Source organism: Massilia sp. CMS3.1 (assembly GCF_051262535.1).
Classification (GTDB): Bacteria; Pseudomonadota; Gammaproteobacteria; order Burkholderiales; family Burkholderiaceae_D; genus Telluria.
In genome coordinates this window covers 173,015-230,685 of the sequence record NZ_JBIMES010000004.1, presented here as the reverse complement: position 1 = coordinate 230,685, position 57,671 = coordinate 173,015, and the positions used below count along the sequence as shown (strand labels likewise).

The following is a 57,671-nucleotide window of genomic DNA, read 5'->3' as shown; positions in this document are numbered from 1 at the left end:
GGTGAAACGGCAGGCGCTCGCCGCGCGCGTGCAAGTGGGCGGCAACCGCAATCGGCAGCAGGACGCCGAGGCGCCCGTCGTACTTGCCGCCATTCTTCACCGTGTCGTAGTGCGAGCCCGTCATCAGGGTTTTCGCATGCGGGTCGTTCGACGCGTAGCGGCCGACCACATTGCCTACTCCATCGATATGCGCTCCCATGCCGGCCTCGATCATCCAGGCGGCGATCTGCGCGGCGGTGCGCCGGTGCGCCGGTGTGAGATACGCGCAGGTAAGGCCATCGTCGGCGTCGCTCCAGTCGCCGATGGTGTCGCACCAGTCCATCACGCGCGCGCCCAGCTCCGGCACCACGCCGAGCAGGGCGCTGAGGCGGATCTCGGCGATGCGGTGCACCTGGCGCAGTGCCTCGGCACATTCGTCGGTGCGCGTGTTTTTCAGGCGCCGCGCGAAGGTTTCGATGATGCCTGTACGCGTGAGCCCGCGCCCGGTCGGCCCCTTCACCGCCAGGATGAAGGGAAAGCCGAATTTTTCGTTGTAGTGGGCATTGAGCTCCTGCAGGCGCGCGTACTCGTCGACGCTGCACAGGTTCAGGCCGCATGCCCTTTGTTCGTCGGTCGACTCTTGCGTGAGTGCGCCGGCGATCGCCGCCTTGCCGGCCAGTTCCGGGTGGGCGCGCAGCAGCGCCAGGCGCTCGTCTTCGCCTGCTGCGCCCACGACCTCCTGCAGCGCAAGCTTGAGCGCGGCGAGGGTCGCGAACGGACGGCGCGGCGCCGCGCGTTCCGCGATCCAGGGCGAATGCTCGTAGATGCCGTGCAGCGCCGCAGCAAAGGCGGCATCGTCAAGGGTGTTCAGGCTGGCAAGCGTGGTCATGGTCGGCTTTCAGGTGGATACCAGCGCCCGCGCCGCCTGGCTCACCTGGTCGCGCAGCCATTTGTGTTCCGGCGACTGGTGCACGCGCTGGTGCCAGAGCTGATAAAAGCGCATCGGTGGAAATTTCAACGGCATCGTAAACGTCTTCAGCGGCAGCGTCTTTTCATAGAAGCGCATGAACTGGCGGCCGGTGGTGAGCACCAGGTCGGTCTGGGTCAGCATATACGGGATCAGCCCGAAGTAGGGCGACTCGACCGCGATGCGTCGGTGGTGCCCCGCGCGCGCGAGAAAGGAGTCGATCACGCCGTGGTAACCCGGCAGCGTCTGCGAGGGTGCCACGTGCGGCAAACTGAGGTAGTCTTCGATGGTCATCGCATCGACGGCGGTGCGCCGTGCGTAGGGGTTGTCGGCGCGCATGGTGCAGACGATCGGGTCTTCGAACAGTTTCGAGATGTGCAGGTGGGCAGGCGGCTCGTCCCAGTTGGCGATCACCAGGTCCATCTCACCGTCCGATAACATGCGCAGGTAGTCGGCGCCAGCGCCCATGCCGTGGATCGCGACCCGGCTGTTGGGCGAGCCGCGCCTGACAGCCGCCACCACGTTGGGCAGAAATTGGGTGTCGAGGTAATCGGGCGCGGCGATATGGAAGGTGCGCGCCGCTTCTTCCGGCACGAAGGCCGACTTCTTGACGAACAGGCTCTCGGTTTCGTCGAGGATGCGCTTGGCCGGTTTCAGCAGGCTTTCGCCGTGCTGGGTCGGCACCATGCCGCGCGCGCCGCGCACGAGCAGCGGGTCTCCCGTCAGTTCGCGCAGTTTGCGCAGCGAAGCCGAGATCGACGGCTGCGGTTGGTTCAGCTTGAGCGCGACCCGCGAGACATTCTTCTCGACCAGCAGCAGGTAGAGGATACGGATCAGGTGAATATCCAGGTGCTGGGGCAGGGCGGCCATGGGCGAAGGAGGATGTTGTATATGAAATCGGGTATGTCGAATATACGTCAAGTTTCATGTTGTACAAAATGAAATCGGGCTATCGTCAACGAAATACTGCGACAAGGATTGGTACATGGACGTGTTCGGACACCTGGCTTCTTATGGCCTCGAATGGCTCAATCTGCTCGTGCGCTGGCTGCACATCATCACGGGCATCGCCTGGATCGGCGCCTCCTTCTATTTCGTCTGGCTCGACAACACCATCCGGCCGCCGGCACCCGGTTCCGAGCTGGCGAACAAGGGCGTCGCCGGCGAACTCTGGGCCGTGCACGGCGGCGGCTTCTATAACCCGCAAAAGTATCTTGTGGCCCCGGCCGAACTGCCGAAGGAACTGCACTGGTTCAAGTGGGAGGCGTATTCGACCTGGATCTCCGGCTTCGCGCTGCTGTTCATCGTCTACTACCTGAATGCGCAGGCGATGATGGTCGATCGCAGCGTGCTTGAGCTCACCAGCTGGCAGGCGGTGGGTATCGGGCTGGGCAGCTTGATCATTGGCTGGCTGGTGTACGACTTATTGTGTAAATCCCCGCTCGGCAAGCACGACCTGGCCTTTGGCGCCGTCGTCTATGCCTTCCTGGTCGGTTCCAGCTATGTGCTGACGCACCTGCTCAGCGGCCGCGCGGCCTACCTGCACATCGGCGCGATGATCGGCACGATCATGGTGGCGAACGTCGCCCACGTGATCATTCCCGGCCAGCGCAAGATGGTCGATGCGATGATGGCCGGCCAGAAGCCCGATCCCGTCTACGGTGTCAAGGCCAAGCAGCGCTCGGTCCACAACAATTACTTCACGCTGCCGGTGCTGTTCCTCATGATCAGCAACCACTACGCGATGACCTACCGCCACCAACATGCCTGGGCGGTGCTGGCCGTGATCATGGCGGCGGGCGTGCTGATTCGCCACTTCTTCAACCTGCGCCACAAGGGCCGCATCGAGTGGAAGTATCCGGCCATGGGCGTGGCGCTGCTGGCCGTGCTGGCCGTGCTGATTGCACCAACAGCGCCACTCGCACCGCAGCCGGGCGTCGACCACATGGCCCAATTCACGCAGGTGCGCGCAATCATGGAGCAGCGCTGCGTGAGCTGCCACGCGGCGCAGCCGACCCAGCCCGGTTTCGCCGCGGCGCCCGCCGGCGTGATGCTCGATTCGCCGGAGCAGGTCGCCCAGCACGCGGCGCGCATCTACCAGCAGACGGTACAACTGAAGGCCATGCCGCTGGCGAATCTCACCAACATGACCGACGCCGAACGGGCGCAGGTCGGCGCCTGGTTCGAAGCCGGTGCCAAGACAGGAAAGAACCCATGACCACCTCCGTACAACAGCAGCTGCTCGACTGGATCGACGCCCACTTCGACGAACAAGTCGCTTTCCTGCAGTCGGTAGTGCGCATCCCGACCGATACCCCACCGGGCAACAACGCGCCCCATGCCGAGGCAGTGGCCGACATGGTCGCCGGTTTCGGCTGGCAGGCCGAGCGCCACGCGGTGCCGCCGCAAGCGGTGCGCGACTACGGCATGGAAAGTGTCACCAACCTGATCGTGCGCCGGCCGTATGGGGCCGAAGGCCCAACGATCGCCCTGAACGCCCACGGCGACGTAGTGCCGCCGGGCGAGGGCTGGCGCCATCCGCCCTACGGCGCCGAGATCGAGGATGGCTTCCTGTACGGACGCGCGGCGGCCGTCTCGAAGAGCGACTTCGCCACCTATATCTTCGCCGTGCGCGCGCTCGAAGCACTCGGCGCGCCCTTGAAGGGCGGGGTCGAACTGCACTTCACCTACGACGAGGAATTCGGCGGCCTGCTGGGCCCCGGCTGGCTGCTCGAACAGAACCTGACGCGGCCCGACCTGGTGATCGCGGCCGGCTTCAGCTATCAGGTCATCACCGCCCACAACGCCTGCCTGCAGCTGGAACTGACCGTGCACGGCAGAGCCGGCCACGGCGCCATGCCCGAGACCGCGGTCGATGCGCTGCAGGCGGCCACGCGCATCCTGAATGCGATCTACGGCCAGCTGCCGGAGCTGAAGAAGATCAAGTCCACGGTACCGGGCATTGACTCGCCAACCATGCTGATCGGACGCATCGATGGCGGCACGAATACGAATGTCGTGCCGGGCAAGGTCGTGCTGAAAATGGACCGGCGCATGATTCCCGAGGAAGACCCGGCGGCGGTGGAAGCGGGCGTGCGCGCGCTGATCGAAGAAGCGGTGGCTGGCTTGCCCGGCATCCGGGTCGAGATCCGGCGCCTGCTGCTGTCGCAGGCGCTGCGCCCGCTGCCTGGCGCCGATCCATTGGTGGCGAGCCTGCAGCGCAATGCGCACGCTGTGCTGGGCGTTGCCATCCCGGCCGTCGGCACGCCGCTGTACGCCGACGCGCGCCTGTACGGCGAACGCGGCATCCCGGCGGTGATGTATGGCGCGGGACCGCGTACCGTGCAGGAATCGAATGCGAAGAAGGCCGATGAGAAGCTGGCGCTGGAAGACTTGCGCAAGGCGACCAAGGTGGTGGCGCTGACGCTGTTGGACCTGCTGTCCGTGTAACTCTGCTCGAGATCTTTGGACAGACCCCTACGTCCTGGCGCTGGAAGATTTGTCTCTATTCGCTACGGCTGCCGGCGCCGCGGCGCGGCACGATCGCGAACTGCGGGCTCGCGCCGTAGTCGGGTTTCACGCTGCGCGCCGCGAATACCGCCCAGGCCTTGCGGCCGGCCTCGCCGCCGGCGTCGGCAGCGTAGGCAAGGGCCGGCTGCATGTTCGAGGGGAAGCCGGCGGGCTCGCCCGCGTAGCCGCCCATATCGCCTGGCTTTTGTTTCAGGGCCGCCGCCATTTGGCTGCTGGCGCAGGGCAGGCCCGCCACCTCCGGCCCGACCGTAGCGGCATAGGCCTCCCCGATCGACGCAAAGAACGGAGCAGAGGATGTCGTTCGCACCGTATAGGTGTAGTTCGCACCCGCCATCCAGCACGCGTCGTCGCCGACCATACGGCCGATCGAAAAACGTGCTTTCCACTTGAGCAGCGGTTCGGCCTCCTTGAAGCCTAGTTCCGCCAAGTGCCCGACGACAGAGGTAAAAAAGTCGTCCTGCCAGGGCGCGAGCGCGGTCTTGTCCTTGTAGCCTACCGAATACCCGTTGACGATCACGCCCAGCTTGTTGGCCGCCGGGTTGCTGCTATAGGTCGCGTTGTACCAAGCCAGGTTACTGTCCAGGATGGTGTCGAAATGGCGCTTGAGCGGATGCCCGTCGGGCGTGATATAGGCAGCCTCGCCAAGCGAGCGCAAGCCCCAGGCCTGGCCGCGCACCTGCTCCGGCGCCAGCAGTCCCTGGACGGCCTTGCGATAGCCGGGATTCGACGAAAACACGTTGTACATGGCCCAGAACTGCAGTTCCTCGAGGTAGTAATGGTCGCCGGTGACGAGGTAGGGAAGGTAGGCGAGGTTTGGCTGGTGTGAAATATCGGGCTTGTTCGGGGACTTGCACATGTCCTTGCGGCAGGGGGGGAAGGCTTCCTGCTTGCCGGTCTTCGGATTGCGCGTATCGCCGCTGCGCCCGAGCAGCGTCATGTACGGATAATCCATCAGGCTGACCGGCAGGCCGGTGCGCTTGTCGCGGTAGTGCGTCGGCCAGCTGCCGGCCAAGTCGGCGGTGCCGAGCGTGACCCGCTTGGCCCGCGCGTCCATGCTGAGCAGGTAGGCCGCACCCCAGCCGGGCAGCAGGCCGATGTCGGGGCGACCGCCGGGGCCCGGCATCGCGGGCGCGGCCAGGCCGACGCCCATCGGTTCGGTTTTCGGGCCGTTCCAGCTCGACGCCAGCGCGGCGAGCGCGCGGTAGTGCATGACGACCGAGCGGTCGTAGTTCGGCAGCGCGCGCGAGTCGATCAGGTAATCGGTGTCATGCCGCAGGTGCAGATCCGGCGCCTCGCCCGTCCAGGCCAGCGTGCGCCAGCGCGCGTGATGCAAGTGGGTCAGGTTCTGCTTGTCGACGACCCGCTTGCCGCCCGCCGTGATCGTCACGTCATACGTGATGTTGTGCGGGTCGGGCTCATACGCCCAGTTGTTTTCGACCACGACGTCGACGCGCGCCTGTTTCGCCGCGCCATACCAGCGCAGCGCGAAGCGCGCCGCCAGGTGCGGGTGCTCGGCGCCCTTCGCGTCCACCAGAGGCGCGGCGACCTGCAGTTCGGTGACGACGGGACCCTGCAGCCAGAGCTGCGCTTTCTGGCTTTTCAGCAGGGCGGCGCTCGATGCAGTGAAGCGCTCACCGTCGACGACGATGGCGACCACCGTGTCGGGGGCGGCGCCGGACTTGGGCGCGCCTGCGCTGTCCCCTTTCTTCGCACCCTTGACCAGGGCCAGGCCGAGATCCTTGCCGGCGCCAAGGCGCGGCAAGACTGCCGAGATGACGGCGTGGCGCACCGAGCCGTCCGGGTGGCTCGCCTTGACGTCCAGCTGCAGCGGCAACAGGCTGCCGTCGGCCAGCTTGCCGGACAATGCCGCGCCGCGCGGCAGGTCGCCCGGGGCGAACACCTGGCCGAAGGTGAACGGCACGTTCGATTGATCGTCGCGGGCGGTGCTCTCGATGACGAGGCCGGTGATGCCGCCCGCGGGGATGGCGGCGCCTTTTGCGGCCGGCCGTGCGCCTGAGGACGCCGGCTCCTTGCGCGCCTGCGCCTTGTCCGCGCCGGCGGCCTTCTCCGGCGGCCCGCTTTTCTCGCGCGGCTCGCTTTTTTCCTGCGCCTTTTCCTGTGGCGCCGTGCCATGGCGCTCGCTCACGACGCGGCCCGCGTCGAGCTGGCCGGTGGTCGGCAGGCCGACGAAGGCTGGCGCGTCGGCCTTGCCTTTGTCCTGGGCGTAGGCGGCGCCGCAACAGAAGGCGGCGAGGATGGCGAGGCGAAGGCGGAGCGGCAGGCAGGGAAGCGTCATGAATAGTCGATCGAAAGCGGAAAGCGAGACCGAACAGTAAAGCAAAAGGCGCCCCGCAGGGCGCCCGTTTGTTTCGCTGCGTGTCTACCTTACTGCTTGAGCGTGCGCTCGAACAGTTTATAGATGCGGCGGTACTGGTCGAACCAGCTCTCCGGCTGGGTATAGGCGTGGCGTTCGAGCGGATAGCTGGCCAGTTCCCAGTGATCCTTTTTTAGCTCGATCAGGCGCTGGGCCATGCGCACCGAGTCCTGGTAGAACACGTTGTCGTCGACCATGCCGTGCGCGATCAGGAGATTGCCTTGCAGCTTGTCGGCGTATTCGATCGGCGACGAGATTTTATAGGCCTGCGGATCGAGGTCGGGCGTGTTCAGGATATTCGCCGTGTACTCGTGGTTGTAGGTGGTCCAGTCGGTTACCGGACGCAGCGCCGCGCCCGACTTGAACATCTCCGGGGCGCGCATCAGGGCCATGAAGGTCATGAAGCCGCCATAGCTGCCGCCGTAGATGCCGACGTTGGCGGCGTCGCCCTGGTGGTTCGCCACCATGTACTTCACGCCGTCCTGGTAGTCGACCAGTTCCGGGTGGCCCATCTGGCGGTAGATCGCGGTGCGCCAGTTGCGGCCATAACCCTGCGAGGCGCGGTAATCCATGTCGAGCACGACGTAGCCCTTTTCGACCAGCAGGTTGTGGAACATCTGCTCGCGGAAGTAGACCGGGAAGCGTTGATGGGTGTTCTGCAGGTAGCCGGCGCCGTGCACGAACATCACGACCGGATATTTCTTACCCGGTTCCATCTTCGCCGGACGGTAGAGTTTCGACCAGACCGGGTCGCCGCCGTCGCTCGACGGCACGGCCACGTATTCGGGCTGGATCCATTCGCGCGCCTTGTACTCGGCCGTGCGGGTATCGGTCAACTTGACCGGTGTACCGCCGCTGACCGGCAGCGTGGCGAGTTGGGCCGGCATGTAGCTCGACGAATAGTGCACCAGCAGCTTGCGGCTGTCCGGCGACAGGGAGAAGCGCTCGACGCCTTCGAGGCTCGTCACTTCGCGCGTGCCGCCGTCCTTCGCGTTCACGGCGCACACTTCATAGGTGCCCGGATTCTTGCGGTTGCAGAGCATGTAGGCGGTGCCGCCGTCGAAGCTCCACTGCACGTCGCCGGCTTCCCATTTGCCGTTCGTCAGCGCGCGTGGGCGGCCATCGACGGCTTGCGTGTACAGGTGCGCGTAGCCGCTTTCTTCCGACATGTACCACAGCGTGCGGTTGTCCGGCAGCCAGCCGAAGTCGCTGTTGTCGAAGTTGACCCAGGCTTCGTCGCTCAAGCGGTGCTGCGGTTTCAGCTTCGCGCTGCCAAGGTCGATGGTGGCGATCCAGCGGTCCTTGTTGTCGATGGCGCGCAGCATGACGGCGGCCAGCTTGCCATCGAGGCTCCAGCGCACGGCGTCGGCGCGGTCGGCGATGCGCAGCGGACGGTTTCCTTTCAAGGGGTCGAGCTTGGCCTCGGCACGCAGTTTGGCCAGCGGGTCGGTCGCGATGCCGGGCAGGGTGTCGAAGGCGAGGTCCTGTACTTTATTCGTGGCCAGCTCGATCAGTTTCAGCGCATGCGGCGCCGGGTTGGAACGTCCGACGCGGGTGCGCTCGTCATCCATCTCTTCGTAGCCGGACTCGGTCACGTAGCGCGGCATCTTGCCGACGCGGCCCTTGTCGACACCCTTGACGGCGGTGACGACGACCAGCCAGCGGCCATCCGGGGACAGCGCGCTGCCTTCGATCGTGACCTTGTCGCCCAGGTAGACCGGGCTCGGTGCGCGGGTGGGATCGAAGCGACGTTCTTCCTCGGCGCGGGCGCGGCCGGCGTCGCGCTCGTCCTTCGCGCGCTTCAAGGTCGTCATCAGGCGCAGCTGCATCTCGCGCAGTGCGTCCGGATCTTGCGCTGCCGGGTCCTTGGCCGCGCGCGGCAGGGCCAGCGGCGCCTGCAGGCGGCTGGCGCGCTCCCAGCTGAACCAGTCGTGGCCGACGCGGAACTGCACCGCGCGCTCGTCGCTGGAGAACTGCGGATCCTCGGCTTTCACGCCACGGGTGATCTGGGTGAGCAGCCCGCTCTTCAGGTCGCGCTCGAACAGGTCCCCATTACGCACCATAATGGTGCGCGTGTGTGCACGGTCATAGACGACGGTCGGACTATCGAGCTTTGCCAGCTCACTGTCGGCGACTTTTTGCGGGCCGCTCTGGTGGGCGAGGAAGGTGTCGCGCAGCTGCGAGCCGGTGCGCTTCTGCTTGAAATACACGTCCTTGCCGTTCCAGCTCCACCACGCGGCTTCGGCTGGATTGCCGATCCAGTCCGGATGGGCCATGGCCTGGTCGAGGCTGATGGGCGTGGGTGCGGCGGCCGCGGGAAGCGCGCTCAGCGCGGCAAGGAAAGTCAGTGCAGGAAGTCGCATCGTGGATGGGTGGTGAGTGAAAGGGACGTGCTTTCTGGCCAGAAAAATGCGAATGCATTCTAGCGCAGCCACCATGCTGCTGGGGTATTGACAGCGAAATATCGGGCCGGTCGGCATGGCGCCTGATCGGCGCATGGCCCGTTTCTTGCGTCGCTTATCGCATGAAAAGAGCCGATCCCTCACGCAGCCTGCGCATTGTCGTCGTGACGGGCGGCGATGCGCAGGCCTGCGACGCCGCCCTGGCCGCACAGGCCTGCCGCAGCGCGGCCTTGCGCGTCGGCCTGCTGGAATCGGGCTACGACATCGTCGCGTCATTACCGCCCGATATCTTCCTGCCCGAGCGGATCGCCCAGTTGCAGCCGGACCTGATCATCGTCGACAGCGAATCCGACGCGCGCGACGTGCTCGAACACATCGTGATCGCCACGCGCGAGGCGCGCCGTCCGATCGTGCTGTTTACCGAGGACGACAGCGCGGCGACGATGGAAGCGGCGGTGGCGGCAGGTGTCTCGGCGTATATCGTGGCCGGGCTGCGCGCCGAGCGCGTGCGCCCGGTGCTCGACGTGGCGCTGGCACGTTTCAGGCGCGAGCAGAAGCTGCTTGGCGAACTGGCCGACACGCGCCAGAAGCTGGCCGAGCGCAAAGTGATCGACCGTGCGAAAGGCGTGCTGATGGCGCGCCATTCGCTGCTCGAGGACGAAGCCTATGGCCGCCTGCGCAGCCTGGCGATGAACAAGAACATGAGACTGGCCGAGATCGCGCAACGCATCCTGGACGTCGAGGACTTGCTGGGTTAAGCCCGGCGAAAGGAACCGCATGACAGGCTTGGCAGCAGCAGGTGTTCATATCGCCGGCTCGGACCGTCCCGAGAAAGAAGTGCTGCGCATCGGCTTCATGCCGCTGGCCGACTGCGCGCCGCTGGTGATGGCAGCGATCCTCGGTTTCGACGAAAAATACGGGGTCAAGCTGGTGCTGGAAAAGCAGCACTCGTGGTCGGGCATGCGCGACCGCCTGACGAACGGCGAACTCGATGCTGCCCAGGCCCTGTACGGGCTGCTGTACGGCTTGCAGATGGGGATCGGCAGCGCGCCGCACGACATGGCCGTCCTGATGAACCTGAACCAGAACGGCCAGTCGATCGTGCTCTCGCGCGCCATCGCGGCGGCCGGCGTAAAGGACGGCGCCGGACTTGCGGCACTGATGCGCGAGCAGCCGCGCCGCTATACTTTCGCCCACACCTTCCCGACCGGGAACCACGCGATGTGGCTGTGCTACTGGCTGGCCGCGGCCGGCATCGATCCGCTCACGCAGACGCAGCTCGTCACCGTGCCCCCAAGCCGGATGGCGCCCAACCTGGAAGCCGGCCACATGGATGGCTTTTGCGCGGGTGAGCCGTGGAGCAGGCGCGCGCTGATCGAAGCGAGCGGCGTGCTGGTCGCGTCCAGCAGCGAAGTCTGGCCCGATCATCCGGGCAAGGCGCTCGGCGCACGGGCCGACTTCGTCGCACGCCACCCCAACACCTGCCGCGCGCTGGTCGCTGCCCTGCTCGACACGGCACGCTGGCTGGACGCCTCGTCGACCAACCGCGAGGCGGCGGCCGAGGTGCTGGCCAGTCCCGCCTGGGTGCATGCCGACATCGACCTGCTGCGCGCCTGCCTGGTGCCACGCCGGGCGGACTTCCCGGGCTTGCGCTTCTTCGGCGAAGGCGCGGCGACTTTCCCCTGGCTGTCGGATGGGATGTGGTTCCTGACCCAGCAGCGGCGCTGGGGCTTGCTGCGCGAGGACCCGGATTACCTGGGCGTGGCGCGTTCGGTGAATCATGTGGCGCTGTACCGCGAGGCGGCGCAGCTGGCGGGCGTGGATGTGCCGGACAGCGGAATGCGCAGTAGCCGGCTGATGGATGGCAGGGTGTGGGATGGGAGCGATCCGGCCGGGTATGCGGCGTCGTTGCGGGTCAAGCTCATGTAGCGCGATGGAGTACCGTGCGGCGATGGTGCGCAGTGTCGCCTCATTTACGCGCATTGTGCACTGCAATGTAGCGCCTTCCCCGAGCTGCCCGCAACACCCGCCCCGCACAGCGCCTGGCACGGCTCTTGCAATTACTCCTTGCAGGATCAACGGCGATCCCTTCAGTTATAAAAACGTGGGTCCAATGCTGGACCCGCTTTTCGGACAACGGCGTCCGCCTCCCTGGTAAGCACCACGGGACGCGGACGCCTTTTTGTTTTCAAGAGAACGAGGGATAGCATGGCCAGCAAAGCGAACAGCATCACATTGACCGATTTCCACACGCCGCAGATGCGGGCCTTCCACCTGACCTGGGTCGCCTTCTTCATCTGCTTCTTCGCCTGGTTTGCCTGTGCGCCGCTGATGCCCGTCATCAAAGGCGAGTTCGGCCTGTCGGTGGCGCAGATCGCCAACATCAACATCGCCGCGGTGGCGATCACGATCCTGGTGCGCCTGATCGTCGGCCCGCTGTGCGACCGCTACGGCCCGCGCAAGACCTACACCGCCTTGCTTGCCTTCGGCGCAATTCCGGTGCTCGGCGTCGCTTTCGCGCAGAGCTACGAAAGTTTTCTCCTGTTCCGGCTTGGCATCGGCGCGGTCGGCGCCAGCTTCGTCATCACCCAGTACCACACCTCGGTGATGTTCGCGCCGAAAGTCGTTGGCACCGCCAATGCGGCCGCCGCCGGCTGGGGCAATGCCGGGGGCGGGGCGGCACAGGCAGCGATGCCGCTGCTGCTCGCGGCCCTGCTGATGGCGGGCGTCAGCGAAACCATGGGCTGGCGCATCGCGCTGATGGTGCCGGGCGTGGCGATGCTGATCATGGCCGTCGTCTACTGGCGCTATACCCAGGACTGCCCGGCGGGTAACTTCAGCGAGCTGCGCGCGGCCGGCGTCCCTTTCGAGGGCGGCGGCAAGGGCGGCTGGGCGAGTTTCAAGGCCGCCTGCCGCAACCACCGCGCCTGGCTCCTGTTCGTCACCTACGGCGCCTGCTTCGGCATCGAGATCTTCATCCACAACATCGCCGCCATCTATTACGTCGACCATTACGGCCTGTCGCTGGGCGCGGCCGGCATGGCGGCGGGCAGCTTCGGCCTGCTGGCGCTGTTTGCCCGGGCACTCGGCGGCTGGCTGTCGGACCGCAGCGCTGGGAGAGTGGGCGGTGACCTGAACAGCCGCGTCACGGTCCTGTTCGTGCTGATGGTGGGCGAGGGCCTGGGCCTGCTGTGGTTCGCGAATGCCGACGGTGTCGCTTTCGCGCTGATTGCCATGCTGTGCTTCGGCCTGTTCACCCACATGGCTTGTGGCGCCACCTATGCGCTGGTGCCTTTCGTGGCACCCACCGCCTTGGGTGGCGTGGCGGGCATCGTCGGCGCCGGCGGCAATGTCGGCGCGGTACTGGCCGGTTTCCTCATGAAGGGCACCGGCGACGTGCGCGAGACCCTGATGATCCTCGGCGGCCTGGTTGTCGTGGCCAGCCTGTGCGCCCTCGGCGCCCGTTTCAGCAGTACTGCCACGGTTGCCGCAGCGGCGCGTGCATAAGGAGCCAGCCATGAACATCATCGTCATCGGCCACGGCATGGTCGGCCACAAGTTTGTCGAAACCCTGGCTGGCGCCGCGCCGCACCTGCACATCACCGTGCTCGGCGAAGAACCGCGTCCGGCCTACGACCGCGTGCACCTGTCCGAATTCTTCGCAGGGAAGACGGCAGAGGATCTGTCACTGGTCGCACCGGGTTTTTTTGAACGCACCAACCTCGACCTGAAGCTGAACGCGAAAGTGGTCGCCATCGACCGCGCCGAACGGAGGGTAAGCTTGTCGAGCGGCGAAGTACTCTCCTACGACAAGCTGGTGCTGGCCACCGGCTCCTCGCCCTTCGTGCCGCCGGTACCGGGCCGCGAGCGCGCCGACTGTTTTGTATACCGCACCATCGAAGACCTGGAAGCGATGCGCGAATGCGGCGCCCGTTCGCGCACGGGCGTGGTGATCGGCGGCGGCCTGCTGGGCCTGGAATGCGCCAAGGCACTGTGCGATCTCGGCTTGCAAGCCCACGTCGTCGAATTCGCGCCACGCCTGATGGCGGTGCAGGTCGACGACCCGGGTGCGCGCGTGCTGCGCACCCGCATCGAAGAACTCGGTGTGCAGGTCCATACCGGCAAGAACACGCTGGCCATCGTCGACGGCGAGGACAGCACGCACCGCATGGAATTCGCCGACGGTAGCTTTGTAGAAACCGACATGATCGTCTTCTCTGCCGGCATTCGCCCGCGCGATGAACTGGCCCGTGCTTGCGAGCTGGCCTTGGGGCCGCGCGGCGGCATCGCCATCGACGACGACTGCCTGACGTCCGACCCGCACATCTACGCGGTCGGCGAATGCGCCGCCTGGCGCGGCCAGCTGTTTGGCCTGGTCGCACCGGGTTACGACATGGCGCGCACCGCCGCGCGCCACGTGCTCGGCGCACCGGGTGGTTTCCTCGGCGCCGACATGAGCACCAAGCTGAAACTGATGGGTGTGGATGTCGCCAGCATCGGCGACGCCCATGGCGCCACCAGCGGCAGCCGCAGCGTGCAGTACCTGGACGAGCGGCGCCAGACCTATAAAAAACTGGTCGTCAGCGCTTGCGGCAAGCGCCTGCTGGGCGCCGTGCTGGTCGGCGACGCCGCCGAATACGGCACGCTCTTACAGATGGCCCTGAACGGCATTCCACTGCCCGAAGCGCCGGAAAGCCTGATCCTGCCCCAAATCAAGGGCGCGCCGCAGCACGGCCTCGGCGTCGGCGCGCTGCCGGACGCGGCCCAGATCTGCTCGTGCAACGATGTGTCGAAAGGGAGCTTGTGCGCAGCGGTGAGGGATGGCGCCACCAGCATCGGCGCCCTGAAAAAATGCACGACGGCCGGTACCGCCTGCGGCGGCTGCGTGCCGCTGGTGACGCAAGTGCTGAACGCCGAATTGGCGAAGCAGGGCGTGACGGTCAGCCGCGCGCTGTGCGAACACTTCGCGCACTCGCGCCAGGAACTGCACCACCTGGTGCGGGTAGGGCGCATCCGCAGCTTCGGCGAGCTGCTGGCGCGCCACGGCACGGGCCTGGGCTGCGATATCTGCAAACCGGTCGCCGCGAACATCCTGGCCTCGACCTGGAACGATTTTGTTCTCAAACCCGAGCACGCGAGCCTGCAGGATTCGAACGACTACTTCCTCGGCAATATCCAGAAGGACGGCACCTATTCCGTGGTGCCGCGCATGCCGGGCGGCGAAGTCACGGCAGACGGCCTGATCGCGGTTGGCATGATCGCCAAAAAATATGGGCTCTACACGAAAATCACCGGCGGCCAGCGGGTCGACCTGTTCGGCGCCAGAGTCGACCAGTTGCCCCCGATCTGGGAAGATCTGATCGCCGCCGGCTTCGAATCGGGCCACGCCTACGGCAAGTCGCTGCGCACCGTGAAGTCCTGCGTCGGCTCGACCTGGTGCCGCTACGGCGTGGGCGACAGCGCCGGTTTTGCGATCGCACTGGAACACCGCTACAAGGGCCTGCGTACGCCGCACAAGGTGAAATTCGGCGTCTCCGGCTGCACCCGCGAATGCGCCGAGGCGCAGGGCAAGGACGTCGGTTTGATCGCGACCGACAAGGGCTGGAACCTGTACGTGTGCGGCAACGGCGGCATGAAGCCGCGCCACGCCGAGCTGATCGCCTCGAACCTGGACGAGGCGACGGTCGTGCAACTGGTCGACCGCTTCCTGATGTTTTATGTGCGTACCGCCGACCGCCTGCAGCGCACCAGCACCTGGCGCGAGCATCTCGAAGGCGGGCTCGATTACCTCAAGCAGGTCGTGGTCGACGACAAGCTCGGGATCGGCGCCGAGCTGGAAGCCGACATGCAGGCCGTGGTCGACACCTATGCCTGCGAGTGGAAGAACGCGGTCGAAGACCCCGAGGTACGCAAGCGCTTCCGCCATTTCGTGAACAGTCCGGCACAAGACGAGAACGTCGTCTTCATGCCGGAACGCGGCCAGGTTCGTCCCGCAACGATCGAAGAACGGCGCCGCACGATTCCGATCGCACTCAGCAACTGAAGGAGCACACCATGCACCGAGACATCCAACTCAATACCTGGAACGCGGTCTGCGCATTCGACGACATCGTCCCGGATACCGGCGTCTGCGCCTTGCTGAACGGGCGCCAGGTGGCCGTGTTCCGTGTCGGCGCCGAGCGCTTGTTCGCGATCGATAACTATGACCCGAATTCCAACGCGGCTGTGCTCTCGCGCGGGCTGGTGGGCAGCCTGGGCGAACGGATCGTGGTCGCCTCGCCGATCTACAAGCACCATTTTGATCTGCAGACCGGCGAATGCCTGGAGGTGCCGGCGCATTCGGTGAGCAGCTTTCCGGTGCGGGTTGAGAACGGCACAGTGTGGGTTGCCTCATGAAGCCGCGCCTGGTCGTGGTCGGCAACGGCATGGCCGGCATGCGCACGGTCGACGAACTGTTCAAACTCGATCCGGAGCTGTACGACATCACCGTCTTCGGCGCCGAGCCGCACGGGAATTACAACCGCGTGCTGCTCTCTCCGCTGCTGGCCGGCGACAAGAACGTCGACGAGATCATGCTCCATCCCCGCGCCTGGTATGCCGAACACGGCATCACCCTGCATGCGGGCGACCCGGTACTGCGCATCGACCGCCAGCGGCGCGTCGTGATCGCCCGCTCCGGCCTGGAGGCGCCCTACGACCGCCTGCTGCTGGCGACCGGCTCGACGCCCTTCGTGCTGCCCATTCCGGGCAATACGCTCCCCGGTGTGGTCGGCTTTCGCGACCTGGTTGACGTCGATACCATGCTCGCCGCAGCGCGCCAGGGCGGACGGGCGGTCGTCATCGGCGGTGGCCTGCTCGGGCTGGAAGCTGCGCACGCCTTGAAAAGGCGCGGGATGATCGTTACCGTCGTGCACGTGGCGTCGAGCCTGATGAACCAGCAGCTCGACGGCGAGGCGGGGCGCCTGCTGAAAGACTCACTCGAGCGCGCGGGTCTCGCCATCATGCTCGACGCACAAACCAGCGAGATTGCGGGCACGGCCAAGGTGGAAGCGGTGCGCTTCGCCGACGGCAGCGAACTCAAAGCCGACCTGGTCGTGATGGCCGCCGGTGTGCGTCCGAACGTCGCGCTTGGGCGTGACGCCGGCCTGCACTGCGAGCGTGCGATCGTCGTCGACGACACGCTGCAAACCTATGATCCGCGCATCTATGCGGTCGGCGAATGCGTCCAGCACCGGCGCGCTACCTTCGGGCTCGTCGCGCCCGTATGGGAGCAGGCCCGGGTCTGCGCCGCTCACCTGGCCGGCGCCGGGCACCGCCGCTATGTACAGGCCGCCACCGCGACCAAGCTGAAGGTAACGGGCATCGACCTCTACTCGGCCGGGGACATCGCCGGCAGCATTGACAGCGAAGAGCTGGTGCTGCGCGACCGTCATTCCGGCGTCTACAAACGGCTCGTACTCGAGGGGTCACGCGTCACCGGTGCCGTGCTGGTGGGCGATGTCGTGGACGGCCCGTGGTACTTCGACCTGATCCAGCGCGGGGCCGACGTTTCAAGCTTCCGCGACCGCCTGTTGTTCGGCCAGGCGCTGTGCGCGCCTGCCACCTGAGTAGATAAGGAAGCACCATGGACATGTCTCTTCCCGTGCAGACCGTGCGCACCACCTGTCCATATTGCGGCGTCGGCTGCGGCGTGACCGCCACCGTGCGGCCCGGCACCATCCCGATCATCGCGGGCGATGCCGCCCACACCGCTAACCAAGGGCGCCTGTGTGTCAAAGGCGCGGCACTTGGCGAAACGCTGGACCTCGATGGGCGCCTGTTATATCCAGCCTTGCGCGAAGAGGGCACCATGCGCCGCGCAAGCTGGGACGACGCGCTCGGGCGCGTGGCAGGCGGCTTCGCGGCCATCATTGCCGAGTACGGCCCGGATGCGGTGGCGCTGTACGTCTCCGGCCAGCTGCTCACCGAAGATTACTACGTCGCCAACAAGTTCATGAAAGGTTTTATTGGCAGCGCCAACATCGACACCAATTCGCGCCTGTGCATGTCGTCCAGCGTGGCCGGCCACAAGCGCGCCTTCGGCGAAGACCTGGTGCCGGGCTGCTATGAAGATTTTGAATTGGCCGAGATGATCGTGCTGGTCGGCTCGAACACGGCCTGGTGCCATCCAACCCTGTTCCAGCGCATCCTGCGCGCGAAGGAGGCGCGGCCGTCCTTGCGGATCGTCGCGATCGACCCGCGCCGCACGGCGACCTGCGAGCTGGCCGATATCCACTTGCCGATCAAGCCCGGTACCGACGTCTGGCTGTTCAACGGCTTGCTCAGCTATCTGGCAAAGCATGGCGCAATCGACGCCGCCTTCATTGCGGCGCATACCGAAGGGCTGGAGGCGGCGCTGGCCGTCGCCGATGTCGATTGCAGCGACCCGGCGCAAGTCGCCCGCATTTGCCGCGTCGACCTTGCGAAGCTGCTGGCTTTCTATGCAGGGTTCGCCGCCACGACGAAGGTCGTGACGGCCTTTTCGCAGGGCGTGAACCAGTCGTCCAGCGGCACCGACAAGGTCAACGCCATCATCAACTGCCACCTGCTGACCGGCCGCATCGGCCGGCCTGGAGCGGGGCCGTTCTCGCTGACCGGCCAGCCGAACGCGATGGGCGGGCGCGAGGTGGGCGGTCTGGCCAACATGCTGGCCGCGCACATGGACCTCGACAATCCGCTCCAGCGCGAGGCAGTGCGCAGCTTCTGGGATGCGCCGTGTATCGCATCGAAGCCGGGTCTGAAGGCGGTCGACTTGTTCCGCGCGGTGGAGGAGGGCAGTGTGAAAGCGGTGTGGATCATCGCCACCAATCCGCTGGTCAGCCTGCCCGATGCCGACCAGGTACGCCGCGCTTTGGACAAGTGCGAGCTGGTGGTGGTCAGCGATATCGTGGGCGCGACCGACACCACCGCCTGGGCCGACGTGCTGCTGCCGGCGCTGGGCTGGGGCGAGAAGGATGGCACGGTGACCAACTCCGAGCGTTGCATCTCGCGTCAGCGCGCCTTCCTGCCGGCGCCGGGCGAAGCGCGCGCCGACTGGTGGGCTTTGTCCCAGGTCGCGCGGCGCATGGGCTTTGAAGGATTCGATTACGCCGGCGCGCATGCGATTTTCGACGAGCACGCCCGCCTGTCAGGCTGGCGTAACGGAGAAGAGGGCGCGGGACGGCGCATGTTCGACATCTCGGGGATGACCGGGATGAGCCGGCAGGCCTACGACGCGCTCGAACCGATCCAGTGGCCGGTGCTGCGCGCTGCCGATGGCGCGATGACGGAAACGGGGCGCCTGTTTGCCGATGGCCGCTTCGCCCACGCGAGCGGGAAAGCACGCTTCGTCGCCACGCCCCCGCGCTTGCCCGTGCACGCGGTCGACGACGCGTATCCGCTGGCGCTGAACACCGGCCGCATGCGCGACCAATGGCACACAATGACGCGCACCGGCAAGTCGGCGCGCCTGTCAAGCCACACGCCGGAACCCTTCATCGACCTGCATCCGAACGACGCCTTGTTGTGCGGCGTGCGCGAAGGGGAACTGGCGCGCGTCACCAGCCGCTGGGGCGCGATGGTGGCGCGCGTCGCGCACAGCGGCGGCATCGCGCGCGGCAGCGTGTTCGTGCCGATCCACTGGAGTGGGCAGACGGCGTCGGACGCGCGTGTCGGCGCCCTGGTCAATCCGGCGGTCGATCCGGTGTCGGGCGAGCCGGAGTTCAAGCACACGCCGGTGCGCGTCGAACCCTTTGTCGTCGAGTGGCAGGCGTTTGTGCTGAGCCGCACGGCGCTGGCGGTCCACAAGGTCGCGAACTGGACGCGCGTGCAGGGCGACGGCTTCGTGCGTTATGAACTGGCTGGACGGGGATCCGCGCATGCCGACTGGGCCCGTGGCATGCTGGGCGTGGAGGAGGGTGTCGACTGGATCGAATACGACGATGCCGGCGCCGGCGTGTACCGCGCCGCCCACTTGCTGGAGGGGAGGCTGCAGGCCTGTGTGTTCGTGGCGCGCCGCGCGGCCCCGCTGCCGCCGCGCCAGTGGCTGGCCGGCTTGTTCACACAGGAGACGCTGGCGCCCGGCGACCGCGCCACGCTGTTGGCTGGACGCGCGCCGCAACTGGGTCCGGACCCGGGACCGACAGTCTGCTCCTGTTTTGGCGTCGGGCGCAATACGATGTGCACGGCGATCCGCGAACACGATCTCACCACGACGGCGCAGGTGACGGCCTGCCTCAAGGCGGGCGGCAATTGCGGATCGTGCCTGCCCGAGATCGGCAAGCTGCTGGTGCTGACCCGGTGTAGCGAGGAGGTAGGGGGAAGATGATGCGACCCGGGCGCGGCGGGCGCCGTCGACCCGGGTAGGGGAGGGAAGTTTGCGTTCCGGCTGCCGCAAACGCGGCGAACGCTGGAAAGCGAGGTCCTGCAGGTGCTCCTTAGCGGTTTGCCAGCCAGCGCAATTCCGCGGCCAGGTTCGGCGAATGCTTCTCGGCGCTGGCGGCCAGTGCGAACAGTTCGGCGCGGTCAGCACGTGTGGTGACGCGTTCGACGACAGCCTTCGACGCCCGGCTGGCGCGTGCCTGGCGCGAGACCAGCCAGCCGCCCTGGGCGGCGAAGAGTTGCTCCGAGAAAATGCGGATCGATGCGAACAGGTCGGTGAAGGCGTGGCCTTTGTCTTGCGCCTGGGTGATCGTTGCTGCGTTCATGTGTCGCTCCAAGTAAATACTGTGATGTTGCGGTGCAGTATAGTTGCCTTGGACCTATAAATATACTTTCAGTTCGTGATGTCAGCGATAAGGAAAACGTATATTTGTAAATGCGTCAATGTTACATTATTAGGTTCAGGAATGTCCCACCTGGCCCGGACCGATGAGCCGCCAGCGCGGCTCATCGTTTCCTATGGTTCAGTGCTCCTTACCAGACCGGGGCCGGAAGCGTGACCGTCGAACCAGCCTGGACCTTGATTTTCGAAATCTGCTGGCCACCATAGTTCACGATTCCGGTACCGCTGGCGATGCCGGTGATCGGCACAGTGACTTCTTTTGGCGACTTGAGCACGATCCGGTTCGGGCTGCCCAGCACCAGCGTGCCTTTGACACCGGATGCGTTGTACACCATGCGCTCAGCCATCAGCTTGCCGATTGCTTCCTGGGTGCCATTCACGATCGGCAATTTATAGATCGCTTCGTACTTCGTCAGCGTTGCGTTCAACAAGTCGCCGAGCAGCGAATTGACGCCGTCATACGCGCGCATGTTTGGCTGGTGGAACATCAGCGGATCGAGGTCGAACTTGGCCAGGTAGCTGACCATCAAGTCCGATTCCTTGTCGAGGATTTCCGCGTAGGTCAATGGGCGGTCCCAGGCAGGGAACAGACCGCCCGGCGCATAGAAATGGTTGTATTCCGAAACCCATTCGTCCGGGGTCGAGACGTTGAAGTACAAATTGGTCGGACGACGCGGAATGATCATGACGCTCGGCTGGTACGAACTGTAATAACCGGCATTCGGGCTTGGATTATTCCAGCCCGGCTGCGAGGTATCGGACAGGATGTAGCGGATTTTCTGTTCTGCGGCCGCCTGCAGGAAGGACGGGTTGTTCAGGCCGCTGATGTTCGGCTGCACCATCGCACTGGTCGTGTAATTCTTCAGTCCGAGGGATTTGGCCATCTGGTTGTTCTTGCTCAGCTCAAGCCTGGCGTCGGCGACACTGATGGTGTCGAGGTAGGCATGGGTATAGGTATGGCTGATCCAGTTGAATTCCGATTGCAGCAGGCGCACGGCCGGGGTCAGGGTGTCTTTCGCATACATCCCCGACGCGCCGACGCCATTGAATGGAATTTCCAGGGTCATGCCGGCGGCCAGCGGGTGGCGTGCGCGGAAATTGCGTTGCCACAGCGCGTAGCGGGCGAGATCGAGGCCGGAGATCCGAAATTCCGCACCCTCGGCGCTCTTGCGGACCGGATCCCACATTTCGTTTGCAAGCAGCAGGTCATCCGGCTGGACCGTCATGTAGGCCTTGCGCTCGCCGAGGAAGGTTCCCTTGGCCAGCCAGTTGACGATGCCGTAGCCCAGCGCCAGGGTGTGACTGGCATTCTCGTTGCCGTCGGCGGTAACGGCCAGGTTCATGCGGCCATCGTCATACGAGTAGACCGAGGCGATCGCGTAGCCTTCAGGCGTCGTCAGCAGCGGTACCGGATTGGTCGTCCCCACCGGCTTGCCGAGATAGGTCCAGGCATTGGCGATTTTCAGGGGGTTGGCCGCGTTGAGGTAATGGAAGACACCCTTGCCTGCCGTCGTCAGGCTTGCCTTGATCGGGGTCGCCGTCGTGTCGGCGCCCGCGTGCAGCGTCAAACCATAGCCTTCCGGGAAACCGCCCGGGAAGGTGTACAGCGTGGCCTGGCGTACCTTGTAGGCTGCTTCGTAGTTCCACAGTGCTTGCCACTGCGCCGGCGTGAACGCGCTTTCGTAATTGCCCGAAGGCGCAAGGTAGCCGAGATTGCCGGTCGTGAGGACGATGCCCTGGTAATTGCCGGCGCCGTTGCCATCCGAAAGCGTTTGCGCATTGAAGCCGCCGTCCTTGGCGATCACGACATCATAGGGAACGCCGATCTGGTTGAGCACGGCCTTGATGGCGCCAAACACCGGTTCGGTACCGTCCGCCGAGACGACCAGGAATTTCATTCCGATCGAGCGCGGCGCTTCTCCGGTAGGCAGCACAGGCAGCGCCGCGGTCATTGCCATCGGGACGGCCTTTTGTGCCCTGCTCAGTTTTTGCAGTTCGGCGACCTTCAGTCTTTTGACTTTGTGGTCGTGGCCATGGAATTCGGCCTGCGCGAATGTGCTGGCCGTGGCGATGAGCAGGCCGGCGCCGAGGTGCTTGCCGAGCGCAAGGAATTTGTTAGGGCGGGTTTGCATGAAGTTTTCCTTTTTTAGGTAGATGAAGCGGGAGGACAAGGTGCAGCCTGGCTGGAAGCGCGTGCGGAGGGTTGCAGCATGAATGTTTCAAAAATGAGGTGATCGAGCGTGTGCGACAGGTACAGCGCCGCGCTTGCGCACGTGAGCAATACCGCGAGCGCGAAGCCGTAACCGAAGAACTGCGGACCGAGCTGCACGCTGAGCCAGGAGAAAGCGGCATTCGAGACCAGCAGCATCGCGCACAGTTTCAGGGCGATCGCCTGGCGGTCGAGATAGAACAGGATGCTCAGCATGGCCAGAAATGCGAGCTGTAGCGCAACGGCGACCAGGTCGATGGCGAACAAGGGCTGGTACAGGGGCGAAATGCCGAACAGCGACAGGATTTCTCCGGCGAAGAGCATCACGATCGCCGTCGTCACAATCTGGATCTTGACGATATCGCTCAAGCCGTGCCGCACCGCGGCAACGAGCTGCCCATGTGCGAGCTTGACGGCCTGGTGGTTGCCGCCGGAAGTGATCGTGCGATAGAAGGCCTCGCATTTTTGCGCCAGCTCGACTTCCAGACGCACCACCAGCACCGCCATCCCCGGGACGAGGGAAAGGTAGGCCAGAAAAATCGGCAAGTCATACACGACCGATGCGCGCAAGGGACCGACGATCGCGGTACCGGTGAGCGGGTCGCGCCAGAACACGAATTTATCGCACCATACGGCGGCGTTGTAGAGCAGGCCGATCAGGGCGAGGCGGGGAAATACCTGATCGCGGCGCAGGAAAGCGAAGGCCATCAGCGCGCTTGCCGGGAATTCGCGGACGACCATTGCGAGCAATGCAAACAGCAGCACCGCCTGCCCCACGAAAAAGCCCGCCAGCAGGCCGACCAGTCCGAACGATTGGAATGCCAGCGCAGCCCACGCGGTGATCAGGTAGCCAAGCGCGAAGGCCGCGAGCAGCGGACGGAATGCCCTGATGGCCGATGCGAAGATCTGCACGATCCAGATGCAGGACAGGACAACGAAGTTGGCCAGCATGCACAACTGGTAGGGCCAGGGTTCATCGAACCAGAGCAGCAGGACGATGCCGCCACCGAGCGTGCTGATGCTCAGGGTCAGGCACAGCGCCCCCATCAGGTTGGGCAGGATGACGCCATCGCGCCGCTCGAACATGCGGTCGGCGGCATACCTGGTGAACAGCAGTTGCAGCGGACTGGTCAGGATCAGCGATCCCGCCATCAGGTAGCTGACGGACACCTGGAACTGTTCGACGGCGGCCCCATCACGCCCGTCGAGGGCGGCAATGACGCTGATGGCCAGGATCGCCACGATCGACATCAGCCAGGGCCCGCTACCGACCAGGCCGGCCACGGTATACGCCTGGGCGGCGCCGGCGAGCGTGTTCTTGCGCAGCATGCGCTGCAATTGAATGCCGATGCCTGCCATCAGGCCGCCTTCGCGGCAGCGTAGATCTGCCGGTACGCGTTCACGACATTATCTTGCCGGTAGTAGCGCTCGACCCTGGCGATGCCGGCCTGCTGCGCCGCCAGCCACCGGTCCGGGTCGGTCAGCAATGCCAGGGCGGCGGCCGCCATGGCTTCCGGATCGACGATCGGCACCACGGCGCCGCCGCAGCCGAGGGCGCGATCCTCGTCGTCGGTGCCCTCGACCAGCGAGCGGCAGGCGCCGACGTCCGTGGTCAGGACCGGAACACCGCTCGCATAACTTTCCCCGATCACCAGCGGGAAGGCTTCGCTGATCGAGGTCAGGACCACCAGTCCGAGCTGCGGCATGATGGCGTCGATCCGCTGGAAGCCGAGGAACTTGACATGGTCTTCGAGCTGCAGCATCCGCACCAGCTCCATGCACTCGTCGACGTAGGCGGCGTCCTCGTCCTGCGGGCCGATGATCCAGCCCTGTACATCGGCGAGATCGGCGCGCAGCACCTGGATGGTCCGGATGAAGGTCTTGATGTCCTTGATCGGCACCACCCGGCCCAACAGACCCAGCACATGCGGCGCGCGCTCCGGACGCTGGAGACGCAAGGGGGCATAGCGGGCCACGTCGACGCCGTTCGGAATGACGCGGGTACGTTCCGGTAACGCGCCGCCGCCGATCTGGCGCGTCTGGTTTTGCGGATACAGCGAAATGATCGGATCGGCGGCACTGTAGGCGAGCCTGCCCAGTCCCTCGAACATGCGGATCCACAGCAGTTCGTGATGTTCCATGCCGCTGGCGGAAGCGACCTGTTGCTTGCCGGTGCGATTGCCTAGGAACAGCGATTGCAATTCGATCTGGCGCTCCTTGGTGTACATGCCGTGCTCGGTCAGGACCATCGGGCAAGCGGTGAGGCGTTGCAACATGGCACCAAGAAAACCTGCATACCCGGTGCTGACCGCATGCACCAGGCGCGAAGCGGGAATCGCACGGGCAATACGGACCAGCTTCATCAGTGGTTCGTGGGTATTGCGCACTGACCAGAAATAGTCCAGCAGCGATGCATGCGGACAGCTGCGCTCATAGCTTTCGAGAATCTGGCCCCATGCCGCCTCGCTGTGAAAGAATTCCGCCGCACAAGTGGCATCGCTGCGACCCGGTTGCAGGACCGCCGTGTCGAAGACGGCCGGTGCCGGCGCCTGGCTGGGCGCGCGGAACCAGTCGTGCAGCTGCACGTTGGCGGCGAAATAGGCCGGATCGCCCTTGATCCCCTTGTTCGGCGGGGCCGGCGCGTCGCCCGTCATCAGGTCGAAGTAGTGCAGTTGCCGGACATTGGGCGGCAGTTCGTAGCGCATGGTGGTCAGCTCGCGCGGTGTGGCACCCAGATAGACCAGCGAAAAGCTCAGCTCGGGCATCGCCGTGATCAGCTCATGCACCCAGCTCGAGACACCGCCGCGCACGAACGGATAGGTGCCCTCGAGCAGGAAGGTCACGTCTACTATTGGATCAGGCTGCTGCATGGCTTGACATCTCCGGAAAACTTGTAAGGTGGGATGGGATCGGACTCCCGCGCCGGTAGAACTCGCTCTCGGCGCGATAGGGCGCCAGGGTGGTAGCGGCGATCCCGGCTTCCGCAGCGGCCTCGAAAGCGTCGTCTGCGCGGTCGGACTGGCCTGCCCGCAAGGCCATCATTCCGCTTAGCATCAACAGGTCGGCGTTGGCCGGTTGGATTTCCAGTCCGGCGTCGACATGCCGGGACGCCTGTTCCACCCACAGCGTGGCCGCTGCGCTGTCCGGCGTGAGTTGCTGCATGTCCCAGAAATGGTGGGCCATTGCCAGGTGCAAGGGGAAACGCTGCGGCGCGGCGGCGCTGTCGAGCGCGCGTTGGCCATGCGTCAAGCGGTTTTCCAGGACCTTCTGTTTTTTCATGAGTAATGAATAGGCGAGCAGGCGGACATCGTCGTCGCCATCGCGCACGCCGACCTGCAGCACCGGCGCGGCGCAGCGGTCATCGAGCGACTGCGTCGCGATCAGCGCGCACAAACGGTCATGGCGGTCGCTGCCATGCTTGACCACATTGATCAGCCCGCCTGCGCCGGCGAACCGACGCCCCGGCTCGCCGGCCAGGTTGCATCCGCGCGGCTCGTCGCTCGGCCGGTACAGGTCGATGCCGACGGCCGCGCCAGGGCAGGGCTGGCGCGCCAGGGTCAGCAGCACGAGCGCCACGCCGAGCATGCCGAAGAACGGTATGCAAACGCTGAAAAGGAATGCCAGCACGACAGCGTGGCCGCGCGCGTGCCGCAAGCGGGCCGGCAGCGCGCCTGCCAGCAGTGCCGCGCCTGCCGCGGCGGCGGCGATGTGGAGCGCGGCCCAGGCCAGCAGGCGCGGCGGCGCCGCGCGGCCGGCGTCGAGCAAGAGCAGGCCGGCGGCTTCGGCCGCCGCCGCCAGTGCGAACAGGAACCAGGCCGGCCTCACCGGACCACCGCGAGGACGCCATGGGCACGGATGCTGCGCCTGGCGCTGAACGCGACCGGATGCTTGACCACGTCATGAATGCGCTGCAATAGTTCGCGCGCCGATTGATGCGCAGGCGCCAGGAACAGGGCCAGTTGTTCGATGTCGCCCGCGTCCGCACTGCGCGCGTCTTCCTGCAGCTGGCGCTGCAGGCGTGCCGTCACGACATGTGCACCCTGCTCGTCAGGCACTGGCAACAATTTCACCACGACCGGCGCGCCTGAGGCATCGGTCTCCTGCCAGGCCTGGTCGATGCTCCTGTTGACCGCCAGGCAGCGTGCGACGAGCGCAGCGCTGCCCGATGGTTCGCTGCCGTTTACCTTCAACACGACGATGGCCAGCTGCATGCGTTCCTGGCGCGCGTGGTTCAGGCCGCGTTCGATGCAGGCCTGCCTGGTCTGTGCGCTGGCGCCATTCGCATGGACTGCAAGCCGTTCGGAAATCAGGTCGCCGATCTGGCGCGCGACAATGCCGAGCAGGTCGAAGGTGCGCCAGTGGAATGCGAAAAACGCCATCTGGTGGATGGCGACGACAGCGTGCAGGTGGCCCGCCGAGTCGATCAGCGGCACCACGGCGACCAGGCGCCCTGCCTGGGAGTGCGCGGCATCGACGCTGGCGGTCGCGCCGTTCTCGATCGCGCTGCGCAGCAGCGGGTCGTGCGGCGAGAGCGGCGCCGGGGTGCCGATCACGGCCGCCGCGGTCGTCTCGATGGCGCCGCCGGCGTCGGCCAGGTGCAATGCGGCGCCGTGCACCTTGCCACACTGTGCGAGCAGGGCCAGCACGCGCGGCGCCATGCCGGCGAGCGTCGCTTCGCTTGCCGCACCCGTGCCCGGGAAATGCATTTTCAGCTCTTGCAAGGCGGCGCGCAGGCTGGGCGGGGAGTCCGCCAGCTGGTGTTCGAGCTGCGCGTGCGAGGCCTGCAGCAGGTGATAGCTGCTGGTGAAGCGCGCCAGGCGGGCCTGGTGGCGCTGCCCCTCGACTGCGGCATCACGCAAGGCGCGCGACCATTGGTCGCGGAAGTGGCCTGCCAGGCAGCCCGCCAGCAGCACGACGGCCATGTGGACCTTTGAAAAGACCGCCAGCGGCGGAACGGTCAGGTGCATGCCAAGCATGGAGGCGCTGACGAGCAGCGCGCTGCACAAGCCCATCAGGAAGCCATAGCGTACGCCGAACAGCACCGGAATGAGCGTGAGGGCGGGCAGCAGTTCGCGCACCAGCGACGGTTCGGCGAACGTCACCACCAGCGCCGGTACCAGCAGCGCCATCGCCATCAGTTCGATGCGCAGCGCCGCCGGGGTCGCGGCCTGGCCGGCGGACACGCTCGCATCGGCATCCGGCGGGGAAATGAATGGTGTGGTCACGAAGGCACCCTAGAACGAACGTTGGAAGACGACGCCTGCGCGGCGCGTCGTGGGAGAGGCAAGTGCGCCGTGCGAATTTGCATGGAGCAGGGCAAAACGCAGCCTTGCATTGCGGGTCAGCGGCAGCGTCACTTCTGCGCGCACGGCATGCGTGGCCCGTCCATCAGGCCATTGGCGGCCGACTTCGGCATCGACGAGGCCATACGGTTCGCCGAAGTCGTCGTCCGGAGCGCCGAACCGGAGGCTGCTGCCGACGCCAGCCCAGCCGGCCCGCTCGGGCAGGCTGATGCCGTGCAAGGGTTCGGGCGACGCGGTCGCTGCCGGGCGGTTGCGCTCGAGGCGGCCAGCCATCCGCACGGTCCATTCGGGATGGGCAGGCAGCACCGGTGCGCCCACTTCAGTCCCAAGGCGCGTGCCGGAGGCAACCGCTTCGCCGGCGCGGGTGCGGTAGCGCTGCACTGCCGCATCGGCACGCAGGTAGGCACCGCCCTGCCGGGCGAGGGTCAGGTTGGCGCCGGCCCAGTCCTGCTTGCCGCGCAGGCGCAGCGCCGCACTGGCCGTGCTCATTGCATTGAGCCCGGTGTCGAATCCGACAGTGACGCCCTGGCGCAGCGGGATGGCCGCGTTCATGCGGGTGTAAGCGACGACGCTGCCGGCACGCGCGTTGGCGCCGACAGTCACATGGGCCGTGGCCTGGCCGGCCTGCAGGTCGACTGTCGCGGCCATGTCGGTCTCGCCAAGCGCCGGGCCGGCCAGGGCGCCGTGTGTGGATGGGCGAAGGAGTGTCTTGCTCGCGGTGAGCGTGGTGCGCCCGCGGCCGAGCGGCACGCTCAAGCTGGCCATTGCACGCCTCATGCTCAGCGTATCGAGCTGCTCGCGTTCGGTTTCAAGCGACAGGCGCGACTCGAGCCGATGGCGCAATTGTCTGGCCATCGACTGGAGTGCCTGGTTTTGCCCGAATTCGGGCAATGCGATGCTCGATTCGGCGATCGCGAGCGCTTCCGGATAGCGGCCAAGATGCTGCAAACCTGCGATCCGGTCGCCGGGACTGAGCGCGGCTGTGGGCTCGGCCAGCAAGGCGGCGAGGGCGTCGTCGTCTTTGCGTCCCAGTGCGACCGCAAGGCGTTGCCATGCCGGTGCACCCTGGCTTCCAGCGCGCGGCTGGTCGAGCCAGCGCCGCGCCTCGTCGAATTTCGACTGATCGAGCAATGCCGTCACCACCGGTTCGGCCAGTTCGCTGTCGGGATGGCCGCGCAGTCGCAGCCGGGTCAGTACGGTTTGCGCGGCGCCTGCGCCATCGAATTGCCTGACCAGCCCGGCGTAGGCGATGCCGAATTGCTCGATGCCCTGCGGCGCCGGGGTGGTGCCGTCGAAATGGGGCTGCAGCACGGTGCGCAGCCTGCGGCGCTGTTCCTTCGCCCGGATCGGAAGGCCTGCGTTCGTCAAGGCCTCGGCATAGGCGAAAGAAGCGCCCAGGTCATCCGGCCTGCGCGCCAGATGGCGCTCGAGCCAGTCCAGGGCGGCTTCGGAGCGTCCGAGCGAGATATTGGCGGCCGCAAAGGCCTGCCAATACGCCGGATCACCGGCAGCTTCGCCTTTCCAGCGCTGCAACAGGCGCGCCAGCATTCCCTTGTCGTCGCTGTTGATGCTGGCCCAGACCAGGCGCAAACGGCTGTCGGCGTCACCGGTGTCGAGCGCCAGCGCTTTTCCGAGTGCGCGCGTGACCGCGGCGGCGTCTTGCTCGCCTGCGGCCAGCCGCGTCTTCGCCAGCCAGTATGCCGGCTCCCCCTCCAGCGCGGCGCTGGCCGGCCCGCTCCCGGCCAGCAGCGCGTGCAGGTCGGAGCGCAAGTCGCCCTGCTCGGCGGCCTCGATCGCCAGCAGCAGCCAGCGTGCGTCCTTCGTGCGCGCATGGGCTTCGCGGCCGGCTTGCGCGGCGCCGGCGAAATTGCGGTCGGCAGTGTGTCGCGCGATGAGCCATTCGGCGGTTGGTGCGATGGCCGGGGTGGCGAGATTGTCGCTCCGCCACGCCTGCTGGTAGGCATGCAGGGCGGGTCCGGCGTGCCCGCTGCGGTCCGACAGATGACCCATCAATAACCAGTATGGCGCGTTGGACGCATCGGTCTGCTTACGCCATGGAAGCAGTTTTTCCAGCGCCGGGCCGTGTCTGCCCATGGCGTCGAGCAGGCTTGCCTGGCGCAGCGCGAGGTCGGCCGGTTCGATGGCGCCGGGCGCCATCCGGTCGAGTGTGGCCAGCGCCGCCGCCGGCTGGCCCGCCGCCTGCTGCGCCGCCGACAGTGCCAGCCTGAGCTCGGGCGAGGCCGCATGGCGTTCGACATAGGAAGCCAGGAATTGCGCGTATGATGCCGGCGCCGCATGGCGTGAGCCCAGTGCCAGCAGGACGCGTTGCTGGTCCGGTGTCAGGGGCGTTGTGCGCGTGGCCACGCGGGCGACGTCGAACCATGTCTTGTCGTCGCCCAACTGGCTCGCCAGCGCCAGCGCGTGCCTGACCGCTGCCCGATTGCCGGTCCGGGCCAGCTGGCGCCATTGGACCAGGGCTTGCGCGGGCTGCGCGTTCCACTCCGCCACACGCGCCAGGCGCGTCCGGTTCCGAACGCTCGGCGCCGCTTCCACCAGCCGCCGTGCGAGCAGGAGCGCCGGCTCCAGTTCTCCCGTCGCCAGTTCCGCAGCCAGCAGTTTGTCGATCCGTTCAGGATCGTGTGGCGCCTGCGCCAGCCAGGTTCGCCCGAGATCCCTGACCAGCACCAGGTCGCGCTGTCCCAACGCAATCTCGGTCACGCGGCGGATAAACGCGCCATCGTTCCCGTACTGCGCCAATACCGTGGATGAAAATGCGAGCGCACCCTCGCCGTCATTCGCGGCGACAAAGGTGTCGAGCGCGCGCATGACGTATTTGCGTGCCAGCGCCTTGTCCAGGCCAGCTGTCGTGGCGATATCGCGGTAGACGAGGGCAGCCTCGCGTACCTGGCCGTTCGCCAGCAGGGTGCGTGCCGACTGTTCGCGTGTTTCCACGCCGGACGCCTGCGCGATGGCCGGCGCTGCGAGGCAGGCGCGAAAGCGCGTCGCCGGCATGGCGCTGCAGATCGTTGCAAGCCGTGCCGCTGCGGCTGGCGCCAGCCTGGCCGACGCCAGGCTGTCGATCGCCGCGGCCAGTTGTTTGCTGGTGTCGGCATGACGCGGGTCGGTAGGCGCCAGCGATTGCAGATGCAGCCAGTTGACCTCGACCAGCTCGATGCCTGCGCGCAGGCCGGTATCGCCTGGCTGGTTCAATAAAGGAGCCAATGCCTTGCGTGCGTCGTCCCAGCGCCCGGCGCGCGCCAGGGTACGGCTGGCCAGGATGCGCAGGGCCGGGTCCTCCGGCGCGGCGCGCGACAGCAGTTGCAGATAGGCCGTCGCCAGGCTGTTGTGCTGGTCGTGCTCGGCGAGCATGGCCAGCTGCTTTCCGTCGGGTTGCAGGCCGACCATGACCGCGCCGATACCGGCGGCGCCGGTCATGACGGTGAACAGGGTGGCCAATTGGCGCTTGTGCGCCGCAGCCTGGATGGCGTCCGCTGTCACGGCAGGTTCGTTTCAGCGATGGTATCGAGTTGCGGCGTAGCGACCCATGCCGTGAAACCGGCGTCGGTGATGCGCTGCGCCGTGGCGCGTGCCAGCGCGCTGTCCTTTTTAGCGACGTAATCGATGACGGTCACCGGGAGCGCGAAGCGTTGCTGCACCTCGCGCAAGCGCCCGAGCAGCCATTCCCGGCTCGGTTCGTCGACCACGGTGTAGGCGCCCGCCTTGGGATCCCAGCTCTGGAACAAGGACTCGGCGGCGACACCGACCACCAGGCTCGATACGTCGGGCAGCACTTCAAAGCCTCGGTTCAGCAGGAGCTGGACACCGGGAAAGCGCTGGTGGATGGCCTCGATCAGGGCCACCAGTGCGCGCTGCTGGCGCACGCGTGCCGCCGGATCTTTTGCCGTCAGTTGATAGCTGTCGAGGGTATCGAGGAAGAACGCACGATAACCCTGCTTCCACAGGCCGGCCATACGCGTCTCAAGGAGGAACCTGGTCCACCCGGGATGGGTCAGGTCGGCGACCCGGCTGCCCCACGCGCTGTTGGCACCGTCAAACAGGCTGTCGTCCAGGGCACGGGTCGACGCACGCCAACCTTCGGCTTCACCCACGCTGACGTAAGCAAAGACGAGCGCCCCCGAAGCGGCAAGACGTGCCGGAGAGCCGAGGTTGTCGGCTTCGACGACAACCCGTTTGTAGCGCGACAACTGTTCGACGGGGACCGGGGCACCGTAGAAAAAGGCCGTGCTGGGCCCTTGGGCTTGCGCCAGCGCGGTGCTGAACACCAGGGCAAGGGAAGGGAACAGGCGTGCCACAGCGCGTGCGGCGCCGCGCAAGGCAGGGGTCGGTGTCGAAGTCGGAGGGCGCATTTTTACGGTGTGAGAACAGGAAAATGAATAAGCAAGCGATTAGAAAAATTGTTCAAAAGAAACTATAGTGTCTATATTGATATTATATAGATTGCTGGAATTAATTGCCGAATTTAATTGTTACTTATCGAAAAAAAACTAAGTTACTTTCTTTTCATCAATTATTTCCCGCGGACAAGCCGGAGGCGCGACGCCGGGCCTGTGGACTGGAAGGGGAAGGAGTGTCCTGGCGAGCGCTGCAGCACAGCAGGATGAGGGGGAGAGCGGACGTAGGGGCGCGCTCGGGCCTGTAGTAGGGCGCGAGAGCAGGTATGGCTGATGGGGAAACAAAAACAGCGGCTGATGAGCCGCTGTCTACAGGAGGACCTCTGGTCGGGGTGAGAGGATTCGAACCTCCGGCCTCTACGTCCCGAACGTAGCGCTCTACCGGGCTAAGCTACACCCCGACTGTTCGAGGCACCGGAAACAATCGCCTCGGGAAGTATTACTATAATTTTGCTTAATGGTTCCTGTCAACAGCGAAGCTGCAGAGCTGTAACAGGCTCTGTTTGTACTCGCTGTCGGGCAGGTCGGCGATCGATTCGGCGGCGCGGCGGGCGGCCGTTTCGGCTTCGCGGCGCGTGTAATCGAGGGCGCCGCTGGCCGTGACGGCGGCCAGCACCGCATCGAAATGCTGCTCGTCGCCTTGCTCGATGCAGGTGCGCACCAGCTCGCACTGTTCAGGAGTGCCGTGTTCCATGAGATAGATCAGCGGCAGGGTAGGTTTTCCTTCGCGCAGGTCGTCGCCGACGTTCTTGCCGATCTCGGTCGCATCGCCGGCGTAATCGAGCACGTCATCAATCAACTGGAACGCCGTACCCAAGGAGCGGCCGTATTCGCCGGCCGCGGCCACCTGTGCCTGGCTCGCGCCCGCCACCAGGGCGCCGAGTTCGGCCGCCGCTTCGAACAACTTGGCGGTCTTCGAGCGAATCACTTTCAGGTAGCTCTCGTGGCTGACGTCCGGATCGTGCATGTTCAGCAGCTGCAGCACTTCGCCCTCGGCGATCACGTTGGTTGCGTCCGACAGGATCTGCATGACGCGCATGTTTTCCAGGCTGACCATCATCTGGAACGAACGCGAGTACAGGAAGTCGCCCACCAGCACCGAGGCGGCATTGCCGAATAGCGCGTTTGCCGTCTGGCGGCCGCGCCGCATCGAGGATTCGTCGACGACGTCGTCGTGCAGCAGGGTTGCGGTGTGGATGAATTCGACGACCGCCGCCAGTTCGTGGTGCGCGCTGCCCTTGTAACCGTGGGCATTGGCCAGCAACAGCACCAGCACGGGGCGGATCCGCTTGCCGCCGGCGCTGATGATGTACTCGGCGATCTGGTTGACCAGACTGACTTCCGAGTGCAGGCGCTGGCGGATCACCGTGTTGACCGCGTCCATGTCGGTGGCGATCGTTTGGGTGATGGTGTTCTGTGCGTGAGGGGTAGCGGCGGACAAGGCGAACCTGCGTAACGTTGATGTGCGGTTGACGTGCGTTGATGTGCGAGAGTGCGGCGATTATACGACATGCAAGCATGAGCCGTGCCATTTCGCCAAGCGCCAGCCGTGCGCCCCGGGTCTCCCTGCAGTTTGCGCGACGTTGCCGGGATGCCACGCGAACTCGGGGGCGATCCGGGCTTTTGACGCAACAGCTTGAACCGTGTATAATTCCCTGTTCCCCGGCACCAGAGAAGCACGACGCAATCGTCGCCGCAGGGATTTTTATTAAACAATTGATGAGGTTTTCAATCATGTATGCGGTCATAAAAACCGGTGGCAAGCAGTATAAAGTTGTCGCTGGCGAAAAACTTAAAGTAGAACAGATACCGGCAGACATTGGTTCCGAACTCACCATCGATCAGGTCCTCGCCGTTGGCGCGGGCGAGAGCATCAAGTTTGGTGCTCCCCTGGTCGAAGGTGCAACGGTTCTGGTGAAGGTCGTTTCCCATGGTCGCCACGACAAGGTCCGCATTTTCAAAATGCGCCGTCGTAAGCACTACCAGAAGCGTCAGGGCCACCGCCAGAACTTCACCGAGATCCAAGTGGTTTCGATCAACGGCTAATTGCCCCTCTCTTCAAAGTCATCAAGGAGTACTTAAATGGCACACAAAAAAGGCGGCGGCACTACCCGTAACGGCCGCGACTCAGAAAGCAAGCGCCTTGGCGTGAAGATCTACGGCGGCCAGGCAGTCAATGCCGGCGGCATCATCATCCGTCAACGCGGTACCCCAGTGCGTCCAGGCACCAACGTCGGCATGGGTAAAGATCACACCCTGTTCGCGCTGGTCGACGGCACTGTGAAATTCGTCAAGCAAGGCGTGGGCTCGAAGCAATTCGTGACCGTCGTTGCAAACGAGGCAGTCGCAGAAGAAGCGATTGCAGCGTAACTCAGTTACTGAGTGACGTACGCGCCGCTTCGAGCGGCGCATCCTTGTAAGGCGCAAGCCTTCCATCGAAAGGCTCTGCCCACGGTAGGGCCTTTTTAGTTTTTTGGCGGTCATTATGAAGTTTATCGACGAAGCAAGAATTGAAGTCATTGCGGGCGACGGCGGCAACGGTTGCGCCTCGTTCCTGCGCGAGAAGTTCCGCCCATTCGGCGGTCCGGACGGCGGCGACGGCGGCAAGGGCGGCTCGATCTGGGCGGTTGCAGACCGTAATATCAACACGCTGGTCGACTTTCGCTATTCGAAAACCCACCATGGCCGCCATGGCGAACCTGGCCGCGGCTCGGATTGCTATGGCAAGGGCGCCGACGATGTCTATCTGCGCATGCCGGTCGGCACGTTGATCATCGATAACGTCAACGGCGAAATCATCGCCGACCTGACCGAACATGGCCAGACCGAAATGCTGGCCAAGGGCGGCGAGGGCGGCTGGGGCAACATCCACTTCAAGACCTCGACCAACCGCGCTCCCCGTCAAAAGACCGAGGGCAAGGAAGGCGAACGTCGCGAGCTGCGCCTGGAACTGAAGGTGCTGGCCGACGTGGGCCTGCTGGGCATGCCGAACGCCGGCAAGTCGACTTTCATTACGGCCGTCTCGAACGCCAAGCCGAAGATCGCCGACTACCCGTTTACGACCCTGCATCCGAACCTGGGCGTGGTGCGCGTGTCGCACGAGAAGAGCTTCGTCATTGCCGACATCCCGGGCCTGATCGAAGGCGCGGCCGAAGGCGCGGGACTCGGTCACCAGTTCCTGCGCCACCTGGCGCGTACTGGCCTGCTGCTGCACATCGTCGACATGGCGCCGTTCGAGGAAGCCACCATCGATCCGGTCAAGGAAGCGAAAGCCCTGATCCGCGAACTGGAAAAGTACGACGAAGAGTTGCTCAACAAGCCGCGCTGGCTGGTCCTGAACAAGCTCGACGTGGTGCCGGAAGACGAGCGCAAGAAGCGCGTCAAGGATTTCGTCAAGAAGATGGCCTGGAAGGGTCCAGTCTTTGAAATCTCGGCGCTCAACCGCGAAGGCTGCCAGGAACTGATCAATGCGATCTACATGCACCTGGAAACGAAGCGCGCTACCGACCTGCGCGTGGATGAGTCGGTGCAGATGACCGAAGAAGCACGCGGCATCACGTCGATCGATCCGGACGATCCTCGCTTCAAGATCCTTGAAGACTAAGCGACTTAAAGAGCAAGGCTTCACGATCGCCATGGCGCGGGTGAAGCTGCTGCAGCTGGTGGCCACCGTCAGTTCGCTGGCGGCGCTCGTTGCCATGCTCGACCCGGACCGGGTCGCCACGGCAATGGGCCTGTTTCTCGTTGGCGTGAACGGCTACAGCCAGTTCTACGCCATCTATGTCGGAGTCCGTCTCGCCACCGCGGGACTGGCTATGCTGGCGGCAAGGCGGGGCGACCAGCCCATCCTCGGCGATCTCGTTGCATTATTCCTGCTCGCTCAGCCGGCCGGGCGCCTGGTCGCCGCTTTCGCGATCGGCCTGCCGCGCGGGGCCTTGTTCGTCGTGTGCGGGATCGAGTTGCTGGTGGGCCTGGCCCTGCTGGCCTTGCGCCCGTCGGAAAAGAGAACCTCGCCATGAATTCCGTCATCCAGGCCGCCGGCCGCATCATCGTCAAGGTCGGCTCCTCGCTCGTCACCAATGAAGGCCGCGGCCTCGACCACACGGCCATCGCGCGCTGGGCTTCTCAAATTGCGGCCCTCCGTGCGCTCGGCAAGGAAGTCGTGTTGGTCAGCTCCGGCGCCATCGCCGAAGGCATGCTGCGCCTGGGCTTTGCCAGCCGCCCGCACGACATCCACGAGTTGCAGGCCTGCGCCGCCGTCGGCCAGATGGGACTGGCCCAGATCTACGAAACGAGCTTCAAGGCGCATGGCGTCAAGACCGCGCAAGTGCTGCTGACCCATGCCGACCTGGCCGACCGCGAACGCTACCTGAACGCGCGCGCTACCCTCACGACCTTGCTGCGCCTGGGCGTGGTCCCGATCATCAACGAGAACGATACCGTCGTCACCGACGAAATCAAGTTCGGCGACAACGACACGCTCGGCGCGCTGGTCGCGAACCTGATCGAGGCCGATGCGCTGGTCATCCTGACCGACCAGCGCGGCCTCTACTCCGCCGATCCGCGCAAGGATCCGCAAGCACGCCTGATCGAACGCGCGCAGGCCGATGACGCCAGCCTGGCGGCGATGGCAGGCGGCGCCGGCAGCAATATCGGCAGCGGCGGCATGCTGACCAAGGTGCTGGCCGCGCGCCGTGCTGCCCGCTCCGGTGCCCACACGGTGATTGCCTGGGGCCGCGAGCCGGACGTGCTCACGCGCCTGGCCCAGGGCGAGGCGATCGGAAGCGAACTGTACGCGACAACAACGCGCCTGACCGCGCGGCGCCAGTGGATGGTCGACCACCTGCACACGGCGGGCGAAGTCGTGCTCGACGCCGGCGCCGTCCAGAAGCTGACGCAAGAGGGTAAATCCCTGCTGCCGATCGGCGTGATTGCCGTGAAAGGCGAATTCGGACGCGGCCAGGTGATCACCTGCGTCAGCGAAGCCGGCCTGGCGATAGCGCGCGGTTTGACGAGCTACACCAGCAGCGAGGTGCGCCGCATCATGCGCCACTCCTCGCGCGAGATCGAGGCCATCCTCGGTTACATCGAAGGGCCGGAACTGGTCCATCGCGACAATCTTGTTCTGCTCTGAAGGCCACGCATGACCCGGTTCACAGCCGGGCCGCAACTGCTGGTGGGGCTGTTGCCGGTGGAGTCTGATGCTGTTCCATCAACTGTGTTGTGACAGTCTGACATCTTGTCCGTTACGCTCTCGTAAAGACAGTCTTTTCGTTGCCGTAAGGATACAGCTCACTGTAGACTGACCGCAACCCGTGCCAAGCTTGCATCCGGCATGTTCCGCCAGCAGCGAGCGCGGCTACCAGCACATCGCCTTCCCCCCAGGATTCACCATGAAACTGAGCCGTAAACTCCCCCTTTGCTTTGCCGTCGTCGCGCTCGTGGTGGCTTGCGCAGGCTTCTTAGGCATGTATGAGCTGAATCGGTCGATGACGACTTACCACGGCGCAGTCGCCAGCTACAGCCAGGCACAGGGCGTTGAAACCCTGCTGTCGACCTTCAAGACCCAGATCCAGGAATGGAAAAACACGCTATTGCGCGGCAAGGACGATGCGCAACGCGCCAAGTACTGGAAAGCTTTCCAGGACAGCGAAGGCAAGGTCGCACGACAGTCGAAGGAGCTGATTGCGGCGCTGCCGGCGGGAGCCCAGCGCGACCTGATCGAACAATTCGATCGCGCCCATACGCAAATGGGCCAGGACTATCGCAAGGGTTATGCCGCATTCGAGGCGGCCGCCTTCGATTCGGCCGCCGGCGACGTTGCGGTCAAAGGCAAGGACCGTGCACCGTCGGAATTGCTCGTGAAAGCACGTGAACAGATTGTCTCGAGCACGACGCAAAGCGTCGCCAACGCGGATGCGAGCAGCAAGCGCGCAACCATGCTGAGCATGCTGGCGATGCTGATCGGTTCGGCAGCGGCGATCGCCGCCGGTTTCGTGCTGTCGCGTTCGATCATTCGTCCGCTCAACCACGCCGTGAAAGTGGCCACGACCGTTGCCGCAGGCGACTTGCGTGCGCAGATCGATGTCCAATCGAACGATGAAACGGGTCAGCTGCTGGGCGCCCTGAAAGCGATGAACACCAGCCTGACCCAGATCGTCACCAAAGTGCGCAGCGGTGCCGAGACGATCGCCTTGGCCTCCGGCGAAATCGCCCGGGGCAACATGGATCTGTCGTCGCGCACGGAACAACAAGCCGGTGCCCTCGAGGAAACCGCGTCGTCGATGGAGGAGCTGACCTCGACCATGAAGCAGAATGCCGACAATGCGCGCCAGGCCAACCAGCTGGCCATCAGCGCCTGCGATGTCGCCCAAAAAGGTGGAAAGGTGGTGGAGCGCGCCGTTACCACGATGGGATCGATCAGCGAGTCTGCGAAACAGATCGTGGACATCATTGGCGTCATCGACAGTATCGCCTTCCAGACCAATATCCTTGCACTCAATGCTGCGGTGGAAGCAGCCCGTGCGGGCGAGCAGGGCCGCGGGTTTGCCGTCGTCGCATCCGAAGTGCGCAATCTGGCACAGCGCTCAGCCACGGCTGCAAAGGAGATCAAGCTGCTCATCAATGCATCCGTGGAGCGCGTGGAAGCGGGCAGTGTTCTTGTCAATGAAGCCGGCACCACCATGACCGATATCGTCACCAGCGTGAAGCGTGTCATGGACATCATCGGCGAGATCAGTACCGCAAGCTCGGAACAGGGCGCCGGTATCGAGCAAGTCAATCATGCCGTCACCGAGATGGACAGCGCGACCCAGCAGAACGCGGCGCTGGTCGAGGAAGCGGCTGCTGCGGCCCAGTCGCTGCGCGAGCAGACCATGGCGCTGAACCAGGTAGTGAGCGTGTTCAAGCTCGATGGCGACACTGGCGTGCCGGATGCCGCCAACGATGCGCCGGCAGCGGCCTATTTTGCGCCGCCGGCGCGCCGGGTCAGACTTCCTGCAGTATGACCGGCGGCACCGGCGCCGGCGCGATCAAGCCATCCGGCGTTGGCGTCTTGTCGCGGAACTCGCACAAGTCATTGATGATGCAGTTCCAGCACTTCGGCCGCCGCGCCACGCAGGTGTAGCGGCCATGCAGGATCAGCCAGTGGTGGGCGTCCTGCAAGAATTCCCTGGGCACGAACTTGAGCAGCTTCATCTCGACCTGGTCGACGTTCTTGCCGGGCGCGATGTTCGTGCGGTTGGAGACGCGGAAGATGTGGGTGTCGACCGCCATGGTCGGCTCGCCAAAGGCCGTATTCAAGACCACGTTCGCGGTCTTGCGGCCCACGCCCGGCAAGGCTTCGAGCGCTTCGCGCGCGCGCGGCACCTCGCCGCCGTACTGTTCCACCAGGATCTGGCACGTCGCGATGACGTTCTTCGCCTTGTTGTTGTACAGGCCGATGGTCGAGATATAGGTCTTCAGTTCGTCGACGCCGATATCGAGGATCTTCTGCGGCGTGTTTGCGATTGGGTACAGGCGGCGCGTGGCCTTGTTCACGCCGACGTCGGTCGACTGCGCCGACAGCAGCACGGCGATCAGCAGTTCGAACGGGGTCGTGTATTCCAGTTCGGTGGTCGGATGCGGATTGGCGGCGCGAAAGCGCGTAAATATTTCTAAACGTTTTGCCGGATTCATTCGTCGCGCTTATTCTGAGGTCGGGTTGCCGGCCGCGCGCAGGCGGGCCCGTTCGATGGCGGCCGCGATGATGGCGCGCTTGCGTTCCTTCTCGGCCAGCTCTTGCGGCGTGTTGGTCGCCTCGAGCGTGACTTCGCGCATCTTTTCGACCGCCTTGGCGGCCAGGCGCGCATCGTTTTCCTCGCGCTCGCGTGTCAGGCGCTCGCTACGCAAGTCGTGGCGCGCGCGCGCGGCGTCGGCCGCCTCCTGCGACCAGGCGGCCCAGCCGGTGGCGTCCCCGGTGACCGGCACCATGCTGATGCAGTCGACCGGGCAGGGCGCCACGCACAGGTCGCAGCCGGTGCACAGGCTGGGCAGGATCGTGTGCATCTGCTTGGCCGCGCCCAGGATCGCATCCACCGGGCAAGCCTGGATGCATAGCGTGCAGCCAATGCACAGCGCTTCATCGATGAAGGCGACCGGGCGCGGGCGTTCAATGCCGTTGGCCGGGTTGATCGGAATCACCGGGCGCCCCGTGACGTTGGACAAGCGGCGCACGCCCTCGAGGCCGCCGGGCGGGCACTGGTTGATCTCGGCTTCACCGCTTGCGATGGCTTCGGCATAAGGACGGCATGCCGGGTAGCCGCATTTCGTGCATTGCGTCTGCGGCAGCTGGTCTTCGATGAGGTCGGCAAGGGTCTTGGTCACGGCGCGCAAGTCGGTTAAAGGCGTCATTATCCGACAAAAGGGTGCACTGCGCGAAGCGCTTTGGCGGGTTCATCGCTTGCGTGTGGAAGCGTACAGAAACATTCGTTGCAGCGTGGTCTACTGAATTCCTCGCCGGCTGTCATGCCGGCTACAACCCAGGGAGTAAGCCATGAAGAAGAACATGATTGCACGGGCGATGATCGCCGTCATGCTTGCCGTTAGTTTGCCGGCAATTGCGCAGGACCGCAGTTACCAGCAAGACCGCCGCGAATACCGCAACGAACAGCGCGAAGACCGCCGCGATGCCCGCGAAGAGCGCCGTGAGGACCGTCGTGATGCCCGTGACGACCGGCGCGACGAGCGCCGCGATAACCAGGCGCGCAACCGCGGCGCCGGTCCACGCCACGACCTCCACCGTGGGCAGCGCCTGCCGTCGAACTATAACAACCGCCACTACGTGGTCGACAACTGGCGTTCCCACCGCCTGAGCGCGCCACCGCGCGGCCACCACTGGGTGCAGGTCGGTAACGACTATGTGCTGGCGGCGGTTGCCACCGGCCTGATTGCGAGCATTTTCCTCGGTAACTGACAAGCGTCGATAAAAGGTGGGCGATCAGTACTTAAGTGGCATATCGAACAGATGTGATCCGCCGGCGGTGGCTTAATATGTCATGGGCTGCGTCATGCGGCCAACGCCAACAGGAGAACACATGAACGAATGGATTATCGCCCCCTTGCTCGAGCCTGACCCGACCGGCATCGTGTCGCACACACCGGGTGGCGCCGGCACGGGAACGGACAGCGATTCGCACGAAGAACGTGCCGAAGAGCGCCGCCACGGCGATCGCCGCGATGGCCATGACGAGGAAGCCGATCCGGACTTCGCTCGTGGCGACGACCGGCGCGAGGACGCGGTGTAACCGGTTCCGTCAGTGTCGGATCAGCAGTACAAAAAAATGCCACGACTTGTCGTGGCATTTTTCTTGGGACGCCTGTGTTACCGGGCCGGACCAGCCAGCGCCTTGCGGAACTCCGGATCGTCGAACAGCTGGCCGGCAAGCGTGCGGTACAGTCCCTGTACTGCGCGAACGAGCCATTGTAGGGCGAGTGCACCTGCGACCCGCGCAGGCTCACGCCCTGGTCCAGGCTGGCGGACTGTCCGGGCGCCAGCGTGAAGCTACCGAGGTTGGCCGGTGGCCGTGATGGCTGCCGGGCTGGCTTCGCCCGCTGCGTGCGGATCAGCGGTGTTCGCGGATGAATTCGCCAAGCTTCGGGCAGATCGTCTCGCGCCAGCGGCGGCCCGAGAAAATGCCGTAGTGGCCGGCTTTCGGCGCCACGAAATCGTGTTTCATGTTGTCCGGGATGCCGCTGCACAGGCCGTGCGCGGCCTGGGTCTGGCCGGCGCCGGAGATGTCGTCGAGTTCGCCTTCGATGGTGAGCAGGGCGACCGTCTTGATGTCCTGCGGACGCACCAGCTTGCCGCCGACTTCCCAGGTGCCCTTCGGCAGACGGAATTCCTGGAACACGGTCTTGATCGTGTCGAGGTAGTACTCGGCCGGCATGTCGAGCACGGCATTGTATTCGTCGTAGAACTGGCGATGGCTTTCCGCCGACTCGTCGTCGCCCTGCATCAGGTGCTGGTAGAACTCGCGGTGACTCTGGGCATGGCGGCCCGGGTTCATGGCGATGAAGCCGGCATGCTGCAGGAAGCCCGGATACACCTTGCGTCCGTAGCCCGGGTAGTTGCCCGGCACCGCGTAGATCACGGTGTTCTCGAACCACGAGAACGGCTTGTCGGTGGCCAGGTCGTTCACCGCCGTCGGCGACTTGCGCGGGTCGATCGGGCCGCCCATCATCGTCATCGTCTTTGGCAGCTTCGGATCGTTAGCGCTGGCCATCAGCGAGATCGCGGCCAGCACCGGTACGGTCGGCTGGCAGACCGAAACGACGTGCACGTCCGGGCCGAGGGCGCGGATGAAGTCCTGCACGTAATAAATGTAGTCGTCGAGGTGGAACGGGCCATCCGACAGCGGCACCATGCGTGCATCGATCCAGTCGGTGATGAAGACATCGTGGTCCGGCAGCAGGGCGCGCACGGTGTCGCGCAAGAGTGTCGAGTGGTGGCCCGACAGCGGGGCGACGAGCAGGACGGTCGGCTGTGCCAGTGCGGCGAAGGCCGTGTCAGGCAGGTCTTTCTTGAAATGCACCAGCTTGCAGAACGGCTTGGTGACGGCCGCATGTTCCTTGATCGCGACCGTGTCGCCCTTGATGGTGACCGTGTCGATGCCGAAGGCCGGCTTTTCGTAGTCCTTGCCCAAGCGATACATCAGCTCGTACCCGGCGGCGATACGCTGGGCAAACGGGGTGTGGGCAAACGGGGAGACCGGGTTCGAGAACAGCTTCGACGACGCATCCGCCCACTGCATCAGTGGCGTCAGGAAGGAGCGTTGCATCTCGTGCAGTTGATAAAGCATGGTAATTCCTTCGTGTGGTGCGTATTGCCCAGACGCGTAGTCCGGGCCCTTGCGCTGTGCTCAGTCGCCGCGTTGGCGATCCGTCATGCGCGAAATTTAATCAGCTAATTATAGGGTAACACGCTTGACCGGTGGAAATATCCGTTTCCATGATGTCGATCCGGCGCATGCTTAAGGCGGTTATACACCCGATTTTGATAGGCCGTCGGTGATGCGGCACACATAAAAACAAATGCCCCGGATAACCGGGGCATTGTGGTTTTCAAGATACCAAACCAGAAAATCAGTCAAAAACCGGCGTCTCGACGCCAAGAATCTTGTGCAGCTTCGGCGAGGTCGTCGTGTACTGCATGTGGATCTTCTTGTCCGGGAAGATGTACGGGGCCGCGCCGAAAGCGGCCAGCGCCGCTTCATGGAAGCCCGACAGGATCAGCTTCTTCTTGCCGGGGTAGGTGTTGATGTCGCCCACGGCGAAAATGCCCGGCACATTGGTTTCGAACTTCTCGGTGTCGACCACTTTCAGCTGGCGCCGTTCGATGTCCAGGCCCCACTCGGCGATCGGGCCGAGCTTCGGCGACAGGCCGAAGAAGACCAGCAGCATGTCGAGTGGCACGCGGCGGGTGACGCCGTCGGCGCCGGTGACTTTCACTTCAGTCAATTTACCGTCGGTTTCATCGAAGCCGGTGACCTGGCCGATGATCAGCTGCATTTCGTATTCGTCGCACAGGGCCTTCATCTTGGCCACCGAAGCAGGCGCCGCGCGGAAGTCTTCACGGCGGTGCAGCAGCACGACCGATTCGGCCTTGCCGACGAAGTTCAGCGCCCAGTCCAGCGCGGAATCGCCGCCGCCGCAGATGACCAGGTTCTTGCCTTCGAACTGGGACGGATCCTTGACGCGGTAGTGCAGCTGGCTGCCATCGAACTTGTCGATGCCGTCGACCTTGATCGTGCGCGCCTGGAACGAACCGACGCCGGCCGCGATGAAGATGGTTTTGGTGATGAAGCGGGTGCCGGCCGAGGTCTCGACATTGAAGCGGCCGTCTTCGCGGCGCTGCACGGTCGTCACTTCCTGGCCGAGGTGGAAGGTCGGCTCGAACGGCTCGATCTGCTTGAGCAGGTTGTCCGTCAGTTCCTGGCCGGTGCACACAGGCACGGCAGGGATGTCGTAGATCGGCTTGTCGGGATACAGCTCGACGCACTGGCCGCCGACGGCAGCGAGCGAATCGATGACGTGGGCCTTGATTTCGAGCAGGCCGAGTTCGAAGACCTGGAACAGGCCAACCGGGCCCGCGCCGATGATGACGGCATCGGCGTCGATGGCGCCGGCGAACGAACTGTTAGGGGCGATGCTGCCCGCATCGTGGGTGGCACTGATAGTCATGCGCAATGGTCCTGTTGATTTTTGAATAGAGGGCGGTGACGCGATGGCCGCTAGTGTGCCATGGAAGACGCACGCTTGCTGCCGGCGGTGCAAACTGGCGCCAGCAAGCGCCGTTTTATCTGACTGACGACAAGATCAGCGGACCAGCTGTTCCAGCTTGTTCTTGACGTCTTTCCACTCATCCGCGTCGGGCAGGGCCGGCTTGGTTTTGGTGATCGACGGCCAGGCGCGCGCCAGGTCGACGTTGATCTTGATGAATTGCTGCTGGTCGCCCGGCACGTCTTCCTCGGCATAGATCGCATTTACCGGGCATTCGGCCACGCACACGGCGCAGTCGATGCACTCGTCAGGGTCAATCGCGAGGAAATTCGGGCCTTCCCGGAAACAATCAACCGGGCATACATCGACGCAGTCGGTGTAACGACAGCTGATGCACGATTCGGTGACAACGTGGGTCATAACAGTCCTATCTATGGTGGGGTGCCGCGGCGTCAGGGGGCAAGGTGGGGCCGCCAACATGGCAAAGCACTGTATTTTAGGGCAATTCGCGCTTTCCTACAAATCACGCTTAGACACAATATACATAAGCAAATGTGATGCGTGACGCGCGATTTGCCCCGCTGGCGGGGGCGGCGCGACCAATCCGCTCAGGCAAGCGTGCGCAGATGGGCCAGTAATGCCGGCCAGCCAAGCGCGTCAAACGAGCCGTCGTCGACCAGCAGCACCGAATGGCAGCGCTGGCCGTCCTCGACCGTGATTTCCCAGCGCGGCAGGTCGGCCCCGACCGCTTGCGCCGGAGCGGTGCCGAAGAAATTAGCCTGGCGCACCAGGGCTTCCAGGTCGGCGCCATCCTTGCGGGAGGCCGTGTCGAGGTCGACGCAGCGCTCGATGCCGGCGAAACCGCCGGCCATTTTCGCCTGGATCCTCATGAGGCGAAGGGGACAGGAAGACTGGCTGCGGCCTGCGCCTGGTCTGCGGGCTCGGGTGCCGGCTCGGGCGTCAGCTCCTGGCTGGCCGGGCCGTTGCGACCGTGCTCGGCGCACCAGCGCGCCAGCGCCTGGGTCTCGGCGTCGAGCACGCGTTCGATGTTGTAGTACTCGGCCAGGTTCATGGTGCCGCAGCAGGCGCGCCGGTCCTGCTGGGCGCCGGGGGCGTCGCAGACGACCGCGGCGAGGCGTTTGAAGGTGCAGGGGGCGGAGGCGGCTGTGCTGGCCGGTCCGACGGGTAGGGCGGGTACGGGCGTGGCCTCAGGTACTTCTTCCCCCACGACTTCGCGGATCGTGAACTGGTGGCGGATCGAATCGGCGTAAGTGGCCGGCTTGCCGTCTTCCAGCGTCATGCGCAGCATCTCGTTGACGACATCTGCATAGGTGGCGGCAATGTCGGGTGCGGCCACCAGCGCGCGCAGCACCAGGCCGCGCAGCCAGGCGGCGATCCGGTGCAGCACGGCGGCATCGTCCTCGAAGGCCGGATTGCGCTCGAGCGCGAAGATGTCGGCCAGGATGTCGTAGACGCCACCGGTGAATACTTGCGAGATCGCATGCACCTGGGTGCCGGCCTGGGACAGCGTCAGGTCATTATCGGCATTGCGCAGGCCCGTGGTGCCCCCGAGCGCCAGGCCGAACTGCTCGGCGATATCGGCAAGGAAGGTCTTGTCGTGCAGGCGTGCCTTGGTCTGGGCCACCACGGCCTCGCACTGGTCCAGCTGGGACAGGGCCAGGAAGATCGCGGTCAGGTCGCCGAAGGCTTCGTGCAGGCCGCCCGTTTGCGGTGGCGCATCGGCCAGCAGCCAGTGCGGTTTCAGCCCGTCGAGCACGGCGTGCCCGGTTTCGTGGGCGACGATGTCGAAGGAGCGGCAGGTGAAAACCCGTTCTTTCTGGCCGGACGGCACGAAGTCGCCGAACTTCAGGCAGTTCTGGCTGCGGCTGTAGAAGGCGTTCATCACGTTCGGCAAGCCGTAAGGGAAGATCTGCAGCGGCGCCGTGTCGATGCTGCTGTTCCATTGCCAGGGCAGCGGCATCTCGGCCCCGGCCGAGGACAGCGAACGCTGGTACATGGTCAGCGTCTGGCGCACCACGGCAAAGGTGTGGACGGCGTCGAACTGCGGGGTGTCGGGCATGGTGACGAAGTCGCCGAAGGCATTCGGCTCGACCGCGCTGATACCAGGGTCGCCGGACGCGATGCGGGCGTCGCGCGGGCCAGCCAGCACCACACCGGGCAGGAACGCTTTCCTCGTGCCCATGTCGAGCACCGAGGGGTCCTGCTTCCACATCAGCACGCGCGCACCAAAGGCATACGGCAGGGGCACGCTCCGGTCGGGCGGCGACTCGGTGCCGCGCGGGGCGCCGGGTTGGTCGAGCAACTGCGCCGCCTTGCGGTGCTGGCGGTAGGGCGCGCTCGGCGTGGGAATATAGGCGACCGGCGGTCCGTCGCGTTCAAAAGTCAGCGGGTCGTCGGGCAGCAATGCTCGTTGTTCCATGGCGCAATCCTCACGTGATTGAGATTCCTCAGCAAATACTCGCGCCCTTCACGGAACCGGTCTTGACCAAGATCAATTGCGCAGCGGACTGGTGTATGCGCCATGCAACTGGCATCATGGCGGATTGTCTTGCGCGTTAGCAGAAGAAAGGAACACAGATGGCTGACATCCAGATCGTCCAGGAACACAACCTGAGCCCGGAGCGGGCACGCGCCGCGGCGCAACAGGTGGCCGACAAAGTGGCCGCCGAATTCGGCATGCAGTGGCGCTGGGAGGGGGATGTGCTCCGTTTCGAGCGCAGCGGCGTCGAAGGCGCCCTGACCCTGGGCGAACAGCGCGCGGCGCTGCAGATCAGGCTGGGACTGTTGATGAGTGCGTTTCGCCCGGCGATCGAGGCGAAGGTGACGGACAAGATGCGCAGGGTATTCGCGGCCTGATGCCATAGCGTGGGCACGGAGCGCCCACGCAGAACAATGCGCTGATCAGCCCTTCAATTCGTCGATCAAATCGACATACTGCTGCATGGCCTCTTCCTTCGACGTGCCCTTCAAGCCGTCCCATGCGTCGAACTTGGCGCGGCCGACCATGTCGGTGAAGCCTGGACGGTCACCGCTGGCGTCGCCCGACGACGCCTGCTTGAACAGCGCGTAGATCTTCAGCAAGGTCATGTTATCCGGACGTTCCGGCAGGTTCTTCGAATCGGCCTGGGCCTGGGTGAACTGGTCCTGCAAACTCATAACAACTCCTGTGGTCTGGTTGCGTAATGGTGCATTGTCTGTAAGGCAATGCGCGCGGCCGTCCTGGCGCACGCGCTCGTCAATCTTTCTTCTTCTCGTCGTCTTCATCGTCGCGGAACGGCGCGGTCGCCACATGGGCCACGCCCTTGCCGACCGCGACGCCGGCACCGACCGCCGTGGAGGCGACGGCGACACCGGCACCCACCACGGCAACCGCGACGCAGCCCTGCAGCGCCATCAAGAGCGCCATCAGCGCAAGCAGGCGCGGCAGGGCGAGACGCATCTCAGACCGCCAGCAGTTCGACGTCGAAGATGAGCGTTGCGTTCGGCGGGATTACGCCGCCGGCGCCGCGCGCGCCATAGCCCAGGCTTGCAGGAATGGTCAGGCGACGGGCGCCGCCGACCTTCATGCCCTGCACGCCTTCGTCCCAGCCGCGGATCACCTGACCGCCGCCCAGCGCGAACTGGAACGGGTCGTTGCGGTCCTTGCTGGAGTCGAACTTGGCGCCGGCGCTGCCGTCGTCGTTGCGCAGCCAGCCGGTGTAGTGGACGGTGACGTAGGCACCGGCTTTCGCCTCGGCGCCGTCGCCGACGACGGTGTCTTCGTATTGCAGGCCGGAATCAGTGGTAGTAGTGGACATGTTGTTCCCTCGATAATCTGGTGAACGGCGATTGTAGTGCATGGCCAGACAAACTGCCATCCGTTGCCCCGTAGCACCTCTCACCCGGCGGCGGCCACGCGCGGCAATCGCGTCTACAATGTACGTTTGCTATCGGGAGCCGCACGACCATGCCTGCATCGATTCTGAACGACTCCAGGAGCCGGCCGTGAACGGCGTCGCCACCGCCTGGGCCAGGGCCCTGCGCGCTGGGTTCTCGCCGCGCATGATGCTGCTCTCCCTGGTGCCCCTGTTGTTGTCGCTGCTGGTCTGGGGCGGCCTGCTGTGGGCCTTCGGGCCGGCGCTGTTCGACTGGCTGGGCGCCCTGTTCCGCGAATATGGCTGGTTCCAGACGAGCGGCAGCTGGCTTTCCACGCTGGGCCTGGGCATGCTGAAGGTGGTCGTGGTGCCCCTGGTGGCGATCCTGCTGCTGCTGCCGCTGATGATCGCATCGTCCCTGCTGTTCATGGGCATCTTTGCGATGCCCGCGATCGAGAAGCACGTCAGCCGGCGCCAGTTCCCGAAGCTCGAGCAGAAAGAGGGCGGCAGTTTCGCCGGCAGCGTCTGGATGAACCTGACCAGCGTGCTGGTATTTGCACTGCTGTGGGTCTGCACGACCCCGCTGTATGCGATCCCGCCCGTGGCGGTCGCTGTGCAGGCGGCGCTGTGGGCCTGGGTATCCTCGCGCGTGATGAGCTACGACGCGCTGGCCGCGCATGCCAGCGTGGCCGAACGCCGCGCGATCATGGACACGCGCCGCTGGCCCTTGCTGGGCATCGGCATGGTCTCGGGCGTGCTGGGCGCCTTGCCGGGAATCGCCTGGATGGGCGGCGCGGTGCTGGCGGTGGCCCTGTTTCCCTTCCTGGCGATCCTCTCGGTCTGGCTCTACCTGCTGATTTTTTTGTTCACGGGACTATGGTTCCAGTACTACTGCCTGCAAGTGCTGGAAGAGCTGCGCGGGCAGGGCGCGAGCGCGCCGCTGGCTGCTTGATTGCGCAGGCACAAGGTATGTCACACGCCCGAAATCCTGGCCTTGTAGGATGCCCAAGCAGGTGCTTGCAGGCATCAGTGCTATCGAGATAACTCTGCCGTTGTTTTTTTGCGAAAAAGATCAGGGCAGGTCAAATTTGTTGAACAGGACTTCATGCAAAACCTGTTGGTGTGGTGGAATGATGGCTTGGGCGCCGACACAATCCACGTGAGATCCGGCGCCACAACAGAAATACTAAAGACCACCTCAATTACTCGAACAGACCGTCGGCAGGGATGGCGAGCAGGTTGACAGGGATTGCAGGAATTACGATTCAAACCGGTTGAGCCATCATGGAAAGTACCCGCCGTTTCAAACGGCCACGTAACGTTTTTCGCGCCTTGCGCGGCCAGGCCGACGGCAATGCCGGGCCTGCAATCGATGCCGCAGCGCAGGAAGCGCCGCTACCCCATCTGTCGCTGGTGACCGAAGCCGGCAACGACGCCGAGGACAGCGCGAGCAGCACGCCCGAACCCGAACCCGAGCACGAAGGCGAACCGCCAAAAGGCAAGGGCCGCGGCAAGCTCATTCTGTTCGGCCTGCTGCTGGTGGTCGTGGCCGCCGGCTCGAGCTATGCGGTCTACGAAACGCGCACGTCGTCGCTGCAGGCGAAAATCTTCGCCGGCATGATGAAGGACGTGCACTACCGGATGGAGAAGGGGCCGAGCAAGGCAATCCGCTTCCCGGCCGAAAGCCCGTACGACGCCCGTCTCGGTTACTCGCACTTGCCCGCTTTCCTCACCAGGCTGCAAACGCGCGACTATCTCATCGAGGCCCAGTCGCGCATGTCGCCCAAGATGCTGGAACTGGCCGACCGCGGCCTGTTCGCGACCTATAGCGAAAAGACCCGCACCGGCCTCGAGATCCTCGATTGCCGCAGCCAGCCGCTGTTCGCCTCGCGCATCCCGGAGCGCTTCTACGAGCGCTTTGACGACACGCCACAGCTGCTGGTGCAAAGCCTGCTCTTCATCGAAAACCGCGAGCTGCTCGACCCGGCCTACCCTAAAAAGAATCCGGCAGTCGAATGGGACCGCTTCTCGAAAGCCGTGTTCGACAAGTCCCTGAGCACGATCGGCATCAGTGGCGGCGGGCGTGTCGCCGGCGGCTCGACGCTGGCCACGCAAATCGAAAAATACCGCCATTCGCCGGAAGGGCGCACCGCTTCGCTGGAAGATAAACTCATCCAGATGGCCTCGGCCACGCTGCGCGCCTACCGCGATGGCGAAGACACGACCGGCGCCCGCCGCCAGATCGTGCTCGACTACCTGAACACGGTGCCGCTGTCGGCGAAGCTCGGCTATGGCGAAGTGAACGGCCTCGGCGACGGCATGTGGGTCTGGTACGGCCGCGATTTCAAGACCGTGAGCGAGACCCTCAAGGGCCGCATGGACACGACGGACGCCGTGCTGGTCTACAAGGAAGCCTTGTCGCTGATGATCGCCCAGCGCCGTCCGGCCTATTACCTGGGCGCCGGCAAAGCCGACCTCGAGACGCTCACCAACAGCCACCTGCGCGTGCTCGCGCAAGCCGGCGTGATCACGCCGCAGCTGCGCGATGCCGCGATCAAGGTGAACCTGAAGCCGGCACTGGCCTCGGGCGTCGAGCCGCCGGCCGCGAATGCCTTTGTGTCGCGCAAGGCCTCGAACGCGGTGCGCAATCACCTCGGCTACCTGCTGGGCGAGCCGCGCCTGTACAACCTCGACCGCCTCGACATGTCGGTCGTCTCGACGCTCGATTCCGAAGCCCAGCAAGCCGTCACGGCAGCACTGCGCCGCCTGACCACCCCGGAGGCGGCGGAAGCGGCCGGCCTGACCGGCAAGGGCCTGCTCGGCAATGGCGACCCGTCGAAGGTGGTCTACAGCTTCACGCTGATGGAGCGTGGCGAGAACGTCAACTACCTGCGCGTACAGACCGACAACTACGACCAGCCGCTCGACATCAACGAGCAGGCCAAGCTCGACCTCGGCTCGACCGCCAAGCTGCGCACCCTGGTCACCTATCTCGACATCGTCGACCAGCTGCATAAACGCTATGGCGCGATGGATCCGAAGGCGCTGCGCGAAGCGCGCATCGATCCGAAGGACCGCATGAGCCAGTGGGGGATCGAATACTTCCAGGCGCTCCCGGCGAATGCCGACCGCGGCCTGGCGCCGATGCTGGCCGCCGCGATGGCGCGCAAGTATTCGGCCAATCCGGGCGAAGGCTTCTTCACCGGCGGCGGCCTGCATTACTTCGGCAACTTCAGCAAGCTCGATAACGAGAAGATCATGACGGTGCAGGAAGCGCTGCAGCAGTCGACCAACCTCGTGTTCGTGCGCATGATGCGCGACGTCGCGCGCTACTACATGTTCCAGCTGCCGGGCTCCTCGGCCGCGCTGCTGGCCGACGCCGACGATCCGCGCCGCGCCGAATACCTGGCGCGCTTTGCCGATGCCGAAGGCAAGACCTTCCTTGCCAAATTCTGGAACAAGTACAAGGGCAAGACCGGGGCCGAAGCGCAGGCGCTGCTGCTGGCCGGCGTGCGTCCGGCGGCCTCGAAACTGGCCGCCGTGCACCGCACGCTCGCGCCGAACGCCACGCTGCAGGAATTCGGCGCCTTCATCGACGCTTCCCTGCCCAACGAGGTCGATCAGGAACGCATCGCGAAGATGTACGAGCAGTATGCCCCGGCCAACATGTCGCTGGCCGACCGCGGCTATGTCGCATCGATCCACCCGCTCGAGTTGTGGCTGGTCGGTTACCTGCGCACCCATGCGAAATCCGGGTGGAGCGAAGCCGTGAAAGCAAGTGTGCGCGAACGCCAGGAAGTGTATTCCTGGCTGTTCAAGACGAACCGCAAGAATGCCCAGGACAAGCGTATTGCCGGCCTGCTGGAAGTCGAATCCTTCCTGAAGATCCATGCGCAGTGGAAGAAAATGGGTTACCCCTTCGATTCGCTGGTGCCCTCGTATGCGACGACACTGGGCGCCTCGGCCGACCGTCCGGCCGCGCTGGCCGAACTGATGGGCATCATCATCAACGGCGGCGTGCGCAAACCCGTCGAGCGCATCGATTCGATGCACTTCGCCAAGGGCACGCCTTACGAGACGCTCGTGAAACGTGCCAAGAAGGTCGAGACCGAAGTCGTGCTGGCGCCTGAAGTGGCGCGCGCCGTGGCCGAAGCGATCCGCGGCGTGGTCTCGGACGGCACCGCCAAGCGCGTCAAGACCGCCTTCACGACCGCTGACGGCGGCGTGGTCGCGGTCGGCGGCAAGACCGGTACCGGCGACCAGCGCTTCGATGTGTATGCACGCGGCGGACGCCTGATCGAGTCGCGCTACGTGAACCGCTCGGCGACGTTTGTCTTCAACATCGGCGAGCGCTTCTATGGTTCCATGACGGCGTATGTGCAAGGTCCGCAGTCGGAAAACTATGACTTCACCAGTGCGCTGCCCTCGCAATTGCTGGTCACGCTGGCGCCAAGCCTGATGCCCATGATCGACCCACCGCAAGGCAGTGTCGGCGCCCAGCGCCAGTGCGTGCGTTGAGTGCAAGCGACAAGGCGCGCCGGGCAAGCCGGCGCGCCGTCTCCACCATCCGCGGTTTTTCATTCGTCTCGCTGCGCGACCTGATGGTCGCCTCCGGGCCGACCATCATCCTCGTCACCGCAGCTTGCATCGCCGCCTACCTGCTGGTCGATCCGGCCCCGCCGCGCCACGTGCGCCTGGCCACCGGCCAGGAAAACAGCGCCTATGAAGCCTTCGGCGTGCAATACGCGAAGGCGCTGAAACAGGACGACATTCTTGTTTCAGTCCAGCCCACGCTGGGCTCGCGCGACAATCTCGAGCGCCTGCGCAATCGCACTGCCGACATCGCGTTCGTGCAAAGCGGCTCCACAGGAGAAGCGCAGGCCGGACAACGCGGCCTGGTCTCGCTGGGCAGCCTGTTCACCGAGCCGGTCTGGCTTTTCTTGAGAGATAGCGTCAGGACGGACAAGCTGACCGGCCTGCGGGGTCGACGCATCAACCTCGGGCCGGAAGGCACGGGCGTGCCGAACCTGTTTCGGCAGGTGCTGTCCGTGAATGGGGTCGAGCCGAACGAACTGACGATCGGCGCGCTCGCGAACACGCCGGCCACGGTCGAGCTGCTGGCCGGGCGCATCGATGGCCTCGTTTTCAGTTCGGCCCCCGAAGCGCCGCTGATCCAGATGCTGTTGCAAACGCCCGGGATTCGCCTGTTTAATTTTCAGCAGGCCGAAGCCTATACGCGGCGCCTGCCGTTTCTGACGCACGTGACGCTGCCGCGCGGGATCGTCGACCTCGGGCGCGACATCCCAGGCCAAGACTACCACTTGATTGCGCCGACAGCGACGCTGGTGGCGCGCGACGACCTGCATCCGGCGCTGATCGACCTGTTCGTCAAGGCGGCGGGCGAGATCCACGGCGGGGCAGGCTGGTTCCAGCAACAGGGCCAGTTTCCGTCACCGAAATTCACCGAAATCCCGGTGGCGGACGAGGCGGCGAAGTACTACCGCGACGGCCCGCCGCTGCTGCAGCGCTATATGCGCTTCTGGATAGCGAATTTGTTCGAGCGGCTCTGGGTCGTGGTGGTGGCGCTGGCCGCGCTGATCATTCCCTTATCGAAGATCGTGCCGCCGCTGTATGTGTGGCGGGTGCGCTCGCGCGTCTACCGCTGGTATGGCGAATTGCGCGCCGTGGAGCAGGCCTGGGAAGCTGTGGACGATGCGCAGCGCGAGATCGTCCGTGCCGACCTGCTGCGGCGTTTGGACGAGATCGAGGAGCAGGTCAACCACATCTCGATTCCGCTGGCCTATGCCGATGGCCTGTACGGTCTGCGCGGGCACATCAATATCGTGCGCCAGCGCCTGCAGGCGACGGCTGCCATCGGTGCCAGCTTGCCGGATTAGCAATTTCACTTCGAATACGATTACACTGGCGGCCCCGTGCATTCGTTGCTGAAGGAAATCATGATTCGTCGTCCGCTTTCTCTCCTGGCGCTTAGCGTCGCGCTTGCCTTCGGTCCCGGCGGTGCGCCGGCGGCCGAACCTGCGGCCGATGCGCCCGCCGCCAGGCCTAACCTGCGCGAAACCTATACCAAATACGAATACCGCATCCCGATGCGCGACGGCGTCAAGCTGTTCACGACGGTCTATGTGCCGAAGGACGGCAGCCGCGCCTATCCCTTCCTGATGGAGCGCACGCCTTACAGCGCCGGTGTCGAGGCGCAGGGCGAGCTGCGCTACGGCGTCGACTGGTTCCCTAACCGGATCGGTCCCTCGCGTGAGTTCGAGGATGCGGGCTACATTTTTGTCGAGCAGGACGTGCGCGGGCGCTACATGTCGGAAGGGAAGTGGCAGGAAATGACGCCGCACGCCCCGCTACAACGCGCTCCAGGGGAGGGGATTGAGAGCCAGGACATGCACGACACCGTGGCCTGGCTATTGAAGAACGTCCCGAACAACAACGGCAAGGTCGGCATCCTCGGCATCAGCTATCCGGGCTTCTATACGTCGGCCAGCATCATCGATTCGCACCCGGCGATCAAGGCCGCTTCGCCGCAGGCGCCGATTGCGGACCTGTACATGGGCGACGACTCGTACCATGGCGGCGCCTTCATGCTGGCCGCGAACTTCGATTTCTACGCCGCCTTCACCGAGGCGCCAAACCCGACGCCGCTGCCGAAAACGCGTGCCGATTTCGACTACGGTACGACCGATGGCTACGACTTCTTCCTCAAACGCCTGAGCTTGCCGAACATCGTGTCGGCCATGAGCGACGAGCAGCGTGCGCTGTTCATGCCGAACGTCGAACACGACACCTACGACGCCTTTTGGCAGTCGCGCGCCATCGCCCCGCACCTGAAGAACATCAAGGCTGCGGTGCTGACGGTGGGCGGCTGGTTCGACGCGGAAGACCCGCAAGGGCCGTTCACCACCTACAGTGCGATTGAAAAACAAAACCCGGGCATCGTCAACGGCCTGGTGATGGGGCCATGGGTGCATGGCGGTTGGGCGCGCGGCGAGGGCGCGCGCCTTGGCCACGTGAATTTTGACAGCAAGACCTCGGAGTACTTCCGCAAGGAGCTGCAGTTTCCCTTCTTCGAGCAGCACCTGAAGGGCGTCAAGCCCGAGCGTGCGCTGGCCGAAGTCACGGCCTTCGAGACCGGCAGCAATGTCTGGCGCAGTCATACGGCCTGGCCGCCGCTGCAGGCCAGGCCGCGCACGCTGTATTTCGGCGCCGACGGCAAGCTGGAATGGAAGCAGCCGGCCGCGTCGACGTCGGCCTACGACGAATACGTCGCCGACCCGCGCAAACCGGTTCCCTTCATCGGCTATCCGGCCGTTGGCGTGCCGAAGGAATACATGGTCTCGGACCAGCGCTTCGCGGCGACGCGTCCCGATGTTCTGGTCTACCAGAGCGAGGTGCTGGAAGAGGACCTGACGATTGCCGGTCCCGTGACGCCGAAGCTGTTCGTCTCGACCACCGGGACCGATGCCGACTGGGTGGTGAAACTGATCGACGTGTATCCGGCGGCGTATCCGGAAACGCCTGCCGAGCGCAAGGGCAGCGATATTCCCGCGCCAAAGCTCGAGATGGGTGGCTACCAGCAGCTGGTGCGCGGCAATCCGCTGCGCGGCAAGTTCCGCAACAGTTTCGAAAAGCCCGCGCCCTTCGTGCCCGGGAAAGTCGAGGCGGTCAGCTTCGGCATCGGCGACGTCAACCATACATTTCGCCGCGGGCACCGGATCATGGTGCAGGTGCAGAGTTCCTGGTTCCCGCTGGTCGACCTGAATCCGCAGACGTTCATGCACATCCCCAAGGCGCGGCCGGAAGATTTTAAAAAGGCGACACAACGCGTGTACCGCGCGCCGGAGTCGGCCTCCGGCGTGCAGGTGATGGTGCTGCCGCGCTGACGGCGGCATCAGGACCTACGGTCAAGCGCCAACCCACGGCAAGCCCGCCTTGCACCAGCCGCCGACTGTCTTGCGGTGGCCCTCGCCATCCTTGTCCCCCTCGAAGCCTTCCAGAATATCGAAGGCATTCGCGTAACCGAGCTCGGTCGCCACGCGCGCGCTGTGGCGCGAGCGCACGCCGGAGCGGCACAGGAACAGCAGGATCTCGTCCCTGGCGGCGATCTGTTCGAGTTGCGCGCCGAATTCGGGATTCGGCTGGCCCCCCGGATACATCGCCCATTCGATGGCCAGATGCTGGCCTTCGGGTACCGCCACGCGGCCGACCCAGTCGCGCTCGGCGTTGGTGCGTACATCGATCAGTTTCACGTTCGGCGCTGCCTGCAGCAGCATGAATGCTTCATCGAGCGTGACCGCGCCTGCATAGGGCTGGCCAGGAGTGCGCTCGCGTGCTGTGTCGAGTATTTCTTTGGTCGTTTTCATCGTTGTCCTTGTGTGGTTCGCACCGCGCTGGCGCACACTTGCCGAAACGGTGCGCACTGCATCAAAATAGTGCACGGTCCTCGCATTGCACCATAATGGTGCAAATCTTGTGTTGGCGTGCACCATTGAATATTTGCATGTTGAAGAAGATTTTATGGTTAAACTCTCGGCGTTCCAAAGAACGATAACGCATTTGTTCATGTAAGAATCGCTGGCATGGTTCCTGCATATGTTCCTGCAAGCATGTCGCAGAGAGGCTGACCGGTCGGAAACGATCTCGCCTTTCAGCGCCACCAAATTTCATTGAGGAGAAACGCATGGCAAAGACCGCCGCAGATGTGATGCAGATGGTGAAGGACAACGAAGTCAAGTTCGTGGATTTCCGCTTCGCGGATACCCGCGGTAAAGAGCAGCACGTTACCGTTCCTGTGTCGCACTTCGACCTCGACAAGTTCGAGTCGGGCCACGCCTTCGACGGTTCGTCGATCGCCGGCTGGAAGGGCATCGAAGCATCGGACATGCTCCTGATGCCGGACCCGAACACCGCCAACATCGACCCGTTCATGGAAGAGACGACGATGTTCATGCAGTGCGACGTGATCGAGCCGTCGGACGGCAAGGGCTACGACCGCGATCCACGCTCGATCGCCAAGCGCGCCGAAGCCTACCTGAAGTCGACCGGCCTGGGCGACACCGCCTTCTTCGGTCCTGAACCTGAATTCTTCATTTTCGATTCGATCCGTTGGAAAGTCGACATGTCGGGCTGCTTCGTGAAAATCGAATCGGAAGAAGCTTCGTGGTCGACCGACGGCAAGTTCGAAGGCGGCAACAGCGGTCACCGTCCCGCGGTCAAGGGCGGTTACTTCCCTGTGCCTCCGGTCGACAGCTTCCAGGACATGCGCTCGGAAATGTGCCTGATCCTCGAATCGCTCGGCATCCCGGTCGAAGTGCACCACCACGAAGTGGCAGGCGCCGGCCAGAACGAAATCGGCACCCGCTTCTCGACCCTGGTCGAGCGCGCCGACTGGACCCAGAACATGAAGTACGTGGTCTGGAACGTTGCCCACAGCTATGGCAAGACCGCGACCTTCATGCCCAAGCCGATCAACGGCGACAACGGCTCGGGCATGCACGTGCACCAGTCGATCTGGAAAGACGGCAAGAACCTGTTCGCGG

At 64.7% G+C, this 57,671-nt stretch carries 47 protein-coding genes and 1 tRNA gene (2 of these 48 running past the window's edge); 23 read left to right on the top strand and 25 right to left on the bottom strand.

Going from position 1 to position 57,671, the window contains the following annotated elements; translation table 11 throughout:
- Positions 1 to 868, bottom strand: partial view of an allantoate amidohydrolase gene (locus tag ACHAC9_RS08775; RefSeq protein WP_435759172.1) — the start only. 887 nt of this gene lie to the left of the window's left edge; the window shows 868 of its 1,755 coding nt (coding positions 1-868); the start codon lies at positions 866 to 868; the stop codon falls past the left edge of the window.
- A 9-nt stretch (positions 869 to 877) separates the two neighbouring features.
- Positions 878 to 1,816 (bottom strand): LysR substrate-binding domain-containing protein, encoded by a 939-nt coding sequence (locus ACHAC9_RS08770; RefSeq protein ID WP_435759170.1) that lies wholly within the window; start codon positions 1,814 to 1,816, stop codon positions 878 to 880.
- 115 nt (positions 1,817 to 1,931) lie between these two features.
- Here ACHAC9_RS08770 and ACHAC9_RS08765 point away from each other — a divergent pair, with 115 nt between their 5' ends.
- Together ACHAC9_RS08765 and ACHAC9_RS08760 are read left to right on the top strand one after the other, a co-directional pair.
- Positions 1,932 to 3,164, top strand: coding sequence for a urate hydroxylase PuuD (locus ACHAC9_RS08765; protein WP_435759168.1), 1,233 nt, complete (start codon positions 1,932 to 1,934; stop codon positions 3,162 to 3,164).
- On the top strand, positions 3,161 to 4,396 hold the full coding sequence (locus tag ACHAC9_RS08760; protein ID WP_435759166.1) for a M20/M25/M40 family metallo-hydrolase: 1,236 nt from the start codon (positions 3,161 to 3,163) through the stop codon (positions 4,394 to 4,396). The genes ACHAC9_RS08765 and ACHAC9_RS08760 overlap by 4 nt, the downstream gene beginning before the upstream one ends.
- 55 nt (positions 4,397 to 4,451) lie before the next feature.
- On the opposite strand, the gene ACHAC9_RS08755 is transcribed toward ACHAC9_RS08760, so the two are convergent.
- Together ACHAC9_RS08755 and ACHAC9_RS08750 are read right to left on the bottom strand one after the other, a co-directional pair.
- Positions 4,452 to 6,773: a hypothetical protein gene (locus tag ACHAC9_RS08755; RefSeq protein WP_435759164.1), complete on the bottom strand. Its 2,322-nt coding sequence runs from the start codon at positions 6,771 to 6,773 to the stop codon at positions 4,452 to 4,454.
- Between the two features lie 89 nt (positions 6,774 to 6,862).
- Positions 6,863 to 9,214 (bottom strand): prolyl oligopeptidase family serine peptidase, encoded by a 2,352-nt coding sequence (locus tag ACHAC9_RS08750; RefSeq protein WP_435759163.1) that lies wholly within the window; start codon positions 9,212 to 9,214, stop codon positions 6,863 to 6,865.
- 161 nt (positions 9,215 to 9,375) lie between these two features.
- Between ACHAC9_RS08750 and ACHAC9_RS08745 the strand changes: the two genes are divergently transcribed.
- From ACHAC9_RS08745 to ACHAC9_RS08715, 7 genes are all read left to right on the top strand, one after another.
- Positions 9,376 to 10,011, top strand: a complete 636-nt coding sequence (locus ACHAC9_RS08745) for an ANTAR domain-containing response regulator (RefSeq protein WP_435759161.1) — start codon at positions 9,376 to 9,378, stop codon at positions 10,009 to 10,011.
- 19 nt (positions 10,012 to 10,030) lie between these two features.
- Positions 10,031 to 11,182, top strand: coding sequence for a CmpA/NrtA family ABC transporter substrate-binding protein (locus ACHAC9_RS08740; RefSeq protein WP_435759159.1), 1,152 nt, complete (start codon positions 10,031 to 10,033; stop codon positions 11,180 to 11,182).
- Positions 11,183 to 11,461: 279 nt separating this feature from the next.
- Positions 11,462 to 12,760 carry an MFS transporter gene (locus tag ACHAC9_RS08735; RefSeq protein ID WP_435759157.1) on the top strand — a complete coding sequence of 433 codons (1,299 nt, stop codon included), beginning with the start codon at positions 11,462 to 11,464 and terminating at the stop codon, positions 12,758 to 12,760.
- Positions 12,761 to 12,770: 10 nt separating this feature from the next.
- Positions 12,771 to 15,296 carry a nitrite reductase large subunit NirB gene (gene nirB / locus ACHAC9_RS08730; protein ID WP_435759155.1) on the top strand — a complete coding sequence of 842 codons (2,526 nt, stop codon included), beginning with the start codon at positions 12,771 to 12,773 and terminating at the stop codon, positions 15,294 to 15,296.
- A gap of 11 nt (positions 15,297 to 15,307) precedes the next feature.
- Positions 15,308 to 15,649 carry a nitrite reductase small subunit NirD gene (nirD, locus tag ACHAC9_RS08725; protein WP_435759153.1) on the top strand — a complete coding sequence of 114 codons (342 nt, stop codon included), beginning with the start codon at positions 15,308 to 15,310 and terminating at the stop codon, positions 15,647 to 15,649.
- Positions 15,646 to 16,860 (top strand): NAD(P)/FAD-dependent oxidoreductase, encoded by a 1,215-nt coding sequence (locus ACHAC9_RS08720; protein ID WP_435759151.1) that lies wholly within the window; start codon positions 15,646 to 15,648, stop codon positions 16,858 to 16,860. Before nirD ends, ACHAC9_RS08720 begins: the two co-directional genes overlap by 4 nt.
- A gap of 17 nt (positions 16,861 to 16,877) precedes the next feature.
- A complete protein-coding gene (locus tag ACHAC9_RS08715) occupies positions 16,878 to 19,598 on the top strand; it encodes a molybdopterin-dependent oxidoreductase (RefSeq protein ID WP_435759149.1) in 2,721 nt (906 codons plus the stop codon).
- A 109-nt stretch (positions 19,599 to 19,707) separates the two neighbouring features.
- Here the strand turns inward: ACHAC9_RS08715 and ACHAC9_RS08710 are convergent, their stop codons facing one another.
- The 10 genes from ACHAC9_RS08710 to ispB all read right to left on the bottom strand — a co-directional run bounded on the left by ACHAC9_RS08710 (position 19,708) and on the right by ispB (position 33,419).
- Positions 19,708 to 19,977 (bottom strand): hypothetical protein, encoded by a 270-nt coding sequence (locus tag ACHAC9_RS08710; RefSeq protein WP_435759147.1) that lies wholly within the window; start codon positions 19,975 to 19,977, stop codon positions 19,708 to 19,710.
- Between the two features lie 208 nt (positions 19,978 to 20,185).
- Entirely contained in the window at positions 20,186 to 22,186 is a 2,001-nt protein-coding gene (locus ACHAC9_RS08705) for a hypothetical protein (RefSeq protein WP_435759145.1), read from the bottom strand.
- A gap of 14 nt (positions 22,187 to 22,200) precedes the next feature.
- Positions 22,201 to 23,622, bottom strand: a complete 1,422-nt coding sequence (pelG, locus tag ACHAC9_RS08700) for an exopolysaccharide Pel transporter PelG (RefSeq protein WP_435759143.1) — start codon at positions 23,620 to 23,622, stop codon at positions 22,201 to 22,203.
- Positions 23,622 to 25,133, bottom strand: a complete 1,512-nt coding sequence (gene pelF / locus ACHAC9_RS08695) for a GT4 family glycosyltransferase PelF (protein ID WP_435759141.1) — start codon at positions 25,131 to 25,133, stop codon at positions 23,622 to 23,624. The genes pelG and pelF overlap by 1 nt, the downstream gene beginning before the upstream one ends.
- Positions 25,120 to 26,088: a hypothetical protein gene (locus ACHAC9_RS08690; protein ID WP_435759139.1), complete on the bottom strand. Its 969-nt coding sequence runs from the start codon at positions 26,086 to 26,088 to the stop codon at positions 25,120 to 25,122. The genes pelF and ACHAC9_RS08690 overlap by 14 nt, the downstream gene beginning before the upstream one ends.
- A complete protein-coding gene (locus ACHAC9_RS08685) occupies positions 26,085 to 27,488 on the bottom strand; it encodes a PelD GGDEF domain-containing protein (RefSeq protein WP_435759137.1) in 1,404 nt (467 codons plus the stop codon). Before ACHAC9_RS08685 ends, ACHAC9_RS08690 begins: the two co-directional genes overlap by 4 nt.
- Before the next feature lie 9 nt (positions 27,489 to 27,497).
- Complete coding sequence (locus tag ACHAC9_RS08680) at positions 27,498 to 31,064, bottom strand: tetratricopeptide repeat protein (protein WP_435759135.1); 3,567 nt, start codon at positions 31,062 to 31,064, stop codon at positions 27,498 to 27,500.
- Positions 31,061 to 31,933 (bottom strand): endo alpha-1,4 polygalactosaminidase, encoded by an 873-nt coding sequence (locus tag ACHAC9_RS08675; RefSeq protein ID WP_435759133.1) that lies wholly within the window; start codon positions 31,931 to 31,933, stop codon positions 31,061 to 31,063. Before ACHAC9_RS08675 ends, ACHAC9_RS08680 begins: the two co-directional genes overlap by 4 nt.
- Before the next feature lie 369 nt (positions 31,934 to 32,302).
- Positions 32,303 to 32,379: transfer RNA gene (locus ACHAC9_RS08670), tRNA-Pro, on the bottom strand.
- 53 nt (positions 32,380 to 32,432) lie between these two features.
- Positions 32,433 to 33,419, bottom strand: a complete 987-nt coding sequence (ispB, locus tag ACHAC9_RS08665; RefSeq protein WP_435759130.1) for an octaprenyl diphosphate synthase — start codon at positions 33,417 to 33,419, stop codon at positions 32,433 to 32,435.
- 293 nt (positions 33,420 to 33,712) lie between these two features.
- Here ispB and rplU point away from each other — a divergent pair, with 293 nt between their 5' ends.
- The 6 genes from rplU (at position 33,713) to ACHAC9_RS08635 (ending at position 38,985) form a co-directional block, all read left to right on the top strand.
- Positions 33,713 to 34,024 (top strand): 50S ribosomal protein L21, encoded by a 312-nt coding sequence (gene rplU, locus ACHAC9_RS08660; protein WP_082493710.1) that lies wholly within the window; start codon positions 33,713 to 33,715, stop codon positions 34,022 to 34,024.
- Between the two features lie 36 nt (positions 34,025 to 34,060).
- Positions 34,061 to 34,348, top strand: a complete 288-nt coding sequence (rpmA, locus tag ACHAC9_RS08655) for a 50S ribosomal protein L27 (protein WP_435759128.1) — start codon at positions 34,061 to 34,063, stop codon at positions 34,346 to 34,348.
- 115 nt (positions 34,349 to 34,463) lie between these two features.
- Positions 34,464 to 35,582, top strand: a complete 1,119-nt coding sequence (gene obgE / locus ACHAC9_RS08650; protein WP_435759126.1) for a GTPase ObgE — start codon at positions 34,464 to 34,466, stop codon at positions 35,580 to 35,582.
- On the top strand, positions 35,572 to 35,997 hold the full coding sequence (locus tag ACHAC9_RS08645; RefSeq protein ID WP_435759124.1) for a hypothetical protein: 426 nt from the start codon (positions 35,572 to 35,574) through the stop codon (positions 35,995 to 35,997). The genes obgE and ACHAC9_RS08645 overlap by 11 nt, the downstream gene beginning before the upstream one ends.
- The gene (gene proB, locus ACHAC9_RS08640; RefSeq protein WP_435759122.1) at positions 35,994 to 37,112 is read left to right on the top strand and encodes a glutamate 5-kinase; all 1,119 of its coding nucleotides are present in this window, start codon (positions 35,994 to 35,996) and stop codon (positions 37,110 to 37,112) included. The genes ACHAC9_RS08645 and proB overlap by 4 nt, the downstream gene beginning before the upstream one ends.
- Positions 37,113 to 37,371: 259 nt before the next feature.
- On the top strand, positions 37,372 to 38,985 hold the full coding sequence (locus ACHAC9_RS08635) for a methyl-accepting chemotaxis protein (protein WP_435759120.1): 1,614 nt from the start codon (positions 37,372 to 37,374) through the stop codon (positions 38,983 to 38,985).
- On the opposite strand, the gene nth is transcribed toward ACHAC9_RS08635, so the two are convergent.
- Both nth and rsxB read right to left on the bottom strand, forming a co-directional pair.
- Complete coding sequence (gene nth / locus ACHAC9_RS08630; protein WP_435759118.1) at positions 38,966 to 39,655, bottom strand: endonuclease III; 690 nt, start codon at positions 39,653 to 39,655, stop codon at positions 38,966 to 38,968. The two genes, ACHAC9_RS08635 and nth, sit on opposite strands and share 20 nt — an antisense overlap.
- Positions 39,656 to 39,664: 9 nt before the next feature.
- Complete coding sequence (rsxB, locus tag ACHAC9_RS08625) at positions 39,665 to 40,369, bottom strand: electron transport complex subunit RsxB (protein WP_435759116.1); 705 nt, start codon at positions 40,367 to 40,369, stop codon at positions 39,665 to 39,667.
- A gap of 142 nt (positions 40,370 to 40,511) precedes the next feature.
- Here rsxB and ACHAC9_RS08620 point away from each other — a divergent pair, with 142 nt between their 5' ends.
- Together ACHAC9_RS08620 and ACHAC9_RS08615 are read left to right on the top strand one after the other, a co-directional pair.
- Positions 40,512 to 40,931 carry an RcnB family protein gene (locus ACHAC9_RS08620; protein WP_435759114.1) on the top strand — a complete coding sequence of 140 codons (420 nt, stop codon included), beginning with the start codon at positions 40,512 to 40,514 and terminating at the stop codon, positions 40,929 to 40,931.
- A 121-nt stretch (positions 40,932 to 41,052) separates the two neighbouring features.
- Positions 41,053 to 41,262, top strand: a complete 210-nt coding sequence (locus tag ACHAC9_RS08615; RefSeq protein ID WP_435759112.1) for a hypothetical protein — start codon at positions 41,053 to 41,055, stop codon at positions 41,260 to 41,262.
- 318 nt (positions 41,263 to 41,580) lie between these two features.
- Here ACHAC9_RS08615 and ACHAC9_RS08610 read toward each other — a convergent pair whose 3' ends face one another.
- The 5 genes from ACHAC9_RS08610 to ACHAC9_RS08590 form a co-directional block, all read right to left on the bottom strand.
- Positions 41,581 to 42,816 (bottom strand): polyhydroxyalkanoate depolymerase, encoded by a 1,236-nt coding sequence (locus tag ACHAC9_RS08610; RefSeq protein WP_435759110.1) that lies wholly within the window; start codon positions 42,814 to 42,816, stop codon positions 41,581 to 41,583.
- A gap of 283 nt (positions 42,817 to 43,099) precedes the next feature.
- Positions 43,100 to 44,197: an NAD(P)/FAD-dependent oxidoreductase gene (locus ACHAC9_RS08605; protein WP_435759108.1), complete on the bottom strand. Its 1,098-nt coding sequence runs from the start codon at positions 44,195 to 44,197 to the stop codon at positions 43,100 to 43,102.
- Between the two features lie 135 nt (positions 44,198 to 44,332).
- Positions 44,333 to 44,656: a ferredoxin FdxA gene (gene fdxA / locus ACHAC9_RS08600; protein ID WP_435759106.1), complete on the bottom strand. Its 324-nt coding sequence runs from the start codon at positions 44,654 to 44,656 to the stop codon at positions 44,333 to 44,335.
- Positions 44,657 to 44,844: 188 nt separating this feature from the next.
- Entirely contained in the window at positions 44,845 to 45,108 is a 264-nt protein-coding gene (locus ACHAC9_RS08595; protein ID WP_435759104.1) for a protealysin inhibitor emfourin, read from the bottom strand.
- Between the two features lie 14 nt (positions 45,109 to 45,122).
- On the bottom strand, positions 45,123 to 46,676 hold the full coding sequence (locus ACHAC9_RS08590; RefSeq protein ID WP_435759102.1) for a hypothetical protein: 1,554 nt from the start codon (positions 46,674 to 46,676) through the stop codon (positions 45,123 to 45,125).
- 158 nt (positions 46,677 to 46,834) lie between these two features.
- Here ACHAC9_RS08590 and ACHAC9_RS08585 point away from each other — a divergent pair, with 158 nt between their 5' ends.
- A complete protein-coding gene (locus ACHAC9_RS08585) occupies positions 46,835 to 47,113 on the top strand; it encodes a polyhydroxyalkanoic acid system family protein (protein WP_435759100.1) in 279 nt (92 codons plus the stop codon).
- Between the two features lie 45 nt (positions 47,114 to 47,158).
- Here the strand turns inward: ACHAC9_RS08585 and ACHAC9_RS08580 are convergent, their stop codons facing one another.
- The 3 genes from ACHAC9_RS08580 to ACHAC9_RS08570 form a co-directional block, all read right to left on the bottom strand.
- Positions 47,159 to 47,413, bottom strand: a complete 255-nt coding sequence (locus ACHAC9_RS08580; RefSeq protein ID WP_435759098.1) for an acyl-CoA-binding protein — start codon at positions 47,411 to 47,413, stop codon at positions 47,159 to 47,161.
- Positions 47,414 to 47,492: 79 nt separating this feature from the next.
- Positions 47,493 to 47,696 carry a hypothetical protein gene (locus ACHAC9_RS08575; protein WP_435759096.1) on the bottom strand — a complete coding sequence of 68 codons (204 nt, stop codon included), beginning with the start codon at positions 47,694 to 47,696 and terminating at the stop codon, positions 47,493 to 47,495.
- A gap of 1 nt (position 47,697) precedes the next feature.
- Positions 47,698 to 48,054: an FKBP-type peptidyl-prolyl cis-trans isomerase gene (locus ACHAC9_RS08570; RefSeq protein ID WP_435759094.1), complete on the bottom strand. Its 357-nt coding sequence runs from the start codon at positions 48,052 to 48,054 to the stop codon at positions 47,698 to 47,700.
- A gap of 187 nt (positions 48,055 to 48,241) precedes the next feature.
- Here ACHAC9_RS08570 and ACHAC9_RS08565 point away from each other — a divergent pair, with 187 nt between their 5' ends.
- The 4 genes from ACHAC9_RS08565 (at position 48,242) to ACHAC9_RS08550 (ending at position 56,015) form a co-directional block, all read left to right on the top strand.
- A complete protein-coding gene (locus ACHAC9_RS08565; protein WP_435759092.1) occupies positions 48,242 to 49,063 on the top strand; it encodes an EI24 domain-containing protein in 822 nt (273 codons plus the stop codon).
- 332 nt (positions 49,064 to 49,395) lie between these two features.
- Entirely contained in the window at positions 49,396 to 52,629 is a 3,234-nt protein-coding gene (locus ACHAC9_RS08560) for a transglycosylase domain-containing protein (RefSeq protein WP_435759090.1), read from the top strand.
- 83 nt (positions 52,630 to 52,712) lie between these two features.
- On the top strand, positions 52,713 to 54,008 hold the full coding sequence (locus ACHAC9_RS08555) for a TAXI family TRAP transporter solute-binding subunit (protein ID WP_435759467.1): 1,296 nt from the start codon (positions 52,713 to 52,715) through the stop codon (positions 54,006 to 54,008).
- A gap of 60 nt (positions 54,009 to 54,068) precedes the next feature.
- Positions 54,069 to 56,015, top strand: a complete 1,947-nt coding sequence (locus tag ACHAC9_RS08550) for a CocE/NonD family hydrolase (RefSeq protein WP_435759088.1) — start codon at positions 54,069 to 54,071, stop codon at positions 56,013 to 56,015.
- A gap of 21 nt (positions 56,016 to 56,036) precedes the next feature.
- Here the strand turns inward: ACHAC9_RS08550 and ACHAC9_RS08545 are convergent, their stop codons facing one another.
- Positions 56,037 to 56,495 (bottom strand): rhodanese-like domain-containing protein, encoded by a 459-nt coding sequence (locus tag ACHAC9_RS08545; protein ID WP_435759086.1) that lies wholly within the window; start codon positions 56,493 to 56,495, stop codon positions 56,037 to 56,039.
- Positions 56,496 to 56,812: 317 nt separating this feature from the next.
- Here ACHAC9_RS08545 and glnA point away from each other — a divergent pair, with 317 nt between their 5' ends.
- A protein-coding gene (gene glnA / locus ACHAC9_RS08540; protein ID WP_435759084.1) for a type I glutamate--ammonia ligase crosses the window boundary here: on the top strand, positions 56,813 to 57,671 show its 5' portion. 557 nt of this gene lie beyond the right edge of the window; the window shows 859 of its 1,416 coding nt (coding positions 1-859); its start codon is at positions 56,813 to 56,815; the stop codon falls past the right edge of the window.

Coding starts and splice junctions, on each gene's coding strand:
- ACHAC9_RS08545 (WP_435759086.1), bottom strand. CDS start 56,495: ATGAAAACGACCAAAGAAATACTCGACACAGCACGCGAGCGCACTCCT.
- ACHAC9_RS08555 (WP_435759467.1), top strand. CDS start 52,713: ATGGTCGCCTCCGGGCCGACCATCATCCTCGTCACCGCAGCTTGCATC.
- nirB (WP_435759155.1), top strand. CDS start 12,771: ATGAACATCATCGTCATCGGCCACGGCATGGTCGGCCACAAGTTTGTC.
- ACHAC9_RS08675 (WP_435759133.1), bottom strand. CDS start 31,933: ATGCGCCCTCCGACTTCGACACCGACCCCTGCCTTGCGCGGCGCCGCA.
- ACHAC9_RS08715 (WP_435759149.1), top strand. CDS start 16,878: ATGGACATGTCTCTTCCCGTGCAGACCGTGCGCACCACCTGTCCATAT.
- nth (WP_435759118.1), bottom strand. CDS start 39,655: ATGAATCCGGCAAAACGTTTAGAAATATTTACGCGCTTTCGCGCCGCC.
- ACHAC9_RS08575 (WP_435759096.1), bottom strand. CDS start 47,696: ATGCGTCTCGCCCTGCCGCGCCTGCTTGCGCTGATGGCGCTCTTGATG.
- rsxB (WP_435759116.1), bottom strand. CDS start 40,369: ATGACGCCTTTAACCGACTTGCGCGCCGTGACCAAGACCCTTGCCGAC.
- ACHAC9_RS08735 (WP_435759157.1), top strand. CDS start 11,462: ATGGCCAGCAAAGCGAACAGCATCACATTGACCGATTTCCACACGCCG.
- ACHAC9_RS08765 (WP_435759168.1), top strand. CDS start 1,932: ATGGACGTGTTCGGACACCTGGCTTCTTATGGCCTCGAATGGCTCAAT.
- ACHAC9_RS08745 (WP_435759161.1), top strand. CDS start 9,376: ATGAAAAGAGCCGATCCCTCACGCAGCCTGCGCATTGTCGTCGTGACG.
- ACHAC9_RS08755 (WP_435759164.1), bottom strand. CDS start 6,773: ATGACGCTTCCCTGCCTGCCGCTCCGCCTTCGCCTCGCCATCCTCGCC.
- ACHAC9_RS08610 (WP_435759110.1), bottom strand. CDS start 42,816: ATGCTTTATCAACTGCACGAGATGCAACGCTCCTTCCTGACGCCACTG.
- fdxA (WP_435759106.1), bottom strand. CDS start 44,656: ATGACCCACGTTGTCACCGAATCGTGCATCAGCTGTCGTTACACCGAC.
- ACHAC9_RS08635 (WP_435759120.1), top strand. CDS start 37,372: ATGAAACTGAGCCGTAAACTCCCCCTTTGCTTTGCCGTCGTCGCGCTC.
- ACHAC9_RS08620 (WP_435759114.1), top strand. CDS start 40,512: ATGAAGAAGAACATGATTGCACGGGCGATGATCGCCGTCATGCTTGCC.
- ACHAC9_RS08550 (WP_435759088.1), top strand. CDS start 54,069: ATGATTCGTCGTCCGCTTTCTCTCCTGGCGCTTAGCGTCGCGCTTGCC.
- ACHAC9_RS08605 (WP_435759108.1), bottom strand. CDS start 44,197: ATGACTATCAGTGCCACCCACGATGCGGGCAGCATCGCCCCTAACAGT.
- ACHAC9_RS08750 (WP_435759163.1), bottom strand. CDS start 9,214: ATGCGACTTCCTGCACTGACTTTCCTTGCCGCGCTGAGCGCGCTTCCC.
- ACHAC9_RS08590 (WP_435759102.1), bottom strand. CDS start 46,676: ATGGAACAACGAGCATTGCTGCCCGACGACCCGCTGACTTTTGAACGC.
- ACHAC9_RS08705 (WP_435759145.1), bottom strand. CDS start 22,186: ATGCAAACCCGCCCTAACAAATTCCTTGCGCTCGGCAAGCACCTCGGC.
- ACHAC9_RS08580 (WP_435759098.1), bottom strand. CDS start 47,413: ATGAGTTTGCAGGACCAGTTCACCCAGGCCCAGGCCGATTCGAAGAAC.
- proB (WP_435759122.1), top strand. CDS start 35,994: ATGAATTCCGTCATCCAGGCCGCCGGCCGCATCATCGTCAAGGTCGGC.
- pelF (WP_435759141.1), bottom strand. CDS start 25,133: ATGCAGCAGCCTGATCCAATAGTAGACGTGACCTTCCTGCTCGAGGGC.
- ACHAC9_RS08720 (WP_435759151.1), top strand. CDS start 15,646: ATGAAGCCGCGCCTGGTCGTGGTCGGCAACGGCATGGCCGGCATGCGC.
- rplU (WP_082493710.1), top strand. CDS start 33,713: ATGTATGCGGTCATAAAAACCGGTGGCAAGCAGTATAAAGTTGTCGCT.
- nirD (WP_435759153.1), top strand. CDS start 15,308: ATGCACCGAGACATCCAACTCAATACCTGGAACGCGGTCTGCGCATTC.
- ACHAC9_RS08595 (WP_435759104.1), bottom strand. CDS start 45,108: ATGGCCGGCGGTTTCGCCGGCATCGAGCGCTGCGTCGACCTCGACACG.
- ACHAC9_RS08770 (WP_435759170.1), bottom strand. CDS start 1,816: ATGGCCGCCCTGCCCCAGCACCTGGATATTCACCTGATCCGTATCCTC.
- rpmA (WP_435759128.1), top strand. CDS start 34,061: ATGGCACACAAAAAAGGCGGCGGCACTACCCGTAACGGCCGCGACTCA.
- ACHAC9_RS08615 (WP_435759112.1), top strand. CDS start 41,053: ATGAACGAATGGATTATCGCCCCCTTGCTCGAGCCTGACCCGACCGGC.
- ACHAC9_RS08710 (WP_435759147.1), bottom strand. CDS start 19,977: ATGAACGCAGCAACGATCACCCAGGCGCAAGACAAAGGCCACGCCTTC.
- ACHAC9_RS08570 (WP_435759094.1), bottom strand. CDS start 48,054: ATGTCCACTACTACCACTGATTCCGGCCTGCAATACGAAGACACCGTC.
- pelG (WP_435759143.1), bottom strand. CDS start 23,622: ATGGCAGGCATCGGCATTCAATTGCAGCGCATGCTGCGCAAGAACACG.
- ACHAC9_RS08560 (WP_435759090.1), top strand. CDS start 49,396: ATGGAAAGTACCCGCCGTTTCAAACGGCCACGTAACGTTTTTCGCGCC.
- ACHAC9_RS08585 (WP_435759100.1), top strand. CDS start 46,835: ATGGCTGACATCCAGATCGTCCAGGAACACAACCTGAGCCCGGAGCGG.
- ACHAC9_RS08760 (WP_435759166.1), top strand. CDS start 3,161: ATGACCACCTCCGTACAACAGCAGCTGCTCGACTGGATCGACGCCCAC.
- ACHAC9_RS08740 (WP_435759159.1), top strand. CDS start 10,031: ATGACAGGCTTGGCAGCAGCAGGTGTTCATATCGCCGGCTCGGACCGT.
- obgE (WP_435759126.1), top strand. CDS start 34,464: ATGAAGTTTATCGACGAAGCAAGAATTGAAGTCATTGCGGGCGACGGC.